Consider the following 56,953-nt stretch of genomic DNA (forward strand, 5'->3'; position numbering starts at 1 on the left):
CTACGGCGGCATCTTCCAGCGCAACACCCGGGCGTCCGGCGTCATCCCGCAGATCTCGGTGATGCTCGGCCCGTGCGCGGGCGGAGCGGCGTACTCGCCGGCCCTGACCGACTTCGTCTTCATGGTCCGCGAGACCTCGCAGATGTTCATCACCGGCCCGGACGTGGTCCGTGCGGTCACCGGCGAGGAGATCACCCAGAACGGGCTCGGCGGCGCGGATGTGCACGCCGAGACGTCCGGGGTCGCGCACTTCGCCTACGACGACGAGGAGACGTGCCTCGAAGAGGTCCGTTACCTGCTGTCGCTGCTGCCGCAGAACAACCGTGAGAACCCGCCCCGGGTCGTCTGCGAGGACCCGGCCGACCGCACCGGCGAGGCCCTGCTGGACCTCGTCCCCGCGGACGGCAACCGTCCCTACGACATGCGCAAGGTCATCGAGGAGATCGTCGACGACGGCGAGTACCTCGAGGTCCACGAGCGCTGGGCCACCAACATCATCGTGGCCCTGGCCCGGCTCGACGGCCAGGTCGTCGGCGTCATCGCCAACCAGCCGCAGTCCCTCGCCGGTGTCCTGGACATCGAGGCGTCGGAGAAGGCGGCGCGGTTCATCCAGATGTGCGACGCGTTCAACATCCCGATCGTCACCCTCCTGGACGTCCCGGGCTTCCTGCCCGGCGTCGACCAGGAGCACGGCGGGATCATCCGGCACGGCGCCAAGCTGCTCTACGCCTACTGCAACGCCACCGTGCCGCGGATCTCGGTGATCCTGCGCAAGGCGTACGGCGGTGCGTACATCGTCATGGACTCGCAGTCGATCGGCGCGGACCTCACGTTCGCCTGGCCGACCAACGAGATCGCCGTCATGGGCGCCGAGGGCGCCGCCAACGTCATCTTCCGCAAGCAGATCGCCGAGGCCGACGACCCCGACGCGATGCGGGCCCGCATGGTCAAGGAGTACAAGGCCGAGCTCATGCACCCGTACTACGCGGCCGAGCGGGGCCTCGTGGACGACGTCATCGACCCGGTCGAGACCCGGCAGGTGCTCATCCGGTCGCTGGCGATGCTCGCCACCAAGCACGCGGACCTGCCGTCGCGCAAGCACGGCAACCCGCCCCAGTGATTTCGACGAAGGACAACTGACATGACTGACACGCTCGTCCGCGTGGAGAAGGGCCAGGCCGGGCCGGAGGAACTCGCGGCCGTCACGGCGGTGCTGCTCGCGCGCGCCTCGGCCGGGGAGACGGCCGCTGTCCCGGCGCCGCGGCGCTCGTCGGCGAGCTGGCGGCGTCTGGAGCGCTCCTCCGGCTTCATGGCGCCGCACAGCTGGCAGGGCTGAGCCTGTACGCCGAAAGGGCCCGCACTCCTGGGGAGTGCGGGCCCTTTCGCGCTTCGCGCGGAGAGGATGCCCCCGCCCCGCCCTTTCACCGTTTCCCGGGGAGACCCCGGACCCCATTCGCCCTTCGGGTGAAGTCCTCAAACGCCGGACGGGCTGAACAGCCCGTCCGGCGTTTGAGGACTAACGCGGCGAAGCCGCGTTGCACCCGCGCGGCAGCGCGCAAGAAACGGTGAAAGGGCGGGGCGGGGAGAAAACCCCTACCGCAGCCGCGCCATCAGCGCATGCTCGACCAGCGTGATCAGCGCACTCTTCGCCTCATTGCGATGACGGGCATCCGTCGTGATGATCGGGGCGTCCGGCCCGATCTGGAGCGCCTCGCGCACCTCGTCCGGCGTATACGGCTGATGCCCGTCGAAACCGTTCAGCGCGATGACGAACGGCAGGCCGCTGTTCTCGAAGTAGTCGACCGCGGGGAAGCAGTCGGCGAGACGCCGCGTGTCGACCAGGACGACCGCGCCGATGGCACCTCGGACGAGGTCGTCCCACATGAACCAGAACCGGTCCTGTCCGGGCGTACCGAACAGGTAGAGGATCAGATCCTGGTCCAGGGTGATACGGCCGAAGTCCATCGCCACGGTCGTCGTGGTCTTGTCCGGTGCGTGCGTGAGGTCGTCGATGCCCGCGGACGCGGACGTCATCACGGCCTCGGTGCGCAGCGGGTTGATCTCCGAGACCGCGCCGACGAACGTGGTCTTGCCCACGCCGAAACCACCGGCCACCACGATCTTCGCGCTGGTGGTGGAGCGGGCTGCCTCGCCGCTAGAGGTTCCGAAGTCCACTGAGCACCCTTTCGAGCAGTGTCACGTCAGGCTGGCCGCCGGCGGCCGCGTCGCCGCCGGGCTGATGAATGGCGACGAGCCCGGCCTCGGCCAAGTCGGCGACGAGGATTCGGGCGACGCCGAGCGGGATGGACAGAAGTGCGGAGATCTCGGCGACCGACTTGATCTCGCGGCACAGGTGGCAGATGCGCTGGTGTTCCGGCAACTGCCCTTGGAGCTGGGCGGGCTGGGCCGTGGTGTGCACCAGTGCCTCGATGGCGAGCTGGTAGCGCGGCCGCGTCCGGCCGCCGGTCATCGCGTACGGACGGACCAGCGGGTTGTTCTTGCGTTCGCCCGTGGTCCCGGGGCGCCGGTGCTGGCCCCGGCCCTGCGCCGGCGCGGGCGGTGCCTGCGGCGGGTACGGGGACTGGGGCTCGGGCTGGGCCCTTGGACTGGGCGCGGAGGGGAAGTTGAAGCGGTTCAGCGGCGGCCCCGCCTGCTGATCATTGCCATACGGGTAACCGCCTGGGGGCGTTGCCACGTCTCCTCCTCCGACTTGCCTGTCTGCTGCTGGTCGCGCCACCGCACCTTAAGGCGCGGTGGCGCGAAACGCACTGCCTCTTTGCTAGTTGAGAAGGCTCCCCTGCAGTTCGGCTCGGAGGTCGGGCGTGAGCACATTGCCCGCGCGGTCGACCAGGAGGGCCATCTCGTAGCCCACGAGGCCGATGTCGCACTCCGGGTGCGCCAGGACGGCCAGCGACGAACCGTCCGAGATCGACATGATGAAGAGGAAGCCGCGCTCCATCTCCACCACGGTCTGGTTCACGGCGCCGCCCTCGAAGATCCGGGACGCACCCGCGGTCAAGGAGGTCAGGCCGGAGGCCACCGCCGCCAGCTGGTCCGCGCGGTCCCGCGGAAACCCTTCGGACATGGCCAGAAGGAGTCCGTCGGCGGAGACCACGACGGTGTGGGACACCCCTGGGGTGCTCTCCACGAAACTGGTGATCAACCAGTTCAGGTTCTGCGCCGCCTGGCTCATCGGGCTCACACTAACGCTCCTGCTCGTAGGTGCCGCCGGGGCCGAAGCCCTGGTCGTGTTGCTGGTGCTGCTCGTGCGCGGTGATCGCGGGGAACTCCGAGGAGTCCGTTCCCGCGCTGCGCCCCTGCTGGACACCGCGGCGCAGGTTGGCGAGCCGGCCGCGGACGTCCTCCGGTGCACGGGAGATCTGCGGCTGCCCCGGTCGCTGCTCGGCGGCGTCCGCCGCCTTGCCCTCGACCAGATTGGCCCTGGGTACCCGGCGGGGGAGACCGGAGGTGGTGATCCCACCGGCCTTCGGCGTCCGGAGCTGCTCGGCGCGCTGCCAGCGCTCGTCGTTGGCCGACTGCGCGGCGGTTCCGCCCTCTTCGGGCCGGGACCCCTGCGCGGCTCCCTGCCGGGACTGGTCCGCTTGTCCGCCGTCCCTCGTGGCCTCCTCGCCCGTGTCCGCTTGCTGCCACCGCTTGTCGCGGAGCGGCAGACCGGACCCGGTCAGCGAGGGAGGGCCGCTCGTGGCGGGGCCCGGACGGTCGAACTCTACGCGCTCCGGCTGGGCCGTGTCAGCGGTCGGCTGAGATTCCGATTCCGCTCCGTAACCCGGCGTGTACGCGTGCTGGTACGTACCTGACTCGCTCCACTCGCCTTGCGCGGCGGGGGCGTTGTAGTCGCCGTACGTCTGCTGGTCCGTGAAGCCGCCCCCGGCGTAGCCGCCTTCCGTATACGCCTGCTCGGCGGGTGCCTGCGGCGGGAAGGGGGTCTGCTGGGTGTCGTGTGGCAGCGCGTGCTCGTGCGTCGGCGACTGCTGCTGCCCGAAGGGCTGCTGGGGAGCGTCCCCGGGGAACAGCGGGTCGCCCGGGGCGGGTTGCGCCGCCGCCTGGGCCTGCGCCTCCTCCAGGGCCACCCGGCGCTCCTCGCGGAGCCGGGACCGGCCCAGCGGGTCGGGTGTGCCGGGAGCGGCCTGCGGGGCGTCGTAGCGCGAGTCGTCGAAGCCCAGCTCCGCCGCGGTGCGCAGGCCCGGGACGCCCGTGGCCGCCTGCTGCTCGGGGACGATGCGGGAGACCGTGAAGTCGTCGGCGCCCGGCTCGTCCTCGCCACCGCCACCGTGGGTGATGCGCTCGGGGAGCATGACCAGCGAGGTGGTGCCGGCCTGTTCGCCGGAGGGGCGCAGCTGGACGCGGATGCCGTGCCGCATGGCGAGGCGGCCGACCACGAACAGGCCCATGCGCTGGGAGACCGCGGCGTCCACCGTCGGCGGGTTGGCCAGCTTGTGGTTGATGTCCGCGAAGTCCTCGGGGGTGAGACCGATGCCCTTGTCGTGGATCTCGATCATCACGCGGCCGTCGGGCAGCCGGGTCGCGGTGACGCGGACCTTGGTGTGCGGGGAGGAGAACGTGGTGGCGTTCTCCAGCAGCTCGGCGAGCAGGTGCACGAGGTCGGTCACGGCCAGGCCGTGGATCTCGGCCTCGCCGACGCCGTCGAGCTGGATGCGCTCGTACGCCTCCACCTCGGAGGAGGCCGCGCGGAGCACGTCCACCAGCGGGATCGGCTGGTCCCAGCGGCGGCCGGGCTCCTCACCCGCGAGGATGAGGAGGTTCTCGCCGTTGCGGCGCATACGGGTGGCCAGGTGGTCGAGCCGGAAGAGGTTCTCCAGCTGGTCCGGGTCGGCCTCGTTGTTCTCCAGCCCGGTGATGAGCTCCAGCTGGCCCTCGATCAGGCTCTGGTTGCGGCGGGAGAGGTTGGTGAAGATCGCGTTGACGTTGCCCCGCAGCAGGGCCTGTTCGGCGGCGAGCCGGACGGCCTCGCGGTGGACCTGGTCGAAGGCGCGGGCGACCTCGCCGATCTCGTCCTTGGTGGTGATCGGGATGGGCTGCACCCGGGTCTCTATTCGGCCCGGCTCGGTCCGCGAGAGCTGGTCGACCAGCGCCGGCAGGCGCTGCTCGGCGACCTCGAAGGCGGCACCGCGCAGGCGGCGCATGCTGCGGCTCATCGAGCGGGCGATGCGCCCGGCCACGAAGAACGCGGCGAGCAGGGCGACCACCATGACGGAGGAGTTGACGAGGGCGGCCTGCTGGGAGTCCTCGGAGACGTTGGTGGCCTCGTCCACGGCCTTGTCCGTCAGCCGCTTCTCGATGTCGCGGTAGGCGTCGAACTTGCCGGTGGCGGCGGCGTACCAGGACTCGGGCGTGACGCCCTGCGCCTTGAGCTTCTCGGGGGACGCGCCGGACATGATGGCCAGGGCCATCTTGTTCTGCTTGTCGCCCTGCGCCTTGGCGAGGGCCTCCTGCAGGTTCTGCACGTCCGCCTTGGAGCCGCCGCTGCGGTACTCGTCGATGGCGATGTACTCGAGGAAGTTGTAGGAGGCGAAGGAGGTCAGCAGGAACTGCCGCTCCTTCGGCGCCATTTGGGGCTTGGCCAGCAGGTGCGCGCCCATGGAGCGCTGCAGCGACTCGGCGGCCTTCGCCAGGGAGACCGCGTAGACCATGCGGCCGTACGAGGTGACGGTGCCGGTGCCCAGGCCGAGTTCGTTGGCGAAGGACATCAGCGGGCGCTGGATGGAGCCGTAGGCGTCCTCGGTCCGGGCCGCCTCGCTCCTGTAGGCGTTCTTCCGGATCTCCGGGAGCTTCGGCTCCGCGTCGCGGACGGCCTTGAGGCGGCGCTGGAGGCTCTCGGTGTCCGGCATGGACTTGACGGCCTTGTCGAACTCGGCCTTCGTCGAGTCCGTCGCCTCGCGGGCCTTCTTGACGTTCTCGTCGTCCGGGCGGTCGTTGAGCAGCGGGACGACACTGGCGTCGCGCTCCTCCAGGATCGCCTGGGCGTAGTCGGCGGCGGAGCGCACGACGCGGGCGGTGTCCGCCGCGTCCTCGGCCTCGGTCCAGGTGTCGACCGACTTCTTGACGTCGAGTCCGCCGAAGACGAGGGCGACGAGCACCGGGATGAGGAGGATCGCGTTCAGGCGGGTGGCCACCCGCCAGTTGCGCGGGGAGAAGCGTCCGCCCTCGCCCTGGGGCACGGCGGGGGCCTCGGGGGCGCCGGAGGACGGCGCCGCCTGCGACGGTGGTGTGAAGTTGCCCCGCGCGTCTCGTGCCTGCTGCGCGGTGCCTGTCTTTCTTCGCCTCACTCGTCCAACAACCTCTCGGCGCCGGCACGTGGAGTCGTGCCGTCTTTCGGCTGGGCCATCGACGGCCCAGTTCGGGAAATTCCAGCACGCCGGGCAGGTGCGTTCCAAACACCGGGAGGAACCGGGACCCGGCCCGATCGGCGCGACATAAAACGGGCATTAAGAGCGAGCGGCGCCAAAAGACGGGTGAATTGTGCGCGGAGCGGAGCCGGTTGAATGCGGACTGTGCTGTCGTCCTGTCGCGAGCCGGTCAATTCAGTATCGAATCACTGTCGAAACGTTATGAAGCACGGCGGCGGGCCGTGGCCAATCCCACAGCCCGCCGGAACCGGATCTTCCGCGCCTTTGCGGTCACTTGAGACGCCGACGGGGACCCCTACTTCAGCCGCGCCATCAGCGCGTGCTCGACCAGCGTGATGAGCGCGCTCTTCGCCTCGTTCCGGTGCCGCGCGTCGGTGGTGATGATCGGCGCGTCGGGGCCGATCTGCAGCGCCTCGCGCACTTCCTCGGGCGCGTAGGGCTGTTCGCCGTTGAACCCGTTGAGGGCGATGACGAACGGCAGGCCGCTGTTCTCGAAGTAGTCGACCGCGGGGAAGCAGTCGGCGAGACGGCGGGTGTCGACCAGGACGACCGCGCCGATGGCGCCCCGGACGAGGTCGTCCCACATGAACCAGAACCGGTCCTGTCCGGGCGTGCCGAACAGATACAGGATCAGGTCGTCGTCCAGGGTGATGCGGCCGAAGTCCATCGCCACGGTCGTGGTCGTCTTGTCCTGGACGTGGCTCAGGTCGTCGATGCCCGCGGACGCGGATGTCATCACGGCCTCGGTGCGCAGCGGGCTGATCTCCGAGACGGCCCCGACGAACGTGGTCTTGCCCACGCCGAAGCCGCCCGCCACCACGATCTTCGCGGAGGTCGTGGAGCGGCCGGCGTTCCCGCTAGAGCTTCCGAAGTCCACTGAGAACCCTTTCGAGCAGTGTCACGTCCGGCGTACCGCCGGCCTCTCCGCCGCCGCCCGGCTGGTGGATCGCCACCATGCCGGCCTCCGCCAGGTCCGCGACCAGGATCCGCGCCACGCCGAGCGGCATGCTCAGCAGCGCGGAGACCTCCGCGACCGACTTGACCTCGCGGCACAGGTGGCAGATCCGCTGGTGCTCGGGGAGCAGGGTCCCCAGCTGGGACGGATCGGCCGTGGAGCTGACCAGTGCCTCGATGGCGAGCTGGTAGCGCGGCCGGGTCCGGCCGCCCGTCATGGCATAGGGACGGACCAGTGGCTGATCGCCCTCACTCCCGTACGGCATGTGGTGCGATGCGCCGTACGGGCCGGGCGAGACGGGCGGGGTCATGAATCCTCCGGGCGGGACAGCAGGAAGGCAATGATGCCGTCGAGCGGGGGCCGGTGGGAGCTTTCGGCCGTACGGTCGGACGGGATTTGCGGTGTGTGTACGGTCAGTTCAGCAGGCTTCCCTGCAGTTCGGCGCGGAGGTCGGGCGTGAGCACATTGCCCGCGCGGTCGACCAGGAGGGCCATCTCGTAGCCCACGAGGCCGATGTCGCACTCCGGGTGCGCCAGGACGGCCAGCGACGAACCGTCCGAGATCGACATGATGAAGAGGAAGCCGCGCTCCATCTCCACCACGGTCTGGTTCACGGCGCCGCCCTCGAAGATCCGGCTCGCGCCGGACGTCAGGGAGGTCAGGCCGGAGGCCACCGCCGCCAGCTGGTCCGCGCGGTCCCGGGGGAACCTTTCGGACATGGCGAGCAGAAGTCCGTCGGCGGACACCACCACCGTGTGGGACACCCCCGGGGTGTTCTCCACGAAGTTGGTGATCAACCAGTTCAGATTCTGCGCCGCCTGGCTCATCGGACTCAACTAACGCTCCTGCTGGTAGGTGGGGCCAACATTGTTGCTGCTACCGGTGGCCGGCCCGGTGCCGGCCTGACGCCCCTGCTGGATGCCGCGGCGGAGATTGGTCAGCCGCCCGCGCACCTCTTCGGGCGCACGGGAGACCTGCGGGCCTCCGGGCAGGGACTGCTGCTGGGCCGTGCCCTCCACGAGGTTGGCACGGGGGACCCGGCGCGGCAGCCCGGAGCCGGTGGTGCCGCCGGCGAGGGGCTCGCGCAGCTGCTCGGCCCGGCGCCAGCGCGCGTCGTTGGGCGACTCGTTCCAGCCCGCCGGGGAGTTCTGCCCGTCCGCCGCGTCGGTGTCGCGGAGCGTACGGCGCGGCTCGCGCTGCGGCAACTGCGGCTCCGCGGGCGCCTGGTTCTCCTCGTCGCGGAACCAGTGCGACTCCAGCTCCTGGAAGAGCGGAGTGCCCTCGGGCGGCGTACCGGCACCCGGCCCGGGCACCGGCGCCAGCTGCGGGAACTGCGCCGTGTCGGTGGGCAGGGGGGTCTGCCCGGTGGAGCTGCTCTCCGGCTCGGGCACGGGCGCGAGGCGCGGGTACTGACCGGTGGCGACGGGGTCGTCGGCCGGCGTGGGGGGCATCGGGGTGCGGCCCGTGGTGCTGTTGTCCGGCACGGGCGCGAGCTGCGGGAACTGCGCCGTGTCGGCGGGCCGGGCGGCCTCGTCGCCGGGCAGGGCGAACTGGCCGGTCGTGGTGGCCTGCGGCTCGGCGGGCAGTGCGAACTTGCCGGTGTCACCGGGGTCGTTCTGCCGGTTGCCGGGCGTGCCGAAGGCCGCCGGGCCGGCCGGGTCGCCGGTCCGCTCGTGGCCGCGCGGGGTCTCCTGCGCGGCACGGCCGGAGCCGGAGGCGAGCGGCCAGTCGTCCGCCGGGGCGGCGGGCTGCGGGGCCGCCGGGGCCGCGGGCTTGTCGTTGCCCCAGCTCGGTGCCGGACGGGTGGGCAGGCCGGAGCCGGTGGCATCGCCGTTCTCGCCGCGCTTGGGCAGCTGCGGGCGGCGGCCGTTGCCCACCGGGGCGATCACGGCGGGGCGCTTGCCGCCCCGGGCCGGGAGCGGCGGACGTCCGTCGTCGGCCTTGCGGTCCGCGGCGGAGGGCGGGTTGGGCGAGTCGAAGAGGCTCGGGCCACCGGTCGGCGCACCGGCGCCCGGGGTCGAGCCCTTGACGCGGGTGGGCAGACCGCTCTTGGTCTTGTTGCCGGTGCGCGACGGGATCGGCGGGCGGGGGCCGCTGTCCGGGAGCGGGTCACGGCTCGGCGCGGGGGCCGGGGCCGGGGTGCCGCTCTGCAGGGCGGCGGGGGTGCCGCCCCCGGGCAGGGGCGGGGTGCCCTTCGACGGGCCGCCGCCGGGGAGCCCCGGCATGCCGCCGCCCGGGACGCCGGGCACGCCGCCGCCGGGAAGACCCGGCATGCCGCCGCCGGGCATGCCCGGAACACCGGCCGGGACGCCCGGCGCGGGCTTCCTGTTGCCCTGGGCCACGTCGACCGGGAGCATGACGAGCGCCGTGGTGCCGCCCGAGTCGGACGGACGGAGCTGGATGCGGATGCCGTGTCGCAGGGACAGGCGGCCGACCACGAACAGACCCATGCGCCGCGAGACGGAGACGTCCACGGTCGGCGGGCTGGCGAGCCGCTCGTTGATCGCCGCCAGGTCCTCGGCGGAGAGGCCGATGCCGGTGTCGTGGATCTCGACCAGCACGCGGCCGTCCGGCAGCGCGTGACCGGTGACCTTGACCTTGGTCTGCGGGGAGGAGAACGAGGTCGCGTTCTCCAGCAGCTCGGCGAGGAGGTGCACGAGGTCGTTGACCACGCGGCCCGCGACCTCGGTCGCCGGCACACCGGTCAGTTCGATGCGCTCGTACTGCTCCACCTCGGACGCGGCGGCGCGGAGGACGTCGACCAGCGGGACCGGGCGGGTCCACCGGCGGCCCGGCTCCTCACCGGCGAGAACGAGGAGGTTCTCGCCGTTACGGCGCATACGGGTCGCGAGGTGGTCGAGCTTGAAGAGCGAGGACAGCTGGTCCGGGTCGGCCTCGCGGGACTCCAGTTCGGAGATGAGCGAGAGCTGACGCTGGATGAGGCCCTGGGAACGGCGCGAGAGGTTGGTAAACATCGCGTTGACGTTGCCCCGGAGGAGGGCCTGCTCGGCGGCGAGGCGGACGGCCTCGCGGTGCACGTCGTCGAAGGCCGCGGCCACCTTGCCGATCTCGTCGCGGCTGTGGACGCCGACGGACTCGACGGAGGTGTCCACGTCCTGCGGGTCGGTCTCGGAGAGCTGCTTGACGAGCTCGGGCAGACGGTCCTGGGCGACCCGCTGGGCGGTGTCCTGGAGGCGGCGCAGCGAGCGCACCATGGACCGGGACACGACGAAGGCGCCGACCAGCGAGATGCCGAGGACGAGGATGATCAGGGCACCGTTGATGATGGCGTCCGACTGGGCGTCGTCGCGCAGTTCGGCGGCCTTCTGCTCCATCTGGCTGAGGAGCGTGGTCTCGATGTTCTCCATCGCCCGCAGCTTGGTGCTGTCCTGGTCGAACCAGTCGCGGTAGGACTTGTTCTCCGACTTGAGGAGAGCCGGGTTGGTCAGCACCCGGTCCGCGTAGGTGCTCGCGGAGGCGATCTCGGTCGAGCCGCCGTTCAGTGCCTGCAGCAGCTCGTTGTCGCCGTCACCGTGGATCTTGGTGAACCGGTTCAGGGCCTCGTTCTCGTCGTACGTGGCCGCGTGGCCGTACTGACGGTCGTTCTCCTGGAGGCGGGCGCCGCCGGGGGTGGCGAGCGCGGCACTGATCACGGCGCGCTGGATCGAGGCGTACTCCTTGGCGGAGGAGAAGGTCGCCAGCGCACGGGCCGCGGAGATCATGTCGGCGTTGCTGGACGCCTGGGCCATGTCCTGGGAGAGCTCGTGCAGCGAGGTGACCAGACGGCTGTACTGGCTGACCGTCTGCGAGATGTACTCGCCCTTCTTGTACGACGCCTTCCGGACCTCGCCGATCTTCTTCAGCTGGTTGGAGATGTCGACGAGGGTGGTCGACACCCCGACCAGCGACTCGTCGCCGGGCTTCACCTTGCCGGTGACGTCCGTGAAGTCCTTGATGGCCCGGTCGGTCCGCTGCCGCGAGGAGACGATGGCGTCGTCTTTGGAGTAGCCGCTGGTGAGCGGACCGGCGGACTGGTCGCGCTCGTCCTGCAGCGCGCTCGCCAGGTTGGTGGCCGACCTGGTCATGTCCGTCAGCAGCTTCATGTGGTCGAGCTGATCGAGGTTGTTGAGCGAGTCCTCGATACGGAGCGCACCCAGCGTCGTCGCGGCGACGACGGGGAGGGCGAGCAGTGAGACGAGTCGGGTGGAGATGCGCCAGTTGCGCAGGGCTATTCGTGAGCCTGGCCCGCTGGGGCCCTTCGCCTTCGGCTGCTCGGCGGGCTCGCCGCCGTTCGGCGCGTCGACGGGCGTGCCGCGGTCGGTTGCACCGCGCGGCTCCTTCTCCGCCGCAGCGCTGCTGTCCCTCTTGAAACGTCCCTGCACTAGCGTCGCAACCTCTGGACCAGGCGTCCCGCCGGATGAGCGGTGGGACGGTGTCGAGTCGTGGGGGGACCGCGGTGCCCCCCTGGCGGTCCGTGGAATTCCAGCACAGTGCCCGATCTCCCAACAAGGCCGGTGCATCCACCTCTCAAAGCGGTCACACCTCGTTCGCGCAAGGTGACGCAGCGTGGAGAACAGGGGTCTTTACATCGGGCGTACAGGGATGACTCGCCCCCGTTGCCCTGTTGAACGCCCCGTGTCCCAGTCGCCATGATCAAGAGCGGAACGTCAGGTTCAGCCCTGCAATGTCCGTTTCGCTCCACCCGAAGAGGCGCCGTCTATGCGGCATTTGTCCAGAGATTCGTGAGCAAACTCACAGGTGACTCCTTGCTTTCCCCCCGGTCCGCCGGGGAAAGGCGCGCCTAGCCTGGACCTTTGCGCATCCGCCCGCCACCCCGACCACACGAGGCACTCCAGTGACCACCACCTCCAAGCCCGTCCGCCCCTCCCGCCCCGCCCCGCGGAAGACGGCCAACCCGCAGCGCACCACGCTCGCCCACCTGGCGGGCAGCGAGGGCCTGTTCGACGCCGAGCGCCCGGAGCACCCGCTGGAGCTGCCGGCCGTCACCGCCAACCCGCGCCGCACCACCCTGATGGTCGCGCCGGTCCCGCAGACCCAGGACTGACGGCCCGGGACGGCTGCGGCGCACGGGTCGCCCACCGCTCCCGGGATAGCCTGGAGCGTCAGACTCCGGCCGGATCAGATAAGGGGCCCAGCAACCCGTGCGCATCGCCAGATTCTCCATCGACGGCAACGTCGGATACGGCGTCGTGGAGGGGGACGCCTCCGTAGAGGGCGGCCCCGTCCTCGACATCATCAAGGGCATCCCCTACGGCGACTTCGAGCGCAGCGGCACCAAGGTCCCGCTGGCCAAGGTGCGCCTGCTGCCGCCCGTCCTCCCCAGCAAGATCGTCGCCATCGGCCGCAACTACGCCGAGCACGCCGCGGAGCTGGGCAACGAGGTGCCCGAGGTGCCCGTCGCCTTCTTCAAGCCGTCCACCTCGGTCGTCGGCTCCGGCGACCCCGTCGTGTACCCCTCCTTCTCCCAGGAGCTGCACCACGAGGCCGAACTGGCCGTGGTCATCGGCCGCATGTGCCGCGAGGTCCCGCGCGAGCGCGTCAAGGACGTCATCCTCGGCTACACCTGCGCCAACGACGTCACCGCGCGCGACGTCCAGCAGCGCGAGAAGCAGTGGGCCCGCGCCAAGGGCTTCGACTCCGCCTGCCCCCTCGGCCCCTGGATCGAGACCGAGCTGGACCCGGCCGATGTCGCCGTCACCTGCACGGTCAACGGCGAGACCCGGCAGAGCGGCCGCACCTCGCAGATGCTGCGCCCGGTCGAGGACCTCATCGTCCACATCACCGAGGCGATGACGCTGCTCCCCGGCGACGTCGTCCTGACCGGCACCCCGGCCGGGGTCGGACCCCTGAACGACGGCGACGAGGTCGCCGTCACCATCGAAGGCATCGGCACTCTCACCAACAAGGTGATCAAGCGTGGCTAACGCGACCGCGAACGTCCGTGTTCGCTTCTGTCCCTCCCCGACCGGCAACCCCCACGTGGGCCTGGTCCGCACCGCCCTCTTCAACTGGGCGTTCGCCCGCCACCACGGCGGCACCCTGGTCTTCCGCATCGAGGACACCGACGCGGCCCGCGACTCCGAGGAGTCGTACAACCAGCTGCTCGACGCGATGCGCTGGCTGGGCTTCGACTGGGACGAGGGCCCGGAGGTCGGCGGTCCGCACGCGCCCTACCGCCAGTCGCAGCGCATGGACATCTACCGGGACGTCGCCGGGAAGCTGCTCGCCGGCGGTCACGCGTACCACTGCTACTGCACCACCGAGGAGCTCGACGCCCGCCGCGAGGCCGCCCGTGCCGCCGGCAAGCCGTCCGGGTACGACGGCAAGTGCCGCGTCGTGACGCCCGAGCAGAAGGCCGCCTACGAGGCCGAGGGCCGTCCCTCGATCGTCCGCTTCCGGATGCCCGACGAGACGATCACCTTCACCGACCTGGTCCGCGGCGAGCTGACCTTCACCCCGGAGAACGTCCCGGACTTCGGCATCGTCCGCGCCAACGGCGCCCCGCTCTACACGCTCGTCAACCCGGTCGACGACGCCCTGATGGAGATCACCCACGTCCTGCGCGGCGAGGATCTGCTCTCCTCCACCCCGCGCCAGATCGCCCTCTACAAGGCGCTGATGGAGCTGGGGATCGCCAAGGGCGTCCCGGAGTTCGGCCACCTGCCCTACGTCATGGGCGAGGGCAACAAGAAGCTCTCCAAGCGCGACCCGGAGTCCTCCCTCAACCTCTACCGGGAGCGCGGCTTCCTGCCGCAGGGCCTGCTCAACTACCTCTCCCTGCTGGGCTGGTCGCTCTCGGCCGACCAGGACATCTTCTCCATGAAGGAGATGGTCGCGGCCTTCGACATCTCGGCCGTCAACGCCAACCCGGCCCGCTTCGACCTGAAGAAGGCCGAGGCGATCAACGCCGACCACATCCGGCAGCTGGACGTCCAGGCGTTCATCGAGGCGTGCGAGCCGTGGCTGCGCGCCCCGCACGCCCCCTGGGCGCCCGAGGCCTTCGACGCGGCCGCCTTCGAGGCCCTGGCCCCCCTGGCCCAGACCCGCCTCACGGTTCTCTCCGACATCACCGCCAACGTCGACTTCCTCTTCCTCGACGAGCCGGCCGAGGACGAGGCGTCCTGGGCCAAGGCGATGAAGGCGGGCGCAGACGACCTTCTCCGCACCGCCCGCGAGAAGCTGGCCGCCGCCGACTGGAACGCCGAGGCCATCAAGGCCGCCGTCGTCGCCGCCGGCGAGGAGCACGGCCTCAAGCTCGGCAAGGCCCAGGCCCCGGTCCGCGTCGCGGTCACGGGTCGCACGGTCGGCCTGCCGCTCTTCGAGTCCCTGGAGATCCTGGGCCGCGAGCGCACGCTGGCCCGCGTGGACGCGGCGCTGGCGAAGCTGGCCGCGTAGCCGCGTAACGGTTCCGTGCGAAACGGTGCCCGGGAGCCGCTCAGGGCTCCCGGGCACCGTTTCCGCTTCGTAGGGTGGGCGCATGGTCGATGACGAGCGCGAGCGCGACAGGAAGCAACGGGCCGGGGACAAGGGGGAATTCGCCGGCCAGGTCGGGGATGTGGCCCTGGATGTGGCGGCCGGGGGTGGTCTGGGGATCGCGGTCCGTGCCGTCGCCGCGGTGGGACGGGCGGTCGGGCATGGGACGAGGGCGGTCGTGGAGGCGTTGACCTAGTTGACCCAGGGGGCGGGGACCGGCCCGTCCGCGTCACGCCCCATCCCCACCCGCCCTCCCGGCGGTAGCCTCGACCCCGTGGCCCTGCGAGCCGTCCTCTGGGACGTCGACGACACCCTCTTCGACTACACCGGATCCGACCGGACCGGCATAGCGCGGCACCTCGCGGCCGAAGGCCTGCTCACGCGGTACGGAACCGCCGAGCGGGCCTTTTCGCTGTGGCGGGAGGCCATGGAGACGCACTTCGCCCGCTTCCTCGCCGGGGAGATCGATTTCCAGGAGCACCGGCGCGCCCGCGTGAGGGCGTTCCTGGCCGCCCGCCTCGCCGACGCCGAGGCCGACGCCTGGTTCGCCCGCTACGTACGGCACTACGAGGCCGCCTGGACGCTCTTCCCCGACGCCGGGCCCGCCCTGGAGGCCGTGGGGCGCCGTTTCCGCCAGGCGGTGCTCTCCAACGCCTCGACGGCGCACCAGCGGCGCAAGCTGGCCGTCCTGGGGGTGCGCGGGCACTTCGAGGAGGTACTGGGGGCCGGCCCGCAGGGCTGTGCCAAGCCCGACCCCCGGGCGTTCCTGGGCGCCTGCGCCGCGCTCGGACTGCACCCCGGGGAGGTCGTCTACGTGGGCGACCAGCTGGAGACGGACGCGGTCGCCGCGCAGGCCGCCGGACTGCACGGGGTGTGGCTGGACCGCACGGGAGGAGCGGACGGGAACGCCGTGCCGGACGGCGTACGGCGCATCCGTGGGCTCGACGAGCTGCCCGGACTGCTGCGCCCGGTTATCGATTTTGGTGCCCCGTCCACCTTCGGGTAATGTTCTTCCTGCGCCGCCCGAGAGGGCCGAGAGGCCGGAGCGGGGGGCGCAAGCCCGAGCAAGACCCCTTCAGGGGGGTCGAGTTCTGGTGGGGTATGGTGTAATTGGCAGCACGAGTGATTCTGGTTCACTTAGTCTAGGTTCGAGTCCTGGTACCCCAGCAAGAGAAAATCGCTTCGAATTCTCTTGATAAACTCTCACCGAAGCAAAACGCAGTAAAGCGCAGTGCGAGCCCCCGTTGTGTAGCGGCCTAGCACGCCGCCCTCTCAAGGCGGTAGCGCCGGTTCGAATCCGGTCGGGGGTACTGATTTCCGAGAGGGTAATTCCTCGAAGGGAATCGCTGGGGCCCCCGTTGTGTAGCGGCCTAGCACGCCGCCCTCTCAAGGCGGTAGCGCCGGTTCGAATCCGGTCGGGGGTACTGGTTAACACCATGGGCTATGGTGTAATTGGCAGCACGAGTGATTCTGGTTCATTTAGTCTAGGTTCGAGTCCTGGTAGCCCAGCGCAAGACCTCACGGTCGAGCAAATAACTTGCCCCCGTTGTGTAGCGGCCTAGCACGCCGCCCTCTCAAGGCGGTAGCGCCGGTTCGAATCCGGTCGGGGGTACAAGTAGGGAAGATGCCTCCTGCATTCGCAGGGGGCATCTTCTCGTTTTCCGCGCGCCCTTTCCGGGGCCGGGGCCCGCCACCATAATTCCCGGCATGGTCCATCCCCGTGGCGCGCTCCGCCGGGTCCATGCCGCCGACCTCCGGCCCGGCGACCACGTCTGTCTGCTGTTCGCGTCGGACGAGGAGCGGACCGCGGTCCTGCGCGACGTCGTCCGCGACGGCCTGGAGGCCCAGGACAAGATCCTCTATCTGGCGGACGGCGGCGGCGACGGCCTCGACCGGTGCGACGGCCGCGTGGAGGTCGTCCCCCTCGGCGAATTCCTCACCGGCGGGGGCGGGTTGGAGCCCGCCGCGCTGCTCGGCCGGCTGCGCCGGGCCGCGGCCCGCTCGCGCGCGGAGGGCTTCCGCGCCCTGCGGGTGGCCGGCGACCTCTCCACGGTCCTGCGCGACGGCGGCGATGTCCACCGGCTGCTGCGCTACGAGGCGCTGCTGGGCGCGGAGTTCGGCTCGGGACGGGCCCTGGCCGTCTGCCAGTACGACGTCCGCCGCTGCGATCCCGCCGTGCTGGACGCCGTCGGGTCGGCCCACTCCGGGCACGTCGAGGCCGACCCCCTGGTCCGGACCGCCGATCTCCTCGTCGCCCGCGTCCACCGCCCGCCGGGGCTGCGTCTGGAGGGCGTCGTGGACGCGTCCTCGCACCGGCAGCTGCGGGACGCCCTGCGGTCCGTGGCGGCCGTCAGGGAGGACGTACGGCTGGAGATGTCCCGGGTGGAGTTCCTGGACCTCGGTGGCCTGCGGCTGCTGATGACCTTCGCGCGGGCGCGGGCGGCGCGCCATCGCGCCGTGGAGCTGTCCGGTCTGGCGCCGCATCTGGCGCAGGCCATCACGCTTATCGGGTGGGACCGGACGCCGGGGTTGGTGTTGGGGGGTGGTTTGCCCCTGTCCCGCCCTTTCACCGTTTCTTCCGGGGGAGACCCCCGGGCCCCCATTCGCCCTTCGGGCGAAGTCCTCAAACGCCGGACGGGCTGAAATCAGCCCGTCCGGCGTTTGAGGACACCCGCGCGGAGCGCAAAGAAACGGTGAAAGGGCGGGCCAGGGGCAAAAAACCCGCGTCAGCGGCAGCGCTACGCGCTCCTCCGCAGCGTCTCCGTGAGACGCACCGCCGCATCCAGCACCGCCTGCGCATGCATCCGCCCCGGATGCCGCGTGAGGCGCTCGATCGGCCCGGAGACCGAGACGGCCGCGACCACGCGGTTCGAAGGCCCACGGACCGGCGCCGACACCGACGCCACACCCGGCTCGCGTTCGCCGATCGACTGGGCCCAGCCCCTCCGGCGTACGCCGGACAGCGCCGTGGCCGTGAAGCGGGCCCCCTGGAGCCCGCGGTGCAGCCGCTCGGGCTCCTCCCAGGCCATGAGCACCTGGGCCGCCGAGCCGGCCTTCATGGGCAGGGTGGATCCCACGGGCACCGTGTCCCGCAATCCGGACAGCCGCTCCGCGGCGGCCACGCAGATGCGCATATCGCCCTGGCGGCGGTAGAGCTGGGCGCTCTCGCCCGTCACGTCGCGCAGATGCGTGAGCACCGGCCCGGCCGAGGCCAGGAGCCGGTCCTCGCCCGCCGCCGCGGCCAGCTCGCTGAGCCGGGGGCCGAGGATGAAGCGGCCCTGCATGTCGCGCGCCACCATGCGGTGGTGCTCCAGGGCCACCGCCAGCCGGTGCGCCGTCGGGCGTGCCAGCCCGGTGGCCGTGACCAGCCCGGCGAGCGTCGCCGGGCCGGACTCCAGCGCGCTCAGCACCAGTGCCGCCTTGTCGAGAACGCCCACTCCGCTCGAGGCGCCGCCCGCGCCGCCAGAATTGTCCATGCAACGATACTCCCGTCTCACTCTGTGAAACGCAAGTTCATATTTCGGCGGAAGCCGCCAACCTGTACCCACAGCACCCAACCCGGAGGGACAGCGATGGGACGGACACTGGCGGAGAAGGTCTGGGACGACCATGTCGTCACGCGCGCCGAGGGCGAGCCGGACCTGCTCTTCATCGACCTGCACCTGCTGCACGAAGTCACCAGCCCGCAGGCGTTCGACGGGCTGCGCAAGGCCGGACGCACGGTCCGCCGCCGCGACCTGACCATCGCCACCGAGGACCACAACACCCCCACGCTCGACATCGACAAGCCCATCGCGGACCCGGTCTCGCGCACCCAGCTGGAGACCCTGCGCCGCAACTGCGCCGAGTTCGGCGTACGGCTGCACCCACTGGGTGACGTGGAGCAGGGCGTTGTCCACGTGGTGGGACCGCAACTGGGACTGACCCAGCCCGGCACCACGGTCGTCTGCGGCGACAGCCACACCTCCACCCACGGCGCGTTCGGCGCGCTCGCCTTCGGCATCGGCACCAGCCAGGTCGAGCACGTGCTGGCCACCCAGACCCTGCCGCTGGCGCCGTTCAGGACGATGGCCGTCACCGTCGAGGGCGAACTCCCCGACGGCGTCACGGCGAAGGACCTGATCCTCGCCGTGATCGCCAGGATCGGCACCGGCGGCGGCCAGGGCCACGTCATCGAGTACCGGGGCCCGGCCATCGAGAAGCTCTCGATGGAGGCCCGGATGACCGTGTGCAACATGTCCATCGAGGCGGGTGCCCGGGCCGGCATGATCGCCCCCGACGAGACGACGTTCGCCTACCTCAAGGGCCGCCCGCACGCCCCCGAGGGCGAGGCATGGGACGAGGCGGTCGCCCACTGGCGCACCCTGCGCACCGACGACGACGCCGTCTTCGACCGCGAGGTGGTCATCGACGCCTCCGCGCTCTCGCCGTTCGTCACCTGGGGCACCAATCCGGGGCAGGGCGCGCCGCTCGCGGCCACCGTCCCCGACCCGGCCTCGTACGAGGACGCCTCCGAGCGGTTCGCCGCCGAAAAGGCCCTGGAATACATGGACTTGACGGTGGGTCAGCCGCTGCGCGACATCCGGGTGGACACCGTTTTCGTGGGCTCGTGCACCAACGGCCGGATCGAGGACCTGAGGGCCGCGGCGGCCGTCCTGAACGGCCGTTCCGTGGCCGAGGGCGTCCGGATGCTGGTCGTCCCGGGCTCGGTCCGGGTGGCCCTGCAGGCCGTCGAGGAGGGGCTGGACAAGGTGTTCACCGCGGCCGGCGCCGAGTGGCGGCACGCGGGCTGCTCGATGTGCCTGGGCATGAACCCCGACCAACTGGCGCCCGGCGAGCGGTCGGCGTCGACCTCCAACCGCAACTTCGAGGGCAGGCAGGGCAAGGGCGGCCGCACCCACCTGGTCTCGCCCCAGGTCGCCGCCGCCACCGCGGTGCTGGGCCACCTCGCCTCGCCCGCCGATCTGACGGCGGCCCCCGCCCTGGTGGCCTGAGCGCGCGGCACCCCACCGCAGTACACCGACACCGCAGCACGCCGACCGCAGCACACCGCACGAGCAACAGGAGAGCATGGTGGAAGCCTTCACCGCACACACCGGCCGGGCCGTCCCGCTGCGCCGCAGCAACGTCGACACCGACCAGATCATCCCCGCGCACTGGCTCAAGAAGGTCACCCGCGACGGTTTCGAGGACGGGCTCTTCGAGGCGTGGCGCAGGGACCCGGAGTTCGTGCTCAACCGCCCCGAGCGCGCGGGCGCCTCGGTCCTGGTGGCCGGCCCCGACTTCGGCACCGGCTCCTCGCGCGAGCACGCCGTCTGGGCGCTGCAGAACTACGGGTTCAGGGCCGTCGTCTCGTCCCGCTTCGCGGACATCTTCCGCGGCAACTCGCTCAAGAACGGGCTGCTGACGGTCGTCCTCCCGCAGGAGACCGTGGAGCGGCTGTGGGAGCTGACCGAGGCCGATCCCACGGTGGAGGTGACCGTGGACCTCGTCGCCCGCGAGGTCCGGGCCGGGGGCATCACGGCCGGTTTCGACCTTGACGAGAACGCCCGGTGGCGGTTGCTGGAGGGGCTCGACGACATCGGACTGACCCTGCGGCACGAGGCCGACATCGCCGCTTTCGAGGCCCGCCGGCCCGGCTTCAAGCCCTCCACGGCCCTGCTCTGAAGCCCAATTTCACGCCCGTTCGGCGGAGCGCGGAGGACTCCGGGGGACCCCGGATTTCCGCTGCTCACCCCAGGTTTGGCATGATGCGCCCCCTGTCTTCGGACAGGGGGCGCACCGCTTTGTTGAGGCCCTGTGAGGCGACAACTCGCCTCAGATGGCACAATCGGTGCATGGAACGCGACAGCCAACTCGAGCTCTACCGGCTCGTCGCGGACCAACTCAAGGAAGCGCACTCCCGGGTGCGCGCACTGCAAGTCCCGGAGGGCGTACGGATGGCGCTGTCCCGGAAGCTGTTGGCCATCACGGCTGCGGCGAAGCACGATCTCTCAGGCGCGGCAATGCGTCTGGACCGGCTGATGAAGGACCTCGACGAGGGCCGTTTCCCTTCAGAGCGCGGCACCGACGGAACTCCGTGATGGGTCGGGTTCGTTGCGGCACAAGGGTGATTAGACCGTTTCGTGTTTGATTTGCGGTATATATCTGCCTAACGTGCGAAAAAGGCTGGATCAAATTCCAGCGAAGTCTCCGAAGGGGAAGACGTGAACAAGGCGCAGCTCGTTGAAGCGATTGCCGACAAGATGGGCGGCCGTCAGCAGGCCGCTGACGCTGTCGATGCCGTACTCGACGCCATTGTGCGCGCGGTTGTGGCCGGCGACCGGGTCTCGGTCACCGGCTTCGGTTCGTTCGAGAAGGTCGAGCGCCCGGCCCGTTACGCCCGCAACCCGCAGACGGGCGAGCGCGTGCGGGTCAAGAAGACCGCGGTGCCGCGCTTCCGCGCCGGCCAGGGCTTCAAGGACCTGGTGAGCGGCTCGAAGAAGCTGCCGAAGGGCGGCGAGGTCGCGGTGAAGAAGGCGCCCAAGGGCAGCCTCACGGGCGGCAAGGCCACCACCAAGGCCGCGGCCAAGAAGGCCACCGCGAAGAAGGCCACCGCCAAGAAGGCGGCCGTCAAGAAGACGACCGCGGCGAAGAAGACCACCGCGGTGAAGACCACGGCGGCGAAGAAGACCACGGCGAAGAAGGCCGCTCCGGCCAAGGCCGCGGCCAAGAAGACCACGGCGAAGAAGACCACCGCCGCGGCGAAGAAGACCACGGCCAAGAAGACCGCCCCGGCGAAGAAGGCCGCCGCGGTCAAGGCTCCTGCGCGCAAGACCACCGCGCGCAAGACCGCCGCCAAGAAGACCACGGCCAAGAAGAAGTAAAGGCTGCGGACGGCTTCACCGCCGGGCCGGGCTCCCTCCGGGGAGCCCGGCCCGCGGTGCGTGACGGCGCCCGGCGGGGGCGTGAACGCCCTTTGAGGCCCTCAGAAGGTCTGGAGGGTCACCAAGGTCACACGGAGGCCTTCCGGGGCGTCCTGGGCCCCTTCGCACTCGATCCGCACCCGCTGTCCCGGCCGCAACAGCCGCAGCCCGCCCGCGTCGAACGCGGCGGCGTCGAAGGGCACCGGGGTGCCGTCGTCCAGGAGGACGCTGCCGGAACGGGTCTCGGGATCGTAGGTGTACGCGGTGGCCTGCATGGGCGCAGCCTAGTCCGTCACCGCACCGGGGGCGGAACCTTGGCCTCCGGCCGCTCCCCGGCGACCGCGGCCGTTCTGGGGCCCACGCCCAGGGCCAGCGCGGCCCGCAGATCCGCGCCGGTGTCCACGTCCCGGCGCACGGAATCCACCCCGGACAACAGGATTTCCCGGGCACCGGAAGCCCGGTGCCGGGCGCGCGAACGGCCCTCGAACGCCGGCGCCAAAGCCATTCCGGGAGTCGCCGCCAGCAGAGTCGTCCCGATTCCCGCCGCATCGGCGAGAAATGCCCGCGGGAATTCCCCGGCCGAATCGAGCACCCGCCCGAGTTCCACCGGGCGCAGCGCTGGGAGGTCGGCGTTCAGGGTCGCCACGGCCGCCCCCGGGCGGTGTGCGCGGACGGTGTGCGCGCCGTGCGCCAGCGCCGCGTTCAGCCCCTGCCCGCCGGGCGGTTCGGGCACCGTGCGGGCACCGAGCGCGGCCAGTTCGGCACCGGCGAGCGGATCGTCGGTGACAACTACCACATCGTGCACGGCCGTGCAGGCCAGCGCCGCGTCCACCGTGTCCAGCGCGAAGGCCAGCGCCAGCGCGGACCGGGGGAGCGCCCCGACGGCGTCCGCCAGGCGGCTCTTGGCCCGGGCCAGCGGCTTCAACGGCACCACCAGGGTCCAGGCCACGGCAGTCCTTCCTTCCGCATCTCGCGTACGGCGTTCATTGTTGCCCGCCTCCGGCTGCCGAGGCCCCCGGAGGGGCACGGGGTTACGGTGTTCTCGACAGACCGGGTACCCGGGGCCACACTTGTCCGGCCGCCGGGTGCGCAGCGGACCCGCGGAAGCTTCCAGGTCCCAAGAGAAGGGTGTACGCGTGTCCCGCCACAGAATCGGCTTCTGGTACCGCTTTACGGCGGTGTTGGCGAAACCGCCGCTCGTGGTTCTGTTCAAGCGGGAGTGGCGCGGAATGGAGCACATTCCGGCCGACGGCGGCTTTATCACCGCCGTCAACCACAACTCCTATCTGGACCCGCTCTCCTACGCGCACTTCCAGTACAACACCGGGCGCGTCCCCCGCTTCCTGGCCAAGGCCGGCCTCTTCCGCAACGGCTTCGTCGGCACCCTGCTGCGCGGCACCGGCCAGATCCCCGTCTACCGCGAGAGCACCGACGCCGCCAACGCCTTCCGCGCCGCCGTCGAGGCCATCAACAAGGGCGAGTGCGTGGCCTTCTACCCCGAGGGCACCCTCACCCGCGACCCCGACCTGTGGCCCATGGAGGGCAAGACCGGCGCCGCCCGCGTCGCGCTGCTCACCAAGGCACCGGTGATCCCGGTCGCCCAGTGGGGCGCGCACGAGGCCATGCCGCCGTACGCCAAGGAGAAGAAGCTGCGGCTCTTCCCGCGCAAGACGCTGAGGGTTCTGGCCGGGCCGCCGGTGGACCTCTCCGCGTACTACGGCAAGGAGCCGACCGCCGAGGTGCTGCGCGAGGTCACCGAGAAAATCATGGCCGACATCACCGAACTCCTCGCCGAACTCCGGGGCGAGCCGGCCCCGGCCGAGCCGTACAACCTCAAGAAGGCCCGCGCGGCGGCGCGCCGCAGGAGCCAGGAGGACAACAAGTGACGCGCTGCGCCGTCTTCGGCACCGGTTCCTGGGGCACCGCCTTCGCGATGATCCTCGCCGACGCCGGGTGCGAGGTGACCCTGTGGGGCCGCCGCGCCTCCGTCGTGGATGCCGTCAACACCGGCCGCACCAACCCCGACTACCTCCCCGGGGTCGAACTGCCCGCCGCCGTACGGGCCACCACCGATCCCGCGGAGGCCGCGGCCGGCGCCGACTTCACCGTCCTCGCGATTCCCTCGCAGACGTTGCGCGCCAACCTCGCCGAGTGGGCGCCCCTGCTGGCCGACGACACCGTGCTGGTCTCGCTGATGAAGGGCGTCGAACTCGGCACGGCCAAGCGGATGAGCGAGGTCGTCGAGGAGGTCGCCAAGGTCTCCGCGGACCGCGTCGCCGTCCTCACCGGACCCAACCTCGCCAAGGAGATCGCCGCCCGGCAGCCCGCCGCCGCCGTCGTCGCCTGCCGCGACGAGGAGGTGGCCAAGCGCCTCCAGCGGGCCTGCCACACCGCGTACTTCCGCCCCTACACCAACACCGACGTGGTCGGCTGCGAACTCGGCGGCGCCGTCAAGAACGTCATCGCGCTCGCGGTGGGCATCGCCGACGGCATGGGGCTCGGCGACAACGCCAAGGCGTCCCTCATCACCCGCGGACTGGCCGAGACCACCCGGCTGGGACTGGCGATGGGCGCCGACGCGCACACCTTCGCCGGACTCGCGGGCATGGGCGACCTCGTCGCCACCTGCTCCTCGCCGCTCTCGCGCAACAACACCTTCGGCCACAACCTCGGCCGCGGCATGAGCCTGGAGGAGACCATCGCGGTCACCAGACAGACCGCCGAGGGCGTCAAGTCCTGCCAGTCCGTGCTGGATCTGGCGCGCAGGCACCATGTCGACATGCCGATCACCGAGACCGTCGTGGGCATCGTCCACGAGGGCAAGCCGCCCATGGTCGCCCTCAAGGAACTGATGTCGCGCAGCGCCAAGCCCGAGCGGCACTGAGGACGCGGGTGCCACAAGGTACTCTCGTCGCGATATGAGCAGCGAGAACCCCACCCAGAGCCCCGACCGCAAGCCCCGCGTCGCGGTCGTCTTCGGCGGCCGCAGTTCCGAGCACGCGATCTCGGTGGTCACCGCAGGCGCCGTGCTGCGTGCGATCGACCGCAGCAAGTACGACGTGCTCCCGATCGGCATTACCACCGACGGCCGTTGGGCGCTGACCGCCGACGATCCCGAGCGGATGGCCATCGCCGACCGCGCGCTGCCGAGCGTCGACCAGCTCGCGGAGTCGGCCGAGGGCGAGGTCCTGCTGCCGGTCGCCCCCGCCCGCCGCGAGGTCGTCTACTCCGAGCCCGGCGCCGTGCCCAAGGCGCTCGGCGAGGTCGACGTCGTCTTCCCGGTGCTGCACGGCCCGTACGGCGAGGACGGCACCCTCCAGGGCATGCTGGACCTCGCCGGCATCCCCTACGTGGGCGCCGGTGTCCTCGCCTCGGCCGTCGGCCAGGACAAGGAGTACATGAAGCGGATCTTCATCTCCTACGGGCTGCCCGTCGGCCCGTACGAGGTGATCCGCCCGCGCGAGTGGCAGGCCGATCCGGTCGCCGCGCGCCGCAGGATCGTCGAGTTCGCGGAGGAGCACGGCTGGCCGCTCTTCGTGAAGCCCGCCCGCGCCGGTTCGTCCATGGGCATCACCAAGGTCGACGACGCCGACGGCCTGGACGCGGCGATCGAGGAGGCCCGCCGCCACGACCCCAAGGTCATCGTCGAGGCACTGCTGCGCGGCCGCGAGATCGAGTGCGGGGTGCTGGAGTTCGAGGACGGGCCGCGGGCCAGCGTCCCGGCCGAGATCCCGCCCGTGGAGGCGCACAGCTTCTACGACTTCGAGGCCAAGTACATCGACTCCGCCTCGGGGATCGTGCCCGCGCCGCTCACCGAGGAGCAGACCCGCCGCGTTCAGGAGCTGGCCGTCCGCGCCTTCGACGCCACCTCCTGCGAGGGCCTGGTCCGCGCCGACTTCTTCCTCGGCGAGGACGGCGAGTTCGTCATCAACGAGATCAACACCATGCCCGGCTTCACGCCGATCTCCATGTACCCGCGCATGTGGCAGGAGAGCGGCGTCACTTACCCGGAGCTGGTGGACCGGCTGATCGAGGCGGCGCTGCGCCGCCCGACGGGCCTGCGGTAGACCGCGGCTAGGAGATGATCCCTTCAGGGATCGTCTTCTTGACGGCGTCGGCGAGATCGGTCAGCGCACTGATGTCGCCGGCGTCGCCGGCGATCCGCTTCGGCAGCGTCACCTCGACCCAGGCCTCGCGCAGGGTGGTGGTGCAGCGGACGCTGCCGTCGGACTGCCTCTCGGGCAGCCAGTCGACGCCGTCGATCTCCGCCGCGTCCGCGCCCGGGTTGCGCTGCAGCAGCTCCGGCTTCGGGACCCCGCAGCGCAGGACGATCGCCGGACTGCCGCCCCAGGCGGCGGTGAAGTCCGAGGCGGGATCGGTGGAGCGGCGCTTCAGACCGCCGACGGAGTCGGGCAGTTGCGCGTGCAGGGCCCGGCAGAGCCCGGCCTGCCGCCCCGTCGGCGGGGGCGTGGGCACCACCGGACCGCGGTCCGTCGCCGAGCAGGCGACGGCCGTGCACAGCAGGGCGGCGGCGGGCAGGCCGGCCAGCCGGCGGAACGAAACGGTCACCGGCCGAGCATACGAGGGGCTAGAGGTGGACCACCGGGCAGGTCAGCGTGCGGGTGATGCCCTCGACCTGCTGGACCCTGGCCACGACCATCCGGCCCAGCTCGTCCACGGTGTCGGCCTGGGCGCGCACGATGACGTCGTAGGGGCCCGTGACATCCTCGGCCCGGATCACACCGTTGATCTTCGAGATGACTTCGGCCACGGTCGACGCCTTGCCGACCTCGGTCTGGATCAGGATGTACGCCTGTACCACGGAACCTCCAGGGCGGCTTCGAGGATCATGTGGGGAGAAGAGACGCCACCGTACCGCGCCGCCGCACGGCACGGGGAGACCCGCGCGGCCTGCGCGGCGCGGGAGATCCCGGTATCCCGGCGTCTTTGCATCTGACGAACACGGCAACGGAAACTCCGAGGAGGAGCGCGGTGAAAGGCACTGTCGGCGAGTTGGGGGAGTTCGGCCTCATCAGGGAGCTGACGTCCCGGCTCACCACCACCCCGGCCGTCCGGCTCGGACCGGGCGACGACGCCGCGGTGGTCGCAGCGCCCGACCGGAGGGTCGTGGCCAGCACGGACGTGCTCCTGGAGGGGCGGCACTTCCGCCGTGACTGGTCCACCGCCTACGACGTGGGACGCAAGGCCGCCGCACAGAACCTGGCCGACATCGCCGCGATGGGCGCCGTGCCCACCGCCGTGCTCCTCGCTCTCGTCGTCCCGGCCGAACTGCCCGCCACCTGGCCCGTGGAGCTGATGGACGGCATCCGCGACGAGTGCCAGGTGGCCGGGGCGGCGGTGGTCGGCGGGGACGTGGTGCGCGGCGAGACGATCACCGTCTCCATCACGGCCCTGGGCGACCTGCGCAACCACGAACCGGTCGTCCGCTCCGGCGCCCAGCCCGGCGACGTGGTCGCGGTCACCGGCTGGCTGGGCTGGTCCGCCGCCGGACTGGCCGTCCTCGCACGGGGGTTCCGCTCCCCGCGCGCCTTCGTCGAGGCGCACCGCCGGCCCGAACCGCCGTACCACGCCGGGCCCGCCGCCGCCTCGCTCGGCGCCACGTCCATGACGGACGTCAGCGACGGGCTGATCGCGGACCTCGGGCACATCGCCGAGGCCAGCAAGGTCCGCATCGACCTGCGCACCGCGGCGATCGACGTCCCCACGCAGATGTCCGACATCGGCCAGGCCGTCGGCGTGGACCCGATGCAGTGGGTGCTCACCGGGGGAGAGGACCACGCGATCGTCGCGACCTTCCCGCCCGACGTGAAGCTGCCCGCCCGCTGGCGGGTCATCGGCGAGGTGGTCAGCCCCTCCGCCCTGCCCCAGGTGACCGTGGACGGCGCGCCCTGGGACCGCACGGGGGGCTGGGACCACTTCGGGGACGGGAACGAGTACGGGGACGTCGGCGGCTCCGGCGGTCCCGGTGGCCCCGCCGGCTTCGGCTTCGGAGGCTTCGGGGACGAGGGCCACGACGGGCCCGAGGAGGACCGGGCCTAGGGCGTGTCCGATGGGCCTGCACCGACCCATCGGACACGCCCTAGATTGGGTCCATGCCGATACCTCCACGTGTGCTGACCGTCGCCGGGTCCGACTCCGGCGGCGGGGCCGGCATCCAGGCCGACCTGAAGACGATGCTCGCCCTCGGCGTGCACGGCATGAGCGTGCTCACCGCCGTCACCGCGCAGAACTCCCGGGGCGTGCAGGGGGCCTGGCCGCTGCCGGCGGAGGCGGTGCGGGCCCAGTTCCGCAGCGTCGTGGACGACATCGGCGTCCAGGCCGTGAAGACGGGCATGCTCGCCTCGGCCGAGCTCGTGGAGACCGTGGCCGGGCTGCTCGCCGACGTGGAAGCGCCCGTCGTCTGCGACCCCGTCGGCATCTCCAAGCACGGCGATCCACTGCTGGCCGCGTCCGCGCGCGACGCCCTGCGGCTCGGACTCCTGCCCCTGGCGACCCTCGCCACGCCCAACCTCGACGAGGTGGAGTGGCTGACGGGCGTCCGGGTGTCCGGGGAGCCCGACATGCGCAGGGCCGCGGACGCGGTGCTGGAGCTGGGGCCGCAGTGGGTGCTGATCAAGGGCGGGCACCTGGACGGGGACGCCGTGGACCTGCTCACGAACGGCACGACCGAGCGGTGGCTGCGGGCGCCGCGGCATGACAACCGGCATACGCACGGGACGGGGTGCACGCTGGCGAGCGCGGTCGCGAGCGGGCTGGCGCGGGGGCACTCCGTGCCGGATGCCGTCGCGGCGGCGAAGGAGTACGTGACCGGGGCGATCGCGGGCGGGTTCGCGCTGGGGGAGGGGATCGGGCCGGTGGATCACGGGTGGCGGTGGCGGTAGGCCGCTGCGCGGGACCGGGGCGGAATCACCCCTTCTCCAGGAACTGCTCCCGCTCCGCGTCCAGCAGCGCGTCCAGCGCCGTCCGCAGCGCGGGCAGGTGCTCCAGCTCGGGGTCCGCGAGGACCACCGCCGTCGCCTCCTCCCGCGCCGCCGCGATGACCTCCTCGTCGTCGATGACGGCGAGCATCCGCAGCGAGGACCGGGCCCCGGACTGCGCCTGCCCCAGGACGTCGCCCTCGCGGCGCTGCTCCAGGTCGATCCGGGAGAGCTCGAAGCCGTCGAGGGTGGCGGCCACGGCGCCCAGCCGGGCGCGGGCCGGGCTCGCCTCGCCGGCCTCGGTGACCAGGAGGCACAGACCCGGCGCGGAGCCCCGCCCGACGCGTCCGCGCAGCTGGTGCAGCTGCGAGACGCCGAACCGGTCCGCGTCCATGATCACCATGGCCGTGGAGTTGGGGACGTTCACCCCGACCTCGATCACGGTGGTCGCGACCAGCACGTCCACCGCTCCGGCCGCGAACCGCCGCATGACCTCGTCCTTGGCCTCCGGCTGCATCCGGCCGTGCAGCACCTCGACGCGCAGCCCGGCCAGCGGGCCCTTCGCCAGCTGCCCGGCGACGTCCAGGACGGCCAGCGGAGGCCGCTTCTCGTCCCCGTCCCCGTCGCCCTTGGCCGGTTTCTCGTCCTCGTCGCCGATCCGCGGGCAGACCACGTACGCCTGGTGGCCGCCCTCGACCTCCTCCCGCACCCGCTCCCAGGCCCGCGTCAGGAAGTGCGGCTTGTCCTTGGCGGGCACCACATGGGTGGCGATGGGGGAGCGGCCGGCCGGGAGCTGGTCCAGGACGGACGTCTCCAGGTCGCCGAAGACGGTCATGGCGACCGTGCGCGGGATGGGCGTGGCGGTCATGACCAGCAGATGCGGCGGCTGCTTGCCTTTGGAGCGGAGCGCATCGCGCTGCTCGACGCCGAAGCGGTGCTGCTCGTCCACGACGACCAGGCCCAGGTCGTGGAACTGCACCTTGTCCTCGATCAGGGCGTGCGTGCCGACGACGATCCCGGCCTCGCCGGTCACCAGGTCCAGCAGGGCCTGCCGGCGGGCCGCCGCGCCCATGGAGCCGGTGAGCAGCACGACCTTGGTGCCCCGCTCGGAGCCGCCCAGCATTCCCTCCCGCCGCCCGCCACCGCCCTTGTCGGACTGCGCTTCGCGCAGGCCCCATCCATCGGCGAGGTCGCCCATCATCTCCGTGATCGAGCGGTGGTGCTGCTGGGCGAGGACCTCGGTGGGGGCGAGCATCGCCGCCTGGCCGCCCGCGTCCACCACGCCGAGCATGGCGCGCAGGGCGACCATGGTCTTGCCGCTGCCCACCTCGCCCTGGAGCAGGCGGTGCATGGGGTGCTCGGTGGCCAGGTCGTCGAAGATCTCGGCGGAGACCGTGCGCTGGCCGTCGGTGAGGGTGAAGGGCAGCCGGGCGTCGAAGGCGTCGAGCAGGCCGCCCGCGACGGGCTTGCGGGCGACGGCGGGCAACTGGGCGTCGGCGTGCCGGCGGCGGGCCAGCGCGACCTGGAGGACGAAGGCCTCGTCCCACTTCAGCCGGTCCCGGGCGGCCTGGATGTCGGCCTTGGCACGCGGGCGATGGACCTTGCGGAGGGCGTCCGGCAGCTCCTCCAGGCCCCGGCCCTCGCGCAGCGCGGGCGGCAGCGGATCGACGAGGCCCCGCCAGCCGTCGGCCTCGAACTGGGCCAGCAGCACGTCCACGGCCTTGCTGATCTTCCAGGACTGGACCTGCTTGCAGGCCGGGTAGAGGGGCAGCAGCCGGCCCGCGAACTCCTCCGCGGCACCGGCCCCGCTGTCACGGTCCAGCAGCTCGTAGTCGGGGTGGAGGAGCTGGCGGGTGCGGTTGAAGAGCGAGACCTTTCCGGCGAACATCCCGCGCCGGCCGGGGATCAGCTCCTTCTCGTGCGCATAGGCGCCGCGCCCGAAGAAGACCAGCGTCAGGGAGCCGCTGCCGTCGGTGACGACGACCTCCAGGCGCATGCCCCGGCCCTGGTTGAAGGTCTTCATCGAGGCCTTGGCGACCTGGGCGACGACCGTGACGTGCTCGTCGAGCGGCAGGTCGGCCAGGCGCGTGAGCTCGCCGCGCTCGGCGTAGCGGCGCGGGTAGTGGTGCAGCAGGTCACCGGCGGTGTGCAGGTCGAGGTGCTCGGCCATCACCTTCGCGGTGGTGCCGCCGAGGAGCTTCTTCAGGGGTTCATCCAGCACGGTCCCATTCCACACCAGGCCACTGACAACCATCGACCGGCCACCGCCGACGCGGGCTATTCGATGCCGATCAGCAGCGCCGCGCCCTGCTGCCCGCCCCGGTAGACCACGGTGTCCACGGCGAGGTGACCGGCGCGCACATGCCGCTCCAGCCCCTCGGCGACCGCGTCGGGAACACCCGCGCCCAGGACGAGGGTGACCATCTCGCCGCCCGCCGCGAGCATCCGGTCCAGCACGGTCGCGGCCGTGGCGGCCAGGTCCTCGCCGATGACGGCCACGTCCCCGTCGATCAGGCCGAGCACGTCCCCGGCCTGGCAGACGCCGGCCATGGTCCAGGACCGGCGCTCGGCGACGGCCAGTTCGGCGTACCGGGTGGCGCCGGCGGCGGCCGTCATGGCGACGACGTCCTCGTCGAAGCGGCGGCCGGGTTCGTGGACGGCGAGGGCGGCGATGCCCTGGACCGGGGAGCGGGTGGGGATCAGGGCGACGCGCACGCCCTCGGTGCGGGCCTGCTCGGCCGCGGCGGCGGCCGTGTGCCGCAGGTCGGCGTCGTTGGGCAGCAGCACCACCTCGTGGGCGTGCGCGCGCCGCACCGCCTGGACGAGCTCGCCGCTGGCGGGCGGCTCGCCCGGCCGGACGGCGACCACGGTCGCCCCGGCCCCGGCGCACAGCCCGGCCAGCCCCTCGCCCGGGACTACGGCCACGACGGCGCGCTGGACGCGCTCGGGGACGCGGGGGCGCTCCCGGTCCGCGGCGCCGAAGTGGGTGATGCGGACGCGGTGCGGGCGGCCGGCCTCGATGCCGGCCTCGACCGCGGCCCCGGCGTCGTCCACATGGACGTGGACGTTCCACAGCCCGTCGCCGCCGACGACGACCAGGGACTCGCCGAGGACGTCCAGCCGGGCCCGCAGCCGGGCGACGGCGGCGTCGTCCGCGTCCAGGAGGTAGATCACCTCGAAGGCCGGCCCGGCGTCCCCCGGGCCCGTGCCGCCGGTGTCCGCCGGGCAGCCCTCGGCCTTCCAGGGGTGCGCGGCCGGCGCCTTCGCGGGCACCGGGACGCCGCTGCCGCCGAGCGCCCCCGAGAGCGCGGCCAGCACCTCGACGAGCCCCCGTCCGCCCGCGTCCACCACCCCGGCCCGGCCGAGCACCTCGAGCTGGCGGGGGGTGGCCTCCAGGGCCGTACGGGCCGCCGCGTGCGCCGCGCGGGCCACGGCGGTGGCGTCGCCCGCGGCCCGGTCCCCGGCGTCCGCGGCCGCCGCCGCGACGGTGAGGATCGTGCCCTCGACGGGCCGGGCGACGCCCTCGTAGGCGGACGCGACCGCCCGCCGCAGCGCGCGCCGCAGCAGGGCCCCCTGATCGTGATCCTCGTCACCGGCCGCCGCCAGGACCTCCGCCATGCCGCGCAGCAACTGCGCCAGGATCGTGCCGGAGTTGCCGCGCGCGCCTATGAGGGCGCCGTGCGCCATCGCCCGGACCGCTTCCGGCAGCCCCGGGCGGGAGGCCGGGCCCGCGGTGGCGTGGGCGTCGAAGACGGCGTCCACGGCGCGGACGGCGGACTCGACGGTCAGGTAGAGATTGGTCCCGGTGTCGCCGTCGGCCACGGGATAGACGTTGATCGCGTCGATCTCCTCGCGCGCCCGGCCGAGCGCGTCGAGCGCCAGGGCGCACCAGGTGCGTACCGCAGCGGCGTCCAGCGATCGCGGCACCTGTGCTCCTCCCGTCGGCTGTGAACAACGCTGGGCACCCTAGCCGTGCCGGGGCCCCGGGGGGCCCGGACGGGCGGGGTCCGGGCCGGTCATGGTAGTTTCGTTGTCCTGGAGCGGTCGTTGTATGCTGCTCCGGTTGCCTGACGAGAGTCAGGCCATCCCCCTGATACTGCCGGTCACTCACTGAGATCTCGGCACGCAGGGATTCACCGTACGTGCCTGTCGTTCCCGCGTGAGCGGGGATGACCCGTCTTTGGAGTAACCCGTGGCTGCCAACTGCGACGTCTGCGGCAAGGGGCCGGGCTTCGGCAACAGCATCTCGCACTCGCACCGCCGTACCTCCCGCCGTTGGAACCCCAACATTCAGCGGGTTCGTGCGAAGGTCGGTGCGACGCCGAAGCGCCTCAATGTCTGCACCTCGTGCATCAAGGCCGGCAAGGTCTCGCGCTAGCGGCTTCTCGCCAGTGGCGCAGCCTTTCGGTTGCACACAGCCGGTCCCGGCTACGGGGCCGGCTTTTTGTTTGTCCGGAATGCCGGGCTTGCCAAGGGTGCGCACCGGCCCCCGCCCCGCGTACGGCCTACGCTGAGGGAACACGCACCCGCCCCACCCGCCCCGCAAAGGACCACCGACCCCATGACCCGCGTGATCGCCGGATCCGCCGGCGGACGCCGCCTCGCCGTACCGCCGGGCACCGGCACCCGCCCCACCTCCGACCGGGCGCGCGAGGGCCTGTTCTCGACCTGGTCGTCGCTGCTCGGCACCCTGGAGGGCACCCGTGTCCTCGACCTGTACGGCGGCTCCGGGGCCGTCGGCCTGGAGGCGCTGTCGCGCGGTGCGGCGCACGCCCTGCTCGTGGAGGCCGACGCCCGCGCGGTCCGGGTGATCCGGGAGAACGTCCGGTCCGTCGGCCTGCCCGGCGCCGAGGTCCGGGCCGGGAAGGCGGAGCAGGTCGCGGCCGTGCCCGCCGGCCCGGGCGGCCCCTACGACGTGGTCTTCCTCGACCCGCCCTACGCCGTCACCGATGACGAACTCCGCGAGATCCTCCTCACACTCCGCTCCGGCGGCTGGCTCGCCGAGGACGCGCTGGTCACCGTGGAGCGCAGCACCAGGGGCGGCGAGTTCCGCTGGCCGGACGGCTTCGAGGCGCTGAGGGCCCGTCGCTACGGCGAGGGAACGCTTTGGTACGGTCGCGCCGCCTCGGCGTACGCGGCCTCCGACACGGATGCGCCCCGCACGCCATGAATGGACCGGAGAGCGAGGAACCACCGTTGTTGCGCCGCGCCGTCTGTCCGGGGTCGTTCGACCCCGTCACCAATGGACACCTCGACATCATCGCCCGTGCTTCCAGGCTGTACGACGTCGTGCACGTGGCCGTGATGATCAACAAATCGAAACAGGGCCTCTTCACGGTCGACGAACGGATAGACCTGCTGCGCCGGGTGACCGCCCAGTACGGCAACGTGGAGGTCGAGTCCTTCCACGGCCTCCTGGTCGACTTCTGCAAGCAGCGCGACATCCCCGCCATCGTCAAGGGACTGCGGGCCGTCAGCGACTTCGACTACGAGCTCCAGATGGCCCAGATGAACAACGGCCTCTCGGGCGTCGAGACCCTGTTCGTCCCCACGAACCCCACCTACAGCTTCCTCTCCTCCAGCCTGGTCAAGGAGGTCGCGGCCTGGGGCGGTGACGTCTCCCACCTGGTCCCGGCGCCCGTGCTGGAGGCGCTCACCGAGCGGCTCGGCCGGCGCTGAGCCCTCCCGGCGGCCCGACGGCCGTCGGTGGCTGCCGGGCGGGCGGTGCGGGCCGTACAGTCGTGCCGTTCGCAAGCCGGCAGACGGAAGAGAGTGGCGATCGTCAGGTGGACGTACAGAAGAAGCTCGACGACATCGTCGCGACCGTCGCCGGCGCCCGCTCCATGCCGATGTCGGCCTCCTGCGTCATCAACCGGGCCGAGCTGCTCGCCCTCCTGGAGGAGGTGCGAAGCGCCCTGCCCGGATCGCTGGCGCAGGCGCGGGAGCTCATCGGCGACCGGGAGCAGCTGGTCGCCGAGGCCCGCGGGGAGGCCGAGCGGATCATCGAGTCCGCCCGGGCCCACCGCGGCTCGCTGATCTCCGACACCGAGGTCGCCCGGGAGTCCCGCGAGGAGGCCGACCGCATCCTCGCGGAGGCCCGCCGGGAGGCCGCGGAGATCCGCGCCGAGGCCGACGACTACGTGGACAGCAAGCTGGCCAACTTCGAGGTCGTCCTCACCAAGACCCGGGGCTCGGTCGAGCGCGGCCGCGAGAAGCTGCTCGGCCTCGGCGACGGCTACGACCCCGAGGACCCGGACGGCACGGACCTGCCCGGGCGCAGCGCCGACCCCGCCACGCAGCGGCACAACGCCGACGCGTACGTGGACGCCAAGCTCGGGGCGGTCTCCGCCGTGCTGGCCAAGACCCTGGAGGCGGTGGGCCGCGGCCGGGAGAACCTGCTGGGCGCCCGTCCCACCGACGAACTGGGCGCCCTGGCCGACCGGGACGGCGCCGCCGGGGGCCCCACCAGCGACGCCGACTTCCTCGCCGGGCTGGCGGAGTCCCCCGCGCAGGATCCCGTGCAGACCTCCGCGCCGCAGTACCCGGGCTACCAGCCCCCCGCCCCCGCCTACCCGCCGCAGTCGCACGAGCCGCAGCAGCCCGGCGCGTACGACTGGCAGCAGTTCCCGCAGCAGGCCGACCCGTACGCCGCGGGCGGCTACCCGCAGCAGCAGGCCGACCCGTACGCCTGGCAGGGCGGCGCCCAGGGCTACGCCGCGTACCCCCAGCAGCAGGACCAGGGGCAGCAGGGCCAAGGGCGGCAGGGTCAGGAGCAGCAGGGGGCGGTGGCGCCCGGCGGTGCGCTCGACGAGACCAGCTTCTTCGACACGAGCATGATCGACCTCGAGCAGCTCCGCCGGTACGAGCAGGGGCGCTGACCCTCCTCCTGGATCCGCTCCGGGGGAGCGGATTGGGCCGATCGCGGACCGTCCAGTATCCTGGCTCTTCGGTCGCGAGTACGTCCGCGATCCAGGCTGCCCTCGGTACACCGCACGGTGTGCCGCGAGTGCGGCCGTCGCCCGCAGCGTAGAAAGCAGGAAGCCCTGAACGCCCGCCTCGATCACCGTTCCCCTCTTGTGTTCGACACACACGAGCTGGGGCGGCGTCCCGGTGCGCTGAAGCGGCTCTCCCGCTCCATCCAGGCCCCGGCCGACCTCGGTATCGAGGTCATCGGAGTCGCCGAGGGCGCGACCGTGGAGCTCGACCTCCGTCTGGAGTCGGTCATGGAAGGGGTGCTCGTCACAGGCACCGCCCGTGCACCGCTCACCGGGGAGTGCGTAAGGTGTCTGGAGCCGATCGAGCGCGAGCTCGATGCGGACTTCCAGGAGATGTACTCCTACCCCGACGCCGACGCCCGGGGCCGCATCGCGGCCGCGGACGACGACGCCGAGGACGACGAGGAGGACCTGCTCTTCCTCGAGGACGACCTGTTCGACCTCGAACCCGTGCTGCGTGACGCGGTGGTGCTCGCACTGCCGCTGCAGCCGGTGTGCCAGGAAGACTGCCCCGGCCTGTGCTCCGAGTGCGGAGCGCGGCTGGCGGACGACCCGGACCACCACCACGACGTCCACGACATCCGTTGGGCGGCACTGCAGGGACTCGCCGGTTCCGGCCAGGACGGCGAGAAGGACAACGCACCCCGTTCCGACGGGGATGACTCACAGGAGAAGTAGCCGTGGCTGTTCCGAAGCGGAAGATGTCGCGCAGCAACACGCGCCACCGCCGGTCGCAGTGGAAGGCTGCGGTCCCCACCCTGGTGGCGTGCGAGCGCTGCCACGAGCCGAAGCAGCAGCACATCGCGTGCCCGAGCTGCGGCACCTACAACAAGCGCCAGGTCCTCGAGGTCTGATCGGCGGGTGACAGGCTCTATGTCAGACGCCACTACGCCGTCCCGCTCCCGCGGGAATGCACAGGCGCCACAGGACGCAGCCTCGTCTCTCACGCTTCTGGAAGGGCGGCTCGGGTACACACTCGAGACCGCCCTTCTGGTGCGTGCGCTGACCCACCGTTCCTACGCCTATGAGAACGGCGGGCTGCCCACCAACGAGCGGCTGGAGTTCCTCGGTGACTCCGTCCTCGGCCTGGTGGTCACGGACACGCTGTACCGCAAGCACCCGGACCTGCCCGAAGGCCAGCTGGCCAAGCTGCGGGCCGCGGTGGTCAACTCGCGGGCACTGGCCGGGGTGGGCCGGGGTCTCGACCTCGGATCCTTCATCCGGCTCGGCCGCGGCGAGGAGGGCACGGGGGGACGCGACAAGGCGTCCATCCTCGCGGACACCCTCGAGGCCGTGATCGGCGCCGTCTACCTCGACCAGGGGCTGGACGCGGCCGGGGAGCTGGTGCACCGGCTCTTCGACCCGCTGATCGAGAAGTCCTCGAACCTCGGCGCCGGCCTGGACTGGAAGACCAGCCTCCAGGAGCTCACGGCGACGGAGGGGCTGGGGGTTCCCGAGTACCTGGTCACCGAGACCGGGCCCGACCACGAGAAGACCTTCACGGCTGCTGCCCGCGTCGGTGGTGTCGAGTACGGCACCGGCACCGGCCGCAGCAAGAAGGAAGCCGAGCAGCAGGCGGCCGAGTCCGCCTGGCGCTCGATCCACGGCGCGGCCGAGGCCCGCGCCAAGGCGGAGAAGGACGGCGCGTCGAAGGACGCGGCGGACTCCTCCAACTGAATCACCGGCCGGCCCGGGGCACGACATGTGCCCCGGGCCGGCCGTTTTTCCGTCGACGCGTCCCACCCGTGGAGGAAGAGCGTGCCCGAGCTGCCCGAGGTCGAGGTCGTCCGGCGCGGTCTGGAGACATGGGTGTGCGGCCGTACCGTCGCCCGCGTCGAGGTGCTCCACCCCCGGGCCGTCCGCCGCCATCCGGCCGGGGCGGCCGACTTCGCCGCCCGGCTCACCGGACAGCGGCTGGGGACGGCCCGGCGCCGGGGCAAGTACCTCTGGCTGCCGGCCGGGAGCACGGGCCTGTCGGTCCTGGCCCACCTCGGCATGAGCGGCCAGCTCCTCGTCCAGCCCGAGGACGCGCCCGACGAGAAGCATCTGCGCGTCCGCGTCCGCTTCACCGACGACGCAGGCACCGAGCTCCGCTTCGTCGACCAGCGCACCTTCGGCGGGCTCTCCCTCCACGACACCGTGCCGGGCAGCGACGAGGGCCTCCCCGACGTGATCGCGCACATCGCCCGGGACCCGCTGGACCCGGCCTTCGACGACGCCGCCTTCCACACCGCGCTGCGCCGCCGGCGGACGACGGTCAAGCGGGCCCTCCTCGACCAGTCGCTGATCAGCGGCGTCGGCAACATCTACGCCGACGAGGCGCTGTGGCGCTCGCGGCTGCACTACGACCGCCCGACGGCCGCCCTCACCCGGCCGCGGACCGACGAACTGCTGACGCACATCCGCGAGGTCATGAACGAGGCCCTGGCCGTCGGCGGCACCAGCTTCGACAGCCTCTATGTCAACGTCAACGGCGAATCCGGCTATTTCGACCGGTCGTTGGACGCCTACGGGCGCGAGGACGAGCCCTGCCGGCGCTGCGGCACGCCCATGCGCCGCAGGCCGTGGATGAACCGGTCGAGCTACTTCTGCCCGCGCTGCCAGCGGCCGCCGCGCGTCCGGCCCGGCGGCCCGTCCGGCGCGCGGGGTCAGTAGCCGAAGTCCTGCGTCCACCAGGGGCCGCCCGGGCCGTGGTGGATACCGACGCCGAGGGACCGGTACTCGCAGTTGAGGATGTTCTGCCGGTGGCCCGAGCTGCGCATCCAGGCCTCCACCACCGTGTGCGGGTCGGGGTGGCCGCGGGCGATGTTCTCCCCGCCGAGGTTTCTGATGCCCCGGTGGGTGGCGCGGTCCCAGGGGGACCGGCCGTCCGGGTCGGTGTGGTCGAAGAACCCCCGCCGGGCCATGTCGTCGCTGAACGACTGGGCCAGCGACGTCAGCCGCGCGTCCGTGTGCAGCGGACGGCAACCGGCCTTCGCCCGCTCGGCGTTGACCAGGGCGACCACCGTGCGGGCGGCCGAACCGTGGATCCCCTCCACGGCCCTGGCCGCGGCATGGGCCGCGACGTCGTCGCCGGCCGCGGTGGGCAGCACCGATGCCGACGCCGACGCCGACGCCGATGCGGATGCCGACGCGGGTGCGGAAGCCGCGGCTGCCCGGTGCGAGGCGGGAGTGACGGGTGTGCCGTCCGGCCCGGTCCTGTGGGGTGTCCCCGCCGCGGCCGTCCGGGCCTCGGCCGGGGCGGTCCCGGACGGGGCGGCCCCGGGCCGGGTGGGGGAGGAGGGTGCGGAGGGACGGGCGACGGCCGGGGTGGCGCGAGCGGCGGGCGTGGCCGGGGCCGCCTCCCGCTCGTAGGCCCGGCTGGCCGCGGCCTCCGGCCGTGCGGCCGGGACCGTGGGGCCGAAGTGGCGTGCGGCGGGCGGCTTCTCCTGCCGCGTGGCGGACGGGACGTCGATGGGAGCGTCGGCGCGGACCTGGCCGCTGGAGCCGCCGTGGCCGCTGCCGCTGCTGTCGCCGACGGACAGCGGATTGCCGGGCAGCAGCCCCGAGACCATCGCCACCGCACCCATCGCCACGGCGGCGGACGCTCCGAGGAGCCCGGTCCGGCCGGGAGACTTCGCCTTGGCGGAAGCCTTGGCAGAAGCCTTGGTGGAGGCCTTGACGGACGGCTTGGCGGGTGATTTGGCGGGCGCCTTGCTCTTGCCCGGTGTTCTGCCCGGGGATGCGGCAGGTGTTCTCGCCCTGACGGGAGCCGGTGCCGGGACCGGCGCGGCGGGCTTCCGCTCCTCGGCGGCCTTCTCCGGCGCGCGGTCCTTGCGCGCCGCCCGGTGCGGGCTGCGGTGACGCCCGGTGCCGGGGCGGCAGTCCGGGGCCGGGGGGACGATGGGGATGGGGACCGTGGGTGCTTCGGCGGGGTCGAGGTGTTCGGTCGTCTCGCTCGTCAGGGGTTCCCTGGCCGCCCGGGGGCCGGCTGCCGCTTCATCGGAGGTCACGGGGGCAGAGCGTCGATGGCGACCCATCCGCTGCCTTCCTACGCGTTCGGCGTCTCGGTGCATCACTCGTACGGGGGAGTCTTTTCGAGCCGCGACTGTACGGCATGAAAGGAGGGGCCGAAGTGCTGCTTATCTAATTGGCCGGTTAGCGTGCAGACATGAACGAGTGTGTCCGACTTACTGCCTGGGTTCGAGGGCATGTGCAGGGTGTGGGTTTTCGATGGTTCACCCGGGAGAACGCCCTGCGGATCGGTGATCTGATCGGTTTCGCGTCCAACCTCGCGGACGGCCGGGTGCAGGTGGTGGCGGAGGGCCCCCGCATCGAATGCGAACAACTGCTCGATTGGTTGCGGGACGGCGACACGCCCGGTCGCGTGGACGGCGTGACCGAGATCTGGGGCGTCCCGCGCGGCGGATACGACGGGTTCGAGATCCGCTGACGACGGCCGGGGAAATGCGGAATGCGGCGGCGCGCGGAGCGCCGCCCCTGCTCTTTCATATGCTTGTGGCATATGCATAGCCTGAGTATTGCCTGATGGTTGCCAAGAGGCCCCGGTCATGGAAGGCTGCCTCTCAACGGATGATCTCCACGCCCCTCCGGGCCCGGTAGAGGAAAGCGCCGCCATTCGGTCGCCGCGCGCCCCGGGACGCCCGCCGATACGGGGCGTGATCGTGTTGACCGTCAAACCTTTTGGTGAGACTCTGGAAGCCCCGCGCACCTTAGCTGTTTGGCATTGAAACACGGCAGTAGCGATGGCAAGCACCGCGGGTGCGAATCCCTCACGACCCACACCGCTTAGGTCGGTCACTCAGTGTGGAGGACCATCCATCATGGCAAAGGCGCTTCTCGGTTACGTCGGCGGCTCCGACCCCCGAGTCCTCTCCGAGATGCGACGGCTTCAGCAGCGAGTCCAGGACCTGGAATCCGAGCTCATCCGGATGCAGGCCGAGAACGACGCGCTGTCTGCCGCCGCTCACCGTGGTGACTCGCTGCTCGACAGCATCGACGTATCCAAGGCGGAGCCTGCGCTGGCCTGACCCGGCGCCCTGCCCCGAGGGCCCGGTCGGGCTGCAACGTCAGCCGCTCGAGAATCTGCAAGGGACGCCTCGGCGTCCCTTCGTCGTCTCGCGGCGCCGCGTCACCCCCGCTCGTTCCCCCGTCGTTCATCCGCGTTCTCCCCCCGTCCCACATCGCAACATGTGCCCTGCACGTTCCGGGGCGAAACCATGCCGTCGGCCGTGTCCGGCGACGGCGCGCCGGAAGGTCCCACGGGCCGGGGACGAGGCACCGCCGGACGGTAGAGTCCTTCCGCGTGCACCTCAAGAGCCTGACCCTGCGCGGGTTCAAATCTTTCGCCTCCGCCACGACCCTGCGCTTCGAGCCCGGCATCACCTGTGTCGTGGGCCCCAACGGCTCGGGCAAGTCCAATGTCGTGGACGCCCTCTCCTGGGTCATGGGCGAGCAGGGCGCCAAGTCGCTGCGCGGCGGCAAGATGGAGGACGTCATCTTCGCCGGGACGACCGGCCGGCCGCCGCTGGGCCGCGCCGAGGTCTCCCTCACCATCGACAACTCCGACGGTGCGCTGCCCATCGAGTACGCCGAGGTCACCATCACGCGGACCATGTTCCGCAACGGCGGCAGCGAGTACCAGATCAACGGGGACACCTGCCGCCTCCTGGACATCCAGGAGCTCCTCTCCGACTCCGGCATCGGCCGGGAGATGCACGTCATCGTCGGCCAGGGCCAGCTCGACTCCGTCCTGCACGCCGACCCGGCCGGCCGCCGGGCCTTCATCGAGGAGGCCGCCGGCGTCCTCAAGCACCGCAAGCGCAAGGAGAAGGCGCTCCGCAAGCTCGACGCGATGCGCGCCAACCTCGCCCGCGTCCAGGACCTCAGCGATGAGCTGCGCCGCCAGCTCAAGCCGCTGGGCCGGCAGGCCGCGGTGGCCCGCCGGGCCGCCGTCATCCAGGCCGACCTGCGCGATGCCCGCCTCCGCCTGCTCGCCGACGACCTGGTCACCCTGCGCGAGGCCCTGCGCGCCGAGATCGCCGACGAGGCCGCGCTCAAGAACCGCAGGGACACCGCCGAGGCCGAGCTGAGCGCCGCGGCCCGGCGGGAGGCGGCCCTGGAACAGCAGGTCGAGGAGCTCGCGCCGCGGCTGGCAGCCGCCCGGCAGACCTGGCACGAGCTGTCCCGGCTCGCCGAGCGGGTGCGCGGCACCATCGGCCTCGCGGACGCCCGGGTCACCAGCGCCACCACCGCCCCCGACGAGGAGCGGCGCGGCCGCGACCCCGAGGACCTCGAACGCGAGGCGCAGCGGATCCGCGAGCAGGAGGCCGAGCTGGAGGCCGCCCTGGAGGCCGCCGGGCGGGCCCTGGAGGACACCTCGGCCCACCGTGGCGAGCTCGAACGCCGGCTGGCCGACGAGGAGCGCCGGCTGCGCGACGCCGCCCGTGCCCTCGCCGACCGGCGCGAACAGCTCGCCCGGCTCCAGGGCCGGGTCGCCGCCGCCCGCAGCCGGGCGGCCTCCGCCGAGGCGGAGACCGGCCGGCTGGCCACCGCCCGGGACGAGGCCCGTGAACGCGCGGCGGACGCGCAGGCCGCGTACGAGCTCCAGCGGGCCGAGGCGGACGGCGCCGAGGAGGGCGACGCCGAGCTGGCCGGCCGTCTGGAGCGGGCCGGGGCGGAGCTGGCCGCCGCCGACGCCGCGCTCACGGCCGCCCGCGAGGCCGCCACCGCCGCCGACCGCCGCCGGGCCGCGGTGACGGCCCGTCACGATGCCCTGGCCCTCGGGCTGCGCCGCAAGGACGGCACGGGCGCCCTGCTGTCGGCGAAGGAACGATTGGGCGGCCTCCTGGGCCCCGCCGCCGAGCTCCTCACCGTCGCCCCCGGACATGAACTCCCCGTAGCGACCGCCCTCGGCGCGGCCGCCGACGGCGTCGCCGTCACGGGACCCGCGGCCGCCGCCGAGGCGCTGCGCCTGCTCAAGAAGGAGGACGCGGGCCGCGCCGTCCTCCTGCTCGGCGGCGCGCCCGAGCCGGACCCCGCCGGCCGGCCGGACGGCCTCCGGTACGCCGACGGTCTCGTCGCCGGTCCAGCGGAACTGCTGCCCGCCGTGCGGCGGTTGCTGCGCGACGTCGTGGTCGCGGACACCCTGGAGGAGGCCGAGGAGACCGTCGCCGCCCACCCGGGGCTGACCGTCGTCACCGCCGAGGGCGACCTGCTCGCGGCCCACCTCGCCCAGGGCGGTTCCGGCGGTGCCCCCAGCCTGCTGGAGGTGCAGGCGGCCGTGGACGAGGCCGCGGCCGAATTGGCCGAACTGGACCGCCGCTGCGTCGAGTTGACCGCGGGTCAGCAGGTGGCGGCCGAGGAGCGGGCGCGGTGCGCCGCGCTCGTCGAGGAGCTGTCCGCCCTGCGCGGCAGCGCCGACCGGGAGAGGTCGCGGCTCGCGCAGGACCTCGGCCGGCTCGCGGGCCAGGCGCGCGCCGCGGCCGGTGAGGCCGAGCGGGCGGCGGCCGCCGCGGCCCGGGCCGAGGAGGAGCTGGTCCGGGCCGGCGAGGAGGCCGAGGAGCTGGCCGCCCGGCTGGCCGCCGCCGAGGAGCTCGGCGAGGAGGACGCCCTGGCCGAGCCCGACACCTCCGTCCGCGACCGGCTCGCCGCCGACGGAGCCAACGCCCGCCAGACCGAGATGGAGGCGCGCCTGGCGCTGCGGACGCACGAGGAGCGCGTCAAGGCGCTCGCCGGGCGGGCGGATTCCCTGGACCGCGCGGCGCGTGCCGAACGGGAGGCGCGGGCGCGCGCCGAGCGGCGGCGCGCCCGGCTGCGTCACGAGGCGCAGGTCGCCGCCGCCGTCGCGGCCGCGGCCCGGCAGCTGCTGGCGCACGTCGAGCTGTCGCTGGTCCGCGCCGACGAGGAGCGGCAGGCCGTCGAGGCCGCACGGACCGAGCGGGAGGCCGAGCTGGCCACCGGGCGCAACCGGGCCCGCGAGCTGAAGACCGAGCTCGACAAGCTCACGGACTCGGTGCACCGGGGCGAGGTGCTGGGGGCCGAGAAGCGGCTGCGCATCGAGCAGTTGGAGGCGCGGGCGCTGGAGGAGTTCGGGATCGAACCCGGCGCGCTGGCCGCCGAGTACGGTCCGGACCAGCCCGTCCCGCCCTCGCCGCCCGCGGAGGGGGAGGAGCCGGGCGGGCTCGCCCCGGTGCCGTACGTCCGGGCCGAGCAGGAGAAGCGGCTGCGCGCCGCGGAGCGCGCCTATCAGCAGCTGGGCAAGGTCAACCCGCTGGCGCTGGAGGAGTTCGCGGCGCTGGAGGAGCGGCACAAGTTCCTCTCCGAGCAGCTGGAGGACCTGAAGAAGACGCGCGCCGACCTGCTTCACGTCGTGAAGGACGTGGACCGGCGGGTCGAGGAGGTCTTCACGGCGGCGTACCGGGACACGGCCCGGGAGTTCGAGGGCGTCTTCTCCCGGCTGTTCCCGGGCGGTGAAGGGCGGTTGGTCCTCACCGACCCCGACGACATGCTGGCCACCGGGGTGGACGTGGAGGCCCGGCCGCCGGGCAAGAAGGTCAAGCGGCTCTCCCTGCTGTCCGGCGGCGAGCGCTCGCTGACCGCCGTCGCCCTGCTGGTGGCCATCTTCAAGGCGCGGCCGAGCCCGTTCTATGTGATGGACGAGGTGGAGGCGGCGCTGGACGACACCAATCTCCAGCGGCTGATCCGGATCATGCGGGAGCTCCAGGAGAGTTCGCAGCTGATCGTCATCACCCACCAGAAGCGGACGATGGAGGTCGCCGACGCGCTCTACGGCGTGTCCATGCAGGGCGACGGCGTCTCGAAGGTGATCAGCCAGCGGCTCCGGTGACCGGTGGGGCGGGCGGGCATCCAAGATCGACTTTAAGTATTGAAGCCAATGTGCCCCAATCGTGGGGGTTGGTTCTTCGTCACAAAGTATTGACTTCGCTAAATGAAGACATAGGGTCTGCTGCATCGCTTATGCCTTCAACTGGTGGGCACTTGGATCTTGTGCCCCACTGGAAAGGCCACCCCCACCTTCCCGGCAACGTCGCCGGGCAGCCCAGGAGTACACGTTGACCAGCACTGCGATGGCGCAGGGGGCCGAGGGCCGCAAGGCCCAGCCGGACCACCTCGGCCACGTCATCTTCATCACCGCGGCCGCGGCCATGGGTGGCTTCCTCTTCGGCTACGACAGCTCCGTGATCAACGGCGCGGTCGAGGGCATCCGCCACAAGTACGACATCGGCTCCGCCGCCCTCGCCCAGGTCATCGCCATCGCGCTGATCGGCTGTGCCCTCGGCGCGGCCACCGCGGGCCGCCTCGCCGACCGGATCGGCCGCATCCGCGTGATGCAGATCTCGGCCACCCTGTTCACCATCAGCGCCATCGGCTCCGCCCTGCCGTTCGCCCTGTGGGACCTCGCCTTCTGGCGCGTCCTCGGCGGCATCGCCATCGGCATGGCCTCCGTCATCGGCCCGGCCTACATCGCCGAGGTCTCCCCGCCCGCCTACCGCGGCCGCCTGGGCTCCTTCCAGCAGGCCGCGATCGTCGTCGGCATCGCGATCTCGCAGCTGGTCAACTGGGGCATCCTCAACATGGCCGACGGCGACCAGCGCGGCAAGATCATGGGCATCGAGGCCTGGCAGCTGATGCTCGGCGTCATGGTCGTCCCGGCGGTCCTCTACGGCCTGCTCTCCTTCGTCATACCCGAGTCCCCGCGCTTCCTGATCTCCGTCGGCCGCACCGAGAAGGCCAAGGCCGTCCTGGCGGACGTCGAGGGCAAGGGCATCGACCTCGACGCGCGCGTCGCCGAGATCGAGCACGCGATGCACAGCGAGCAGAAGTCCACGTTCAAGGACCTCATCGGCGGCAAGGCGGGCCTGCTGCCCATCGTCTGGGTCGGCATCGGCCTCTCCGTCTTCCAGCAGCTGGTCGGCATCAACGTCGCCTTCTACTACTCGGCGACCCTGTGGCAGTCCGTGGGCATCGACCCGAGCGACTCGTTCCTCTACTCGTTCACGACGTCGATCATCAACATCGTCGGCACCGTGATCGCGATGATCTTCGTGGACCGGATCGGCCGCAAGCCGCTGGCCCTCGTCGGCTCCGCGGGCATGGCCATCTCCCTCGCCCTGGAGGCCTGGGCCTTCTCCGCGCAGGCCGCGGACGGCTCCCTGCCCACCGCCCAGGGCACGGTGGCCCTGATCGCCGCCCACGCGTTCGTGCTCTTCTTCGCCCTCTCGTGGGGTGTCGTCGTCTGGGTCTTCCTCGGCGAGATGTTCCCCAACCGGATCCGCGCGGCGGCGCTGGGCGTCGCGGCGTCGGCGCAGTGGATCGCCAACTGGGCGATCACGGCGAGCTTCCCGAGCCTGTCCGAGTGGAACCTGTCGGGCACATACATCATCTACACGGTCTTCGCCGTGCTCTCGATCCCCTTCGTGCTCAAGTACGTCAAGGAGACCAAGGGCAAGGCGTTGGAGGAGATGGGCTGACAACCCCCCCCGCCGCCCGTCTCCTCGAAGAGGCCGCCCCGCTTGTGCCGGGGCGGCCTCTTCGCTCGTCCGGCGGGCGGCGGGCCCGGGCCGCTCCTACGATGAGGTGTGCTCTCCCTCGTCGTGGCACCCCGGCGGCGCGCCCCGGTGATCGAACGGAACGCGGACGTGCCGCACGACGCCGCCAGCACCATGAAGATGGCCGTGCTCGCGGCGCTGCACCGCAGCGGTACGGACCTGGACCGGCGCGTCCCTGTCGTCGACCGGTTCGTCTCCGTGGCCGGCGGCTCCTACGCCAACGACCGCGCCCAGGACAGCGATCCGCTGCCCTGGGAGCTGCTGGGCGGCACCGCGACCCTGCGCTGGCTCGCCGGGCGGATGGTCACGCACTCCTCGAACCTGGCCACCAATCTCTGTCTGGCCGAGGCGGGGCACGAGGCCGTCGCCGAGGTGTGGCGGCGGGCCGGCGCGACCGGCAGCGGCAGCCCGCGCGGCATCGAGGACTATCCGGGCCGCGCCGCGGGCGTCCACAACCGGGTCACCGCCCGGGACCTGGTCCGGCTGCTGGAGTCGCTGGAACCCGCGGTCCTCGCCCTGCTGGAGGGCAACGTCCACCGCGTGGACCTGGCCGCGGGCCTGCCGCCGGGCACCCGGCTGGCGGGCAAGAACGGCTGGTTCCCCGGCCTGCGGCACAGCGCCGCGGTGGTCCGCCCCCCGGACGCGGAACCGTACACGATCGCCGTCTGCTACAGCGGGCCGCTCGCCTCGGGGGACGCGGTGCACGACCCCGCCGCCCGGCTGCTGGCACGGATCTCGGCCGGGGTCTGGCACCGCCGTCACGCGCTCGCGACCTGACCGGCGGCGGTCATCAGGGCCTCGATCCCCGGCCGGTTGAGCAGGTTGACGCGGATGTACCCGGGATGTCCGTCGAGTTCGAAGAACTTCCCGTCCAGCGCCAGGAACCAGCGGGAGGGCACCCGGGGCCGGGCGAAGAGGAAGAAGCCGGCCTCGACGGGCAGCTGCGCGGCGAGCGCGCCACTGGCGGTCAGCGTGCGGTGGTTGTCGCGGATGTGCTGCACCAGCGCGGCGTTGCCCTCGCCCAGCATCAGATCGGCCGCGCGACGGGCGAAGAGACGGTCGGAAACCGCCACGTCCCCATGCAGATTGAGGTGCAGCTCGGCCAACTCCTCGCGCAGATGCAGGGGGACGAGCAGATGCGCGCAGCGGTAGCCGTGGATCGACAGGTACTTGGTGGGGCACACCATGCGCAGGGTCAGCTCGGCCGGCAGGTGCGCCGTCTCCTCGCGGCGCCCCCCGTCCCAGCGCATGTACTGGAACGTCCCGTCGACGAACACCAGGGATCCGGTGGCCCGTTGCCAGTCCGCGATCCGCCGCACCACACCGGCGGGGACGCGCCGGCCCGCGTACCAGACCGGGTCGGTGAGTACGAGGACGGTCCGTTCCGCGGGCAGGCGCAGGTCGAACTCCGGCTGGTGGGCGTGGCCGCGGGCGACCGGGACGGGCTCGATGCCCATGCGCCTGAAGAGGAAGGCGAGTTTGTAGTAGACCGGCGCCACGTAGTGCACCCGTCTGCGCCCGGTCAGCAGCAGCCAGGTGGCGAAGGTGCCGAGGAGGGCGCTGGACCCGCCGCCGGGCAGCACCCGGCCGGGCGTGCAGCCGGCCCCGTCGTACCGCCGGTGCATCTCCGCGATCCGCTCGCGCAGCACGGCATCCTCGTCCAGGGCGGAGTAGCGGGTGACGTCCGCCAGCCGGCAGGGCGCGGCGTCGGCGAGCTCGCCGAGGTACTTCTCGACGAACGGGTGCCCGCCGTTGTAGTCGGAGACGAAGACCCGGGCCCCCGGCTGCCGCCGCTCGGCCTCGATCCGTTCGTGCCACTCCAGCATGCAGAACAACGACGGCGTCACGGGCATCCCCGCATTCACAGGCGGCTCCGGTCGCCTCCCAGTGTCACGGCTCGCGGGGGCCCCAACAACCCCGCGGCGGAACGACGGACGCCCTCCGCACCGGGATCCGGTACGGAGGGCGTCCGTGCGACGCGGGTGTCCGCTACGCGGCGACCTTCTCGCGCTCGGCGGCGTCGGGGGCCTCCGACGGCTCCGGAGCGTTCTCGCGCGGCGTCGGCAGGACGGCCATCACGGCGGCCGAGATGACGATCGTCGCGGCCCAGCCCAGGCCGTACTTGCCGATGAACGTGGTCGCCAGCGGGCCGGAGAACCAGGCGCAGTCGGTGAAGGCCAGACCCGCGAGCAGGGCCACGGCCCAGGCGGTCATGGCCTGCCAGCAGAAGCCGCCCGCGTACCAGTAGCGGCTGGTGCGGCCGGTGTCCATCAGGGCCTCCGCGTCGTAGCGCACGGCGCGGGACTTGCGGCGGGCCATGTCCACCGCGTAGACGCCGATCCAGGCGGAGAAGGAGACCGCCAGCAGGATCAGGAAGGTGATGAAGGAGCTGAGGAAGCTCTTCGCCACCAGCATCAGCATCAGACCGCCGACCAGCGAGATCATCGCGTTGATGCTGACCGCCGCGGCGCGCGGCAGCTTGACGCCCATGGTCTGGGCGGTGAAGCCGGCCGAGTACATCGAGAGGCTGTTGATCAGCAGCATGCCCACGATGGCGGTGATCAGGTACGGCACGGCCAGCCAGGTCGGCAGCAGGTCGCCGAGGAAGGAGACCGGGTCCTGCGCCTTGGCGAGGTCCGGGGTGGAGACGGCCATGACCGCGCCCATGAGGACCATCGGGACCATGACGATGCCCGCGCCCGAGACCGTCACGCCGACGATCTTCTTGCCGGAGGCGGCGTGCGGCAGGTAGCGCGCGAAGTCCGGACCGGTGGGCACCCAGCTGATGCCGCCCGCGGCGATGGTGCCGATGCCGGCGATCATCATGGCCGTGGAGCCCGCGGGCTTGGAGAAGACGTCGTTCCAGTCCATGTGGACGATCAGGTAGCCGAGCACCAGGACGCTGAAGACGCCGAAGAGGTACGTGGACCACTTGTTGCAGACGTTCAGCGCCTTGCGGCCCATGCCGCTCACCAGGAACGTGCAGGCGACGAAGGCGAACAGCGTCACGACGATGAGCACCGTGTTGCTGTGGACGCCGAGGACCAGGTCGAGCACGGTCAGGACGGCGTAGGCGCCGGTGACCGCGTTGATGGTCTCCCAGCCGAAGCGGGCGACCCACAGGATCGCGCCCGGGAAGAGGTTGCCGCGGACGCCGAAGGTCGCGCGGGAGAGCATCGCGCCCGGGGCGCCGCCCCACTTGCCGGAGACCGACAGGACGCCGACCAGACCGAAGGACACCGCCGCCGCGCACAGCGCGACGATCAGGACCTGCCAGAAGTTCAGCGAGTTGAAGACGATCAGCGCCGCGCCCATGGTGAGCAGCAGCACGCTGATGTTGGCGGCGACCCAGGTCGGGAAGAGCTCCCGGACCCGGCCGTGCCGTTCGTGGTCCGGTACGGGTTCGATGCCGCGGGTCTCGATGGCGCTCGCGGCGGCATCGACGCTGGACACGTTGGCGCCTTCGGCAGCGTTGTCCATGGTGGGGGCCATATCGGGGGCTCCGAGCGGGGTGTTGCAGGGCGGGGCCTGGACAGAATGGGACGTTGGGACTCTACGCGCGTGGCGTGAACCTCGGCCATCGTACTTTGATCTAACTTTGGCCGGTTAGTGCCATTAGTCCTTGTGGCAACGCACAAATACGGCCCTCCTCGGGTGCACCCCGGCGCACCGCCGCCCGCGGCCGCCGAGGTGTCCGATACTGGGTGCGTTATGGAAATCGTCATCCTTGCCGTAGTCATCGCTGTGGTCGCGCTCGGCGCGATCAGCGGGCTCGTGGTGAGCAGCCGCAAGAAGAAGCAGCTGCCCCCGGCGCCGCCGAGCAGCCCGTCCGTCACCGCGCCGCCCGCCGAGCCCCACGTCGGCGAGGAGGCCGAGGCCCCGAGCGAAGAGAAGCGCCGCACCGTCGAGGAGGTGGAGCTGCCGCCGGCCGAGGAGCCGGCGGTGGAGGAGCCCGTCGTCGAGCCGGCCGCCCCCGAGGCCCCGGCCGCGCCCGAGATCGAGGTGCCCGAGCCCACCGAGGGCCGGCTGGTCCGGCTCCGGGCCCGGCTGTCGCGTTCGCAGAACTCGCTGGGCAAGGGGCTGCTGACCCTGCTCTCCCGCGAGCACCTCGACGAGGACACCTGGGAGGAGATCGAGGACACCCTGCTGACCGCCGACGTCGGCGTCGCGCCCACGCAGGAGCTGGTCGAGCGGCTGCGCGAGCGCGTGAAGGTGCTCGGCACCCGGACCCCCGAGGAGCTGCGCGGCCTGCTGCGCGAGGAACTGCTTGCGCTGATCGGCACCGACACCGACCGCAGCGTGCACACCGAGCCCGGGGTCGGCCCCGACGGCGAGGAGAAGCCCGGTGTCGTGATGGTCGTCGGCGTCAACGGCACCGGCAAGACCACCACCACCGGCAAGCTCGCCCGCGTCCTGGTCGCCGACGGCAAGTCCGTCGTCCTCGGCGCGGCGGACACCTTCCGCGCCGCGGCCGCCGACCAGCTGCAGACCTGGGGCGAGCGGGTCGGCGCCCGCACGGTGCGCGGCCCCGAGGGCGGCGACCCGGCCTCGATCGCCTTCGACGCGGTCAAGGAGGGCATCGCCGAGAGCGCGGACGTCGTCCTCATCGACACCGCCGGCCGGCTGCACACCAAGACCGGGCTCATGGACGAGCTGGGCAAGGTCAAGCGCGTCGTGGAGAAGCACGGCTCGGTGGACGAGGTGCTGCTGGTGCTGGACGCCACCACCGGGCAGAACGGCCTGGTGCAGGCCCGGGTCTTCGCCGAGGTCGTCAACATCACCGGTGTCGTCCTCACCAAGCTCGACGGCACCGCCAAGGGCGGCATCATCGTGGCCGTCCAGCGCGAACTGGGCGTGCCCGTGAAGCTGGTGGGCCTGGGCGAGGGGGCGGACGACCTCGCGCCCTTCGAGCCGGAGGCGTTCGTCGACGCGCTGATCGGGGACTGAGCGCACGCTCCCGAACCGGTAACGGGTCCTGTCGCAGGTGGGGTTGCGGCAGGGCCCGTTCGTGTGGGCGGGGGTGCGTGGGGGACGTACGGGTCAGACGGTGCCCGAGCGGTGGCAGACGTAGGCGAGGGTGCCGAGCAACAGCCGGGCCTCCGGCGGCCGGTAGGCCGTGTCGAGGGCCGGGGCGCGCAGCCAGCGCACCGGGCCGAGGCCGGCGAAGTCCGAGGGCGGCGCGGTGACGTGGTCGCCGAGGCCCAGGCCGTGCAGATCGAGCCGGGCGTCGTCCCAGCCCATCCGGTAGAGCAGCCGGGGGAGTTCGGCGGCGGCTCCGGGGGCGACGAAGAACTGCGCGCGGCCGTGCGGGGTGAGGGCCACCGGGCCGAGCGGCAGGCCCATCCGCTCCAGCCGGGCCAGCGCGTGCCGCCCGGCCGCCTCGGCGACCTCCAGCACGTCGAACGACCGCCCCACGGGCAGCAGTACGGCCGCGCCCGGCACCCGGGACCAGGCCGCCGTGGCCTCGTCCAGCGTGGCGCCCGCCGGGACCGGGGGGACGAGGGGGAGCGGATGGGCGCCGGGGGCGGGACAGTCGACGGCGCCGCACGAGCAGGTGATCTGCTGGCCGCCGCGCACCGCGTGGGCACCGGGCGTCACGTCCCAGCCCCACAACCCGGTGTACTCCGCGACGGTCGTCACGGATCCGGACGCGCGGCCCCGGCGCCGAGAGCCCGAACGCAGATCCCGGATGCCGCCGATTGTGAAGCCCATGCCCCCTCCAACGGGTCCTGTTCGCGGTTGGTTACGGGTCGGAGTTTCCCGGACACTTACGGTCGTGGACGACCTGCTTCGCGACGGCGTGACGGTGTGCGGCAGGTGGTGCGACCTGCTGCGCGCGCCATGGCGCGCAACTGTCCGCCTCTTCTTCACGGCCTTGTCCGCCGGTATTCGCTGTGCGCGTCAAGTCAATCGTGCCGAGTGGGCCGGGAGTTCATTCCTTGGGGTGGCGAATGGTGGCGATTACTGGACGGAGCTCGCTTCGACCGTGATCGTAGGATTACTTTCGGTGTGTGAACCGCGAGTGGCGGCCCCCACTGCTCCGTGGGGGAGGAGCCGCGCCGCGGCCAGGTGACCGGCGCGGGGCGCCGGCGGTTCGTACATCAGGTGGCTCCGCGCACGGGAAGCGCGGGAGCAAACGGTCGGGATGGGGGCGTTCCAGTGGACGGCAGCGTCGGCGGCACGGGCGGTGCCGGGGGTTCGGCCGGGGCCGGGCGGCCCGGCGGCGACAAACCGGAGAAGCGTCCCAACGAGCAGCTCAACTCCTGGTTCCTGCGCAGCGGGTGGTCCAAGGGGGAGCTGGCGCGCCAGGTGAACCGCCGCGCCCGGCAGCTGGGCGCCCACCACATCAGCACGGACACCTCCCGGGTGCGCCGCTGGCTCGACGGCGAGCAGCCCCGCGAGCCCATCCCCAAGATCCTCTCCGAGCTCTTCTCCGAACGGTTCGGCTGCGTCGTCGGCGTGGAGGACGTCGGCCTGCGCCCGGCCCACCAGTCGCCGTCCGTCTCGGGCGTCGACCTGCCCTGGGCCGCCCCCCAGACCGTCGAGCTGATCAGCGAGTTCTCCCGCAGCGATCTGATGCTGGCCCGCCGGGGCTTTCTCGGCACCTCGCTCGCGCTCTCCGCCGGCCCCGCCCTCATCGAGCCCCTGCAGCGCTGGCTGGTGCCCACCCCGTCCGTCCCGGGCGAGCCGGCCGCCGAGGCCGTCTCCCGGCGTGCCCGGCTGTCCAAGCCCGAGCTCGACCTCCTGGAGTCCACCACCCGGATGTTCCGCGCCTGGGACGCCCAGTGCGGCGGCGGGCTGCGCCGCAAGGCCGTCGTCGGCCAGCTCCACGAGGTCACCGACCTGCTCCAGGAGCCCCAGCCCGACGAGACGTCCAAGCGGCTGTTCAAGGTCGCGGCCGAACTGGCCGAGCTGGCGGGCTGGATGAGCTACGACATCGGCCTGCACCCCACCGCCCAGAAGTACTTCGTGCTGGCGCTGCACGCGGCCAAGGAGGCGGGCGACCGCCCCCTCGGCTCGTACATCCTCTCCAGCATGAGCCGCCAGATGATCCATCTCGGCCGCCCCGAGGACGCGTTGGAGCTGATCCACCTCGGGCAGTACGGATCGCGGGAGACGGCCACGTCCCGCACCCAGGCCATGTTGTATGCGATGGAAGGCCGCGCGTACGCGAGCATGGGCCAGCCCGCCAAGTGCAAACGGGCCGTGGGCATGGCCGAGGACTGCTTCTCCGACTGCACCGCCCGCGATGCCGATCCCGACTGGATCAGCTTCTTCTCCGAGGCCGAGCTCAACGCGGAGAACGCCCACTCCTTCCGCGACCTCGCCTATGTCGCGGGCCGCAGCCCCACGTACGCCTCGCTCGCCCGCCCCAAGATGGAGCGGGCGGTCACCCTCTTCGAGGAGGACGGCGAGCACCAGCGCTCGTACGCCCTCAACCTCATCGGCCTGGCCACCGTGGACCTGATGGAGCGCGAGCCGGAGGAGTCCACGGCGCACCTGGGCAAGGCGCTCCGCATCGCCAAGCAGGTCCGCTCCGAGCGGGTCAACAACCGCCTCCGGAAGACCGCCGGCACCGCCCGGCGCGACTTCGGCGGCGTCACCGAGGTGCGCGACCTGACCGAGCAGCTCTCCCTCCAGCTGCCGGAATCCGAGGCGGCCCACGCGGTGTGACCTGCCGGGCCCCTCCCGGCCCCTCGACCCCGGTCGCGGCGACCCTCCCGTACAGCCCGACTCGGCTCCCCCACGCCGGTCACGCCGGGCGGTCGCCGCGGCCGGACCCGCGCTCCCGGAACCCGTGTCCCCGGGGGCGGCAGGGACGGAGGGCGTGCGGCGTTCACCGTGCCGTAACACACGGACCGCCTTCGTCACCGGCCCGAAACAGCCGTCTGTCCTGGCCGAAACGGCACTGCGTCAGCCTCGTGGCCACACCGGCCCGCCATGGACCCCTCGCGCACGGGGGCACGGGCCCCACCCGCGAGGAGACATGGTCGTGAATGCAGCGGACACCGCGTTCGTCCTGATCAGCGCCGCGCTGGTGATGCTGATGACCCCGGGCCTGGCCTTCTTCTACGGCGGCATGGTCCGGGTGAAGAGCGCTCTGAACATGCTGATGATGTCCTTCGTCTCGCTCGGCATCGTCACCGTGCTCTGGGTCCTCTTCGGCTACTCGCTGGCCTTCGGGGACGACATCGGCGCCGGTCTCCTGGGCAACCTGGACCACATCGGGCTCAAGGGCATCCGGCCCGACACCCTCACCGGCGGCAAGGAGGGCATCCCGGTCTTCGCGTTCGCCCTCTTCCAGATGATGTTCGCGGTGATCACCCCCGCCCTGATGAGCGGCGCCCTCGCGGACCGGGTGAAGTTCAGTGCCTGGTGCCTGTTCATCACCCTCTGGGTCACCGTCGTCTACTTCCCGGTCGCCCACTGGGTCTGGCAGCCCGGCGGCTGGCTCTTCAAACTCAAGGTGATCGACTTCGCCGGCGGCACGGCCGTCCACATCAACGCCGGCGTCGGGGCGCTCGCCGCCCTCCTCGTCGTCGGCAAGCGCATCGGCTTCCGCAAGGACCCCATGCGCCCCCACAGCCTCCCGCTGGTGATGCTCGGCGCCGGACTCCTCTGGTTCGGCTGGTTCGGCTTCAACGCCGGCTCCGCGCTCGCCGCCAACGGCACCGCGGCGAACATGGCCCTCAACACCCAGGTCGCCACCGGCGCCGCCATGCTCGGCTGGCTCGCCTACGAGCGCGTACGGCACGGCGCGTTCACCACCCTCGGCGCCGCCTCCGGAGCCGTCGCCGGCCTCGTCGCCATCACCCCCTCCGGCGCCGCCGTGAACGCCTTCGGCGCCCTCCTCATCGGCGTCGTCGCCGGAGCCGTCTGCTCCTGGGCCGTCGGCCTCAAGTTCCGGCTCGGCTACGACGATTCCCTCGACGTGATCGGCGTCCACCTCGTCGGCGGCCTCCTCGGCACCCTCCTCGTCGGGCTCCTCGCGGTGGACGGCGTCGGCGGCGCCGTCCAGCTCGGCCGCCAGGCCGCCGGCGCCTTCGCCGTCCTCGCCTACTCCTTCACCGTCTCCTGGCTGCTCGCCAAGCTCGTGGACAAGGTCATCGGCTTCCGCGCCGCCGAGGACGACGAGGTCGCCGGCCTCGACCGGGCCTTCCACGCCGAGACGGCCTACGACCACAGCGCCGTCGGCGGCACCGCGACGCGCGACACCTCCCCGACCTCGCAAGAAGCACCCCAGCACCACAAGAAGGTGGACGCATGAAGCTCGTCACCGCCGTCGTCAAGCCGCACCGCGTGGACGACATCAAGGATGCCCTCCAGCGGTTCGGCATCCAGGGCCTGACCATCACCGAGGTCCAGGGACACGGGCGGCAGCGCGGCCACACCGAGGTCTACCGCGGGGCCGAGTACCGCATCGACACCCTCCCCAAAACCCGCATAGAGGTCCTCGTCGAGGACCAGGACGCCCCCGACGTCGTCGACGTCATCGTCACCACCGCCCGCACCGGAAAGATCGGCGACGGCAAGGTCTGGGTCGTCCCCGTCGAGACGGTCGTCCGCGTCCGCACCGGCGAGCGCGGCTCCGACGCTCTGTGAACCACCCGAGGAGGGAGCCGAGTTGACGCACACCGGCCTGCGGGCCACCGACACCCCGACGGACCCCGGAAGCTATGCCGCGGCCCGGCTCCGCCTCCTCACCGGGGAGCCCGGGGAGCCCGGGAAACCCGGGGAGGCGCCCGCCGGGCCCGCGCTGCGCACCGCGCTCGCCCGCCTCACCGACGGGTGGCTCGGCGCCCTCCTCGGCCGCGCCCACGACGTCGCCCTGGTCGCCGTCGGCGGCTACGGCCGGGGCGAGCTCTCCCCCCGAAGCGACCTCGACCTCCTCCTGCTGCACCACCCCGGCGCCGACCCCGCCCGGGTCGCCGCCGTCGCCGACCGCGTCTGGTACCCCGTCTGGGACATGGGCCTCGCCCTCGACCACGCGGTCCGCACCCCCGCCGGGGCCCGTGCCACGGCCGCCGACGACCTCAAGGTCCACCTCGGCCTCCTCGACGCCCGCCACCTCGCCGGCGACCCCGCCCTCACCACCGCCCTGCGCACCGCCGCCTACGCCGACTGGCGCGCCCAGGCCCCCCGCCGGCTGCCCGAACTGCGCGAGCTGTGCGAGGAACGGGCCGCCCGCCAGGGCGAGTTGCGCTTCCTCCTCGAACCCGACCTCAAGGAGGCCCGCGGCGGCCTGCGGGACGTCACCGCGCTGCGCGCCGTCGCCGCCTCCTGGCTCGCCGACGCCCCCCGCCAGGGCCTGGAGGAGGCCCGCACCCTGCTCCTCGACACCCGCGACGCCCTCCACCGGACCACCGGCCGGGCCACCGACCGCCTGACCCTGCAGGAGCAGGACCAGGTCGCCGCCGCCCTCGGCCTCCCCGGCGCCGACGCCCTGCTGAGCCGCGTCTACCGGGCCGCCGCCACCGTCTCCTACGCGGGCGACGTCACCTGGCGCGAGGTCGGCCGGGTGCTGCGCGCCCGCTCCGGACGGCCCCGGGTGCGCAGGGTCCTCGGCGGGCTCGGGGGGCGCGGCGGGTTCGTCGAGCCCGAGCGCCTGCCGCTCGCCGAGGGCGTCGTCGAGCAGGACGGCGAGGCGGTCCTCGCCCGGACCGCGCGGCCCGACCGCGACCCCGTCCTGCCCCTGCGCGCCGCGG

At 72.1% G+C, this 56,953-nt stretch carries 53 protein-coding genes, 5 tRNA genes and 1 pseudogene (2 of these 59 cut by a window edge); 40 read left to right on the plus strand and 19 right to left on the minus strand.

Annotation, left to right across the window (positions count from 1 at the left end):
- Window positions 1–1,120, plus strand: the 3' portion of a protein-coding gene (locus tag AB8735_RS26625) for an acyl-CoA carboxylase subunit beta (RefSeq protein ID WP_344031786.1). Its footprint begins 464 nt before the window's first position; 1,120 of the gene's 1,584 nt are visible here — the last part of the coding sequence; its start codon lies beyond the left edge, outside the window; its stop codon occupies window positions 1,118–1,120.
- 21 nt (window positions 1,121–1,141) lie between these two features.
- Window positions 1,142–1,336: an acyl-CoA carboxylase subunit epsilon gene (locus AB8735_RS26630; protein WP_344031784.1), complete on the plus strand. Its 195-nt coding sequence runs from the start codon at window positions 1,142–1,144 to the stop codon at window positions 1,334–1,336.
- A 257-nt stretch (window positions 1,337–1,593) separates the two neighbouring features.
- Here the strand turns inward: AB8735_RS26630 and AB8735_RS26635 are convergent, their stop codons facing one another.
- The 8 genes from AB8735_RS26635 to AB8735_RS26670 form a co-directional block, all read right to left on the minus strand.
- Entirely contained in the window at window positions 1,594–2,175 is a 582-nt protein-coding gene (locus tag AB8735_RS26635; RefSeq protein WP_049717346.1) for an ATP/GTP-binding protein, read from the minus strand.
- A complete protein-coding gene (locus AB8735_RS26640) occupies window positions 2,156–2,695 on the minus strand; it encodes a DUF742 domain-containing protein (protein ID WP_344031780.1) in 540 nt (179 codons plus the stop codon). The genes AB8735_RS26635 and AB8735_RS26640 overlap by 20 nt, the downstream gene beginning before the upstream one ends.
- 84 nt (window positions 2,696–2,779) lie before the next feature.
- Window positions 2,780–3,202, minus strand: coding sequence for a roadblock/LC7 domain-containing protein (locus AB8735_RS26645; protein WP_344031778.1), 423 nt, complete (start codon window positions 3,200–3,202; stop codon window positions 2,780–2,782).
- 1 nt (window position 3,203) lies between these two features.
- Entirely contained in the window at window positions 3,204–6,308 is a 3,105-nt protein-coding gene (locus AB8735_RS26650) for a nitrate- and nitrite sensing domain-containing protein (protein WP_372409878.1), read from the minus strand.
- A gap of 376 nt (window positions 6,309–6,684) precedes the next feature.
- Window positions 6,685–7,266, minus strand: a complete 582-nt coding sequence (locus AB8735_RS26655) for an ATP/GTP-binding protein (protein WP_344031774.1) — start codon at window positions 7,264–7,266, stop codon at window positions 6,685–6,687.
- Window positions 7,247–7,654 carry a DUF742 domain-containing protein gene (locus tag AB8735_RS26660; protein WP_344031772.1) on the minus strand — a complete coding sequence of 136 codons (408 nt, stop codon included), beginning with the start codon at window positions 7,652–7,654 and terminating at the stop codon, window positions 7,247–7,249. The genes AB8735_RS26655 and AB8735_RS26660 overlap by 20 nt, the downstream gene beginning before the upstream one ends.
- A gap of 103 nt (window positions 7,655–7,757) precedes the next feature.
- Window positions 7,758–8,180, minus strand: a complete 423-nt coding sequence (locus AB8735_RS26665) for a roadblock/LC7 domain-containing protein (RefSeq protein ID WP_372409881.1) — start codon at window positions 8,178–8,180, stop codon at window positions 7,758–7,760.
- The gene (locus AB8735_RS26670) at window positions 8,181–11,726 is read right to left on the minus strand and encodes a nitrate- and nitrite sensing domain-containing protein (RefSeq protein ID WP_372409884.1); all 3,546 of its coding nucleotides are present in this window, start codon (window positions 11,724–11,726) and stop codon (window positions 8,181–8,183) included.
- A gap of 473 nt (window positions 11,727–12,199) precedes the next feature.
- On the opposite strand from AB8735_RS26670, the gene AB8735_RS26675 reads away from it, so the two are divergent.
- From AB8735_RS26675 to AB8735_RS26725, 11 genes are all read left to right on the plus strand, one after another.
- A complete protein-coding gene (locus AB8735_RS26675; RefSeq protein WP_344031768.1) occupies window positions 12,200–12,409 on the plus strand; it encodes a hypothetical protein in 210 nt (69 codons plus the stop codon).
- 97 nt (window positions 12,410–12,506) lie between these two features.
- Window positions 12,507–13,289, plus strand: coding sequence for a fumarylacetoacetate hydrolase family protein (locus AB8735_RS26680; RefSeq protein WP_344031766.1), 783 nt, complete (start codon window positions 12,507–12,509; stop codon window positions 13,287–13,289).
- Window positions 13,282–14,760: a glutamate--tRNA ligase gene (gltX, locus tag AB8735_RS26685; protein WP_344031764.1), complete on the plus strand. Its 1,479-nt coding sequence runs from the start codon at window positions 13,282–13,284 to the stop codon at window positions 14,758–14,760. Before AB8735_RS26680 ends, gltX begins: the two co-directional genes overlap by 8 nt.
- 82 nt (window positions 14,761–14,842) lie before the next feature.
- Window positions 14,843–15,034, plus strand: coding sequence for a hypothetical protein (locus AB8735_RS26690; RefSeq protein ID WP_344031762.1), 192 nt, complete (start codon window positions 14,843–14,845; stop codon window positions 15,032–15,034).
- A 78-nt stretch (window positions 15,035–15,112) separates the two neighbouring features.
- Window positions 15,113–15,844: an HAD family hydrolase gene (locus AB8735_RS26695; RefSeq protein ID WP_344031760.1), complete on the plus strand. Its 732-nt coding sequence runs from the start codon at window positions 15,113–15,115 to the stop codon at window positions 15,842–15,844.
- An 89-nt stretch (window positions 15,845–15,933) separates the two neighbouring features.
- Window positions 15,934–16,005 (plus strand) — tRNA-Gln (locus AB8735_RS26700).
- A 70-nt stretch (window positions 16,006–16,075) separates the two neighbouring features.
- Window positions 16,076–16,148: transfer RNA gene (locus AB8735_RS26705), tRNA-Glu, on the plus strand.
- Between the two features lie 41 nt (window positions 16,149–16,189).
- A tRNA-Glu gene (locus tag AB8735_RS26710) sits at window positions 16,190–16,262 on the plus strand.
- Window positions 16,263–16,275: 13 nt separating this feature from the next.
- A tRNA-Gln gene (locus AB8735_RS26715) sits at window positions 16,276–16,347 on the plus strand.
- Window positions 16,348–16,377: 30 nt separating this feature from the next.
- Window positions 16,378–16,450 (plus strand) — tRNA-Glu (locus AB8735_RS26720).
- A gap of 95 nt (window positions 16,451–16,545) precedes the next feature.
- Window positions 16,546–17,481, plus strand: coding sequence for an MEDS domain-containing protein (locus AB8735_RS26725; RefSeq protein WP_372409890.1), 936 nt, complete (start codon window positions 16,546–16,548; stop codon window positions 17,479–17,481).
- A 95-nt stretch (window positions 17,482–17,576) separates the two neighbouring features.
- Here the strand turns inward: AB8735_RS26725 and ndgR are convergent, their stop codons facing one another.
- Complete coding sequence (gene ndgR, locus AB8735_RS26730) at window positions 17,577–18,314, minus strand: IclR family transcriptional regulator NdgR (RefSeq protein WP_199891186.1); 738 nt, start codon at window positions 18,312–18,314, stop codon at window positions 17,577–17,579.
- Window positions 18,315–18,410: 96 nt separating this feature from the next.
- On the opposite strand from ndgR, the gene leuC reads away from it, so the two are divergent.
- The 4 genes from leuC to AB8735_RS26750 all read left to right on the plus strand — a co-directional run bounded on the left by leuC (window position 18,411) and on the right by AB8735_RS26750 (window position 21,704).
- Window positions 18,411–19,832 carry a 3-isopropylmalate dehydratase large subunit gene (gene leuC / locus AB8735_RS26735; RefSeq protein WP_372409892.1) on the plus strand — a complete coding sequence of 474 codons (1,422 nt, stop codon included), beginning with the start codon at window positions 18,411–18,413 and terminating at the stop codon, window positions 19,830–19,832.
- A gap of 79 nt (window positions 19,833–19,911) precedes the next feature.
- Window positions 19,912–20,505 (plus strand): 3-isopropylmalate dehydratase small subunit, encoded by a 594-nt coding sequence (leuD, locus tag AB8735_RS26740; protein WP_344030853.1) that lies wholly within the window; start codon window positions 19,912–19,914, stop codon window positions 20,503–20,505.
- A 170-nt stretch (window positions 20,506–20,675) separates the two neighbouring features.
- The gene (locus AB8735_RS26745) at window positions 20,676–20,921 is read left to right on the plus strand and encodes a hypothetical protein (protein WP_344030834.1); all 246 of its coding nucleotides are present in this window, start codon (window positions 20,676–20,678) and stop codon (window positions 20,919–20,921) included.
- A gap of 123 nt (window positions 20,922–21,044) precedes the next feature.
- A complete protein-coding gene (locus tag AB8735_RS26750; RefSeq protein ID WP_344030832.1) occupies window positions 21,045–21,704 on the plus strand; it encodes an HU family DNA-binding protein in 660 nt (219 codons plus the stop codon).
- A 101-nt stretch (window positions 21,705–21,805) separates the two neighbouring features.
- On the opposite strand, the gene AB8735_RS26755 is transcribed toward AB8735_RS26750, so the two are convergent.
- Both AB8735_RS26755 and cofC read right to left on the minus strand, forming a co-directional pair.
- Window positions 21,806–22,018: a hypothetical protein gene (locus AB8735_RS26755; RefSeq protein ID WP_372409895.1), complete on the minus strand. Its 213-nt coding sequence runs from the start codon at window positions 22,016–22,018 to the stop codon at window positions 21,806–21,808.
- 17 nt (window positions 22,019–22,035) lie between these two features.
- On the minus strand, window positions 22,036–22,692 hold the full coding sequence (cofC, locus tag AB8735_RS26760; RefSeq protein WP_372409897.1) for a 2-phospho-L-lactate guanylyltransferase: 657 nt from the start codon (window positions 22,690–22,692) through the stop codon (window positions 22,036–22,038).
- Window positions 22,693–22,879: 187 nt separating this feature from the next.
- Between cofC and AB8735_RS26765 the strand changes: the two genes are divergently transcribed.
- The 3 genes from AB8735_RS26765 to AB8735_RS26775 are packed head-to-tail and all read left to right on the plus strand — an operon-like array spanning window position 22,880 to window position 25,810.
- Window positions 22,880–23,629, plus strand: a complete 750-nt coding sequence (locus AB8735_RS26765) for a lysophospholipid acyltransferase family protein (protein ID WP_344030826.1) — start codon at window positions 22,880–22,882, stop codon at window positions 23,627–23,629.
- Window positions 23,626–24,627 carry an NAD(P)H-dependent glycerol-3-phosphate dehydrogenase gene (locus AB8735_RS26770; protein WP_344030824.1) on the plus strand — a complete coding sequence of 334 codons (1,002 nt, stop codon included), beginning with the start codon at window positions 23,626–23,628 and terminating at the stop codon, window positions 24,625–24,627. Before AB8735_RS26765 ends, AB8735_RS26770 begins: the two co-directional genes overlap by 4 nt.
- 34 nt (window positions 24,628–24,661) lie before the next feature.
- Window positions 24,662–25,810 (plus strand): D-alanine--D-alanine ligase family protein, encoded by a 1,149-nt coding sequence (locus AB8735_RS26775; protein WP_344030822.1) that lies wholly within the window; start codon window positions 24,662–24,664, stop codon window positions 25,808–25,810.
- A gap of 7 nt (window positions 25,811–25,817) precedes the next feature.
- Here AB8735_RS26775 and AB8735_RS26780 read toward each other — a convergent pair whose 3' ends face one another.
- Together AB8735_RS26780 and AB8735_RS26785 are read right to left on the minus strand one after the other, a co-directional pair.
- Window positions 25,818–26,312 carry a DUF3515 domain-containing protein gene (locus AB8735_RS26780; protein WP_344030820.1) on the minus strand — a complete coding sequence of 165 codons (495 nt, stop codon included), beginning with the start codon at window positions 26,310–26,312 and terminating at the stop codon, window positions 25,818–25,820.
- Between the two features lie 19 nt (window positions 26,313–26,331).
- Entirely contained in the window at window positions 26,332–26,565 is a 234-nt protein-coding gene (locus tag AB8735_RS26785) for an Lrp/AsnC ligand binding domain-containing protein (protein ID WP_344030818.1), read from the minus strand.
- A 170-nt stretch (window positions 26,566–26,735) separates the two neighbouring features.
- On the opposite strand from AB8735_RS26785, the pseudogene AB8735_RS26790 reads away from it, so the two are divergent.
- A pseudogene (locus AB8735_RS26790) lies at window positions 26,736–27,689 on the plus strand (thiamine-phosphate kinase); the annotation flags it as partial.
- A gap of 167 nt (window positions 27,690–27,856) precedes the next feature.
- A complete protein-coding gene (thiD, locus tag AB8735_RS26795) occupies window positions 27,857–28,645 on the plus strand; it encodes a bifunctional hydroxymethylpyrimidine kinase/phosphomethylpyrimidine kinase (protein ID WP_372409898.1) in 789 nt (262 codons plus the stop codon).
- Window positions 28,646–28,670: 25 nt separating this feature from the next.
- On the opposite strand, the gene recG is transcribed toward thiD, so the two are convergent.
- Complete coding sequence (gene recG / locus AB8735_RS26800; RefSeq protein ID WP_372409899.1) at window positions 28,671–30,935, minus strand: ATP-dependent DNA helicase RecG; 2,265 nt, start codon at window positions 30,933–30,935, stop codon at window positions 28,671–28,673.
- Between the two features lie 23 nt (window positions 30,936–30,958).
- Window positions 30,959–32,608, minus strand: coding sequence for a DAK2 domain-containing protein (locus AB8735_RS26805; RefSeq protein ID WP_344030812.1), 1,650 nt, complete (start codon window positions 32,606–32,608; stop codon window positions 30,959–30,961).
- Window positions 32,609–32,873: 265 nt separating this feature from the next.
- On the opposite strand from AB8735_RS26805, the gene rpmB reads away from it, so the two are divergent.
- The 8 genes from rpmB (at window position 32,874) to mutM (ending at window position 38,331) form a co-directional block, all read left to right on the plus strand.
- Entirely contained in the window at window positions 32,874–33,059 is a 186-nt protein-coding gene (rpmB, locus tag AB8735_RS26810; protein ID WP_199891199.1) for a 50S ribosomal protein L28, read from the plus strand.
- A 183-nt stretch (window positions 33,060–33,242) separates the two neighbouring features.
- A complete protein-coding gene (gene rsmD, locus AB8735_RS26815) occupies window positions 33,243–33,851 on the plus strand; it encodes a 16S rRNA (guanine(966)-N(2))-methyltransferase RsmD (RefSeq protein ID WP_372409900.1) in 609 nt (202 codons plus the stop codon).
- 29 nt (window positions 33,852–33,880) lie between these two features.
- Entirely contained in the window at window positions 33,881–34,360 is a 480-nt protein-coding gene (gene coaD, locus AB8735_RS26820) for a pantetheine-phosphate adenylyltransferase (protein WP_344030851.1), read from the plus strand.
- 107 nt (window positions 34,361–34,467) lie between these two features.
- Window positions 34,468–35,559 carry a cell division initiation protein gene (locus AB8735_RS26825; protein ID WP_372409901.1) on the plus strand — a complete coding sequence of 364 codons (1,092 nt, stop codon included), beginning with the start codon at window positions 34,468–34,470 and terminating at the stop codon, window positions 35,557–35,559.
- A 198-nt stretch (window positions 35,560–35,757) separates the two neighbouring features.
- Window positions 35,758–36,354 (plus strand): YceD family protein, encoded by a 597-nt coding sequence (locus AB8735_RS26830; protein WP_344030806.1) that lies wholly within the window; start codon window positions 35,758–35,760, stop codon window positions 36,352–36,354.
- 2 nt (window positions 36,355–36,356) lie between these two features.
- Window positions 36,357–36,530 carry a 50S ribosomal protein L32 gene (gene rpmF / locus AB8735_RS26835; RefSeq protein WP_003951102.1) on the plus strand — a complete coding sequence of 58 codons (174 nt, stop codon included), beginning with the start codon at window positions 36,357–36,359 and terminating at the stop codon, window positions 36,528–36,530.
- Window positions 36,531–36,549: 19 nt separating this feature from the next.
- Window positions 36,550–37,353 (plus strand): ribonuclease III, encoded by an 804-nt coding sequence (gene rnc / locus AB8735_RS26840; protein WP_372409911.1) that lies wholly within the window; start codon window positions 36,550–36,552, stop codon window positions 37,351–37,353.
- Window positions 37,354–37,434: 81 nt separating this feature from the next.
- Window positions 37,435–38,331 carry a bifunctional DNA-formamidopyrimidine glycosylase/DNA-(apurinic or apyrimidinic site) lyase gene (gene mutM, locus AB8735_RS26845; protein ID WP_344030802.1) on the plus strand — a complete coding sequence of 299 codons (897 nt, stop codon included), beginning with the start codon at window positions 37,435–37,437 and terminating at the stop codon, window positions 38,329–38,331.
- Here the strand turns inward: mutM and AB8735_RS26850 are convergent.
- Window positions 38,325–39,668, minus strand: a complete 1,344-nt coding sequence (locus AB8735_RS26850; protein WP_372409912.1) for a CAP domain-containing protein — start codon at window positions 39,666–39,668, stop codon at window positions 38,325–38,327. The genes mutM and AB8735_RS26850 overlap by 7 nt on opposite strands.
- A gap of 158 nt (window positions 39,669–39,826) precedes the next feature.
- On the opposite strand from AB8735_RS26850, the gene AB8735_RS26855 reads away from it, so the two are divergent.
- The 5 genes from AB8735_RS26855 to AB8735_RS26875 all read left to right on the plus strand — a co-directional run bounded on the left by AB8735_RS26855 (window position 39,827) and on the right by AB8735_RS26875 (window position 47,024).
- A complete protein-coding gene (locus AB8735_RS26855; protein WP_344030798.1) occupies window positions 39,827–40,108 on the plus strand; it encodes an acylphosphatase in 282 nt (93 codons plus the stop codon).
- Window positions 40,109–40,499: 391 nt separating this feature from the next.
- A complete protein-coding gene (locus tag AB8735_RS26860) occupies window positions 40,500–40,706 on the plus strand; it encodes a hypothetical protein (protein WP_004944922.1) in 207 nt (68 codons plus the stop codon).
- A gap of 275 nt (window positions 40,707–40,981) precedes the next feature.
- Entirely contained in the window at window positions 40,982–44,524 is a 3,543-nt protein-coding gene (gene smc, locus AB8735_RS26865; RefSeq protein WP_372409916.1) for a chromosome segregation protein SMC, read from the plus strand.
- 226 nt (window positions 44,525–44,750) lie between these two features.
- Window positions 44,751–46,169 carry a sugar porter family MFS transporter gene (locus AB8735_RS26870; protein WP_372409918.1) on the plus strand — a complete coding sequence of 473 codons (1,419 nt, stop codon included), beginning with the start codon at window positions 44,751–44,753 and terminating at the stop codon, window positions 46,167–46,169.
- 108 nt (window positions 46,170–46,277) lie between these two features.
- Window positions 46,278–47,024, plus strand: a complete 747-nt coding sequence (locus tag AB8735_RS26875) for a serine hydrolase (protein WP_372409920.1) — start codon at window positions 46,278–46,280, stop codon at window positions 47,022–47,024.
- Here the strand turns inward: AB8735_RS26875 and AB8735_RS26880 are convergent.
- Together AB8735_RS26880 and AB8735_RS26885 are read right to left on the minus strand one after the other, a co-directional pair.
- A complete protein-coding gene (locus tag AB8735_RS26880) occupies window positions 47,006–48,100 on the minus strand; it encodes an aminotransferase class I/II-fold pyridoxal phosphate-dependent enzyme (RefSeq protein ID WP_372409922.1) in 1,095 nt (364 codons plus the stop codon). The two genes, AB8735_RS26875 and AB8735_RS26880, sit on opposite strands and share 19 nt — an antisense overlap.
- A gap of 136 nt (window positions 48,101–48,236) precedes the next feature.
- On the minus strand, window positions 48,237–49,727 hold the full coding sequence (locus tag AB8735_RS26885; RefSeq protein WP_372409924.1) for a cytosine permease: 1,491 nt from the start codon (window positions 49,725–49,727) through the stop codon (window positions 48,237–48,239).
- Window positions 49,728–49,958: 231 nt separating this feature from the next.
- Here AB8735_RS26885 and ftsY point away from each other — a divergent pair, with 231 nt between their 5' ends.
- Entirely contained in the window at window positions 49,959–51,194 is a 1,236-nt protein-coding gene (gene ftsY, locus AB8735_RS26890; protein WP_372409926.1) for a signal recognition particle-docking protein FtsY, read from the plus strand.
- A gap of 93 nt (window positions 51,195–51,287) precedes the next feature.
- On the opposite strand, the gene AB8735_RS26895 is transcribed toward ftsY, so the two are convergent.
- The gene (locus AB8735_RS26895; protein WP_344030782.1) at window positions 51,288–51,959 is read right to left on the minus strand and encodes a bifunctional DNA primase/polymerase; all 672 of its coding nucleotides are present in this window, start codon (window positions 51,957–51,959) and stop codon (window positions 51,288–51,290) included.
- Window positions 51,960–52,406: 447 nt separating this feature from the next.
- Here AB8735_RS26895 and AB8735_RS26900 point away from each other — a divergent pair, with 447 nt between their 5' ends.
- The 4 genes from AB8735_RS26900 to AB8735_RS26915 form a co-directional block, all read left to right on the plus strand.
- On the plus strand, window positions 52,407–53,921 hold the full coding sequence (locus AB8735_RS26900) for a hypothetical protein (protein WP_344030780.1): 1,515 nt from the start codon (window positions 52,407–52,409) through the stop codon (window positions 53,919–53,921).
- A gap of 319 nt (window positions 53,922–54,240) precedes the next feature.
- On the plus strand, window positions 54,241–55,515 hold the full coding sequence (locus AB8735_RS26905; protein ID WP_344030779.1) for an ammonium transporter: 1,275 nt from the start codon (window positions 54,241–54,243) through the stop codon (window positions 55,513–55,515).
- Entirely contained in the window at window positions 55,512–55,850 is a 339-nt protein-coding gene (locus tag AB8735_RS26910) for a P-II family nitrogen regulator (RefSeq protein ID WP_344030777.1), read from the plus strand. Before AB8735_RS26905 ends, AB8735_RS26910 begins: the two co-directional genes overlap by 4 nt.
- A gap of 22 nt (window positions 55,851–55,872) precedes the next feature.
- Window positions 55,873–56,953, plus strand: partial view of a [protein-PII] uridylyltransferase gene (locus AB8735_RS26915; RefSeq protein WP_372409929.1) — the 5' end (the start) only. It continues 1,337 nt past the right edge of the window; the window shows 1,081 of its 2,418 coding nt (coding positions 1–1,081); its start codon is at window positions 55,873–55,875; its stop codon lies off the right edge, out of view.

Source organism: Streptomyces luteireticuli (assembly GCF_041519305.1).
Classification (GTDB): Bacteria; Actinomycetota; Actinomycetes; order Streptomycetales; family Streptomycetaceae; genus Streptomyces; species Streptomyces luteireticuli.

Bases quoted from the DNA above. Each gene is read 5' to 3' on its own strand.
- AB8735_RS26630 (WP_344031784.1), top strand. From the start codon at position 1,142: ATGACTGACACGCTCGTCCGCGTGGAGAAGGGCCAGGCCGGGCCGGAG.
- AB8735_RS26660 (WP_344031772.1), bottom strand. From the start codon at position 7,654: ATGACCCCGCCCGTCTCGCCCGGCCCGTACGGCGCATCGCACCACATG.
- AB8735_RS26690 (WP_344031762.1), top strand. From the start codon at position 14,843: ATGGTCGATGACGAGCGCGAGCGCGACAGGAAGCAACGGGCCGGGGAC.
- AB8735_RS26725 (WP_372409890.1), top strand. From the start codon at position 16,546: ATGGTCCATCCCCGTGGCGCGCTCCGCCGGGTCCATGCCGCCGACCTC.
- ndgR (WP_199891186.1), bottom strand. From the start codon at position 18,314: ATGGACAATTCTGGCGGCGCGGGCGGCGCCTCGAGCGGAGTGGGCGTT.
- leuC (WP_372409892.1), top strand. From the start codon at position 18,411: ATGGGACGGACACTGGCGGAGAAGGTCTGGGACGACCATGTCGTCACG.
- AB8735_RS26745 (WP_344030834.1), top strand. From the start codon at position 20,676: ATGGAACGCGACAGCCAACTCGAGCTCTACCGGCTCGTCGCGGACCAA.
- AB8735_RS26755 (WP_372409895.1), bottom strand. From the start codon at position 22,018: ATGCAGGCCACCGCGTACACCTACGATCCCGAGACCCGTTCCGGCAGC.
- AB8735_RS26775 (WP_344030822.1), top strand. From the start codon at position 24,662: ATGAGCAGCGAGAACCCCACCCAGAGCCCCGACCGCAAGCCCCGCGTC.
- thiD (WP_372409898.1), top strand. From the start codon at position 27,857: ATGCCGATACCTCCACGTGTGCTGACCGTCGCCGGGTCCGACTCCGGC.
- recG (WP_372409899.1), bottom strand. From the start codon at position 30,935: ATGGTTGTCAGTGGCCTGGTGTGGAATGGGACCGTGCTGGATGAACCC.
- rsmD (WP_372409900.1), top strand. From the start codon at position 33,243: ATGACCCGCGTGATCGCCGGATCCGCCGGCGGACGCCGCCTCGCCGTA.
- rnc (WP_372409911.1), top strand. From the start codon at position 36,550: ATGTCAGACGCCACTACGCCGTCCCGCTCCCGCGGGAATGCACAGGCG.
- AB8735_RS26855 (WP_344030798.1), top strand. From the start codon at position 39,827: ATGAACGAGTGTGTCCGACTTACTGCCTGGGTTCGAGGGCATGTGCAG.
- AB8735_RS26860 (WP_004944922.1), top strand. From the start codon at position 40,500: ATGGCAAAGGCGCTTCTCGGTTACGTCGGCGGCTCCGACCCCCGAGTC.
- AB8735_RS26880 (WP_372409922.1), bottom strand. From the start codon at position 48,100: ATGCCCGTGACGCCGTCGTTGTTCTGCATGCTGGAGTGGCACGAACGG.
- AB8735_RS26885 (WP_372409924.1), bottom strand. From the start codon at position 49,727: ATGGACAACGCTGCCGAAGGCGCCAACGTGTCCAGCGTCGATGCCGCC.
- ftsY (WP_372409926.1), top strand. From the start codon at position 49,959: ATGGAAATCGTCATCCTTGCCGTAGTCATCGCTGTGGTCGCGCTCGGC.
- AB8735_RS26895 (WP_344030782.1), bottom strand. From the start codon at position 51,959: ATGGGCTTCACAATCGGCGGCATCCGGGATCTGCGTTCGGGCTCTCGG.
- AB8735_RS26910 (WP_344030777.1), top strand. From the start codon at position 55,512: ATGAAGCTCGTCACCGCCGTCGTCAAGCCGCACCGCGTGGACGACATC.